The following is a 54,260-nucleotide window of genomic DNA, read 5'->3' as shown; positions in this document are numbered from 1 at the left end:
CCCCGGAGGGACCGCCATGTTAGCGACCCCCCTAGAAGGACTATCGAGCAACACCAGCGGATCGGAGCAGACATGAAAGCAGTGGTGTACGAGGGACCTCGTCAGGTCAGCACGAAAGACGTCCCGGACGCGAAGATCGAGCGACCCACCGATGTCCTGGTCAGGGTAACGACGACGAACATCTGCGGCTCGGACCTCCACATGTACGAGGGGCGGACTTCCTTCGAGGTAGGTCGGACGTTCGGTCACGAGAACATGGGCGAGGTCATCGAAGTCGGTAGTGGCGTGGAGAAGGTTAAGGTTGGCGATCGGGTTGTGCTGCCGTTCAACATCTCGTGCGGGTTCTGTAAGAACTGCGAACGCGGCCTGACCAACTACTGTCTCACCACCCAGCCCGAACCATCATTCGCCGGTGCGGCCTATGGGTTCGCCGACATGGGTTCCTATGGCGGTGGCCAAGCGGAACTGCTCCGTGTGCCTTTCGGTGATCACAACGCGCTGCGCCTGGGCGAGGATGCGGAGGAGAGGGAGAACGACTACGTCATGCTCTCCGACATCTTCCCCACCGGCTACCACGCCACCGAGATGGCCGGCGTGATCCCGGGCGATAGCGTTGTGATCGCTGGGGCGGGTCCGGTCGGATTGATGGCCGCCCTGTCCGCGATCATCAAGGGCGCAGCAAAGGTGATGGTGGTCGACCGCCACCCTGACCGGCTCGCGCTGGCGGAGCAGATCGGCGCGATTGCCATCGACGATTCCAAGGTCGACCCCGTGCAAGCCGTTCTCGACGAGACGATGGGTCTCGGAGCTGACCGTGGCTGCGAATGCGTGGGTTACCAGGCCCACGATCCCCAAGGCAACGAGGACATGGCCGCTACTATGAACATGCTCATCAACGCGGTGCGTTTCACCGGAGGAATCGGCACCGTGGGCGTGTTCGTCCCCCAGGACCCCGGAGCCAAGGATGACCTCGCCAAGCAGGGAAAGGCGGCCATCGACTTCGGAACGCATTGGTTCAAGGGTCAGACCATGGGGAGCGGTCAGGCCCCGATCAAGCGGTACAACCGCCAGCTGCGGGACTTGATCGCCGCCGGCAAGGCGACCCCTTCGTGGATCGTCTCCCACGAGATCTCGCTGGACCAGGCTGCCGATGCCTACAAGAACTTCGACGCCCGGTCCAAGGGTTGGACCAAGGTCCTCATCAAGCCCGGCATGGCGACCGAGAAGAAGGCGAGCTGATATGACCGAGACGCTACAGGGCAAGAGAATCGCCATCCTCGCCGCCGACGGGGTCGAGCGAGTCGAGCTCGAAAAGCCCCGCGAGGCACTGGAGCAGGCTGGCGCACAGACCGAGGTCCTGTCGATCCATGACGGTGAGATTCAGGCCCGTGAGAACGACCTGGATGCAGCAGGCACGTTCACCGTTGACGGGTTGGTCGCCGACGCCTCGGTGGGCGACTACGACGCCCTGCTGCTTCCCGGCGGCACGGTGAACCCTGACCAGCTCCGGGTCGACAAGGACGCCGTTTCCTTCGTCCGCGACTTCGTCGAGAGTGGCAAGCCCGTTGCAGCGATCTGTCACGGGCCGTGGACATTGATCGAGGCAGGTGTGGTCGAAGGTCGCACCTTGACGTCCTTCCCGAGCATCCGCACGGATCTGCGCAACGCCGGTGCGGACGTCGTCGACCAGGACGTCGTGGTGGACGGCAACCTGATCACCAGCCGCTCGCCCGATGACTTGCCTGCGTTCTGCGATACGATCTCAGCGAAATTTGCGAGCAATTCGAACCAGGAAGAGGTGATGTCATGAGCGTGACGAAGGGACTGCTGGTCAGGTTGGAGGCCCTGCCCGGTAAGGAAGACGAGGTCCAGGAATTCCTCGGCATCGGACGAGGGCTCGTCGAGGAGGAACCGGCCACCACCGCGTGGTTCGCGATCCGTCTCGGCCCGTCCTCATTCGGGATCTTCGACGTGTTCCCCGATGATGCCGGCCGCGACGCGCACCTGTCCGGCGCAGTCGCTGCCGCTCTTGGCGAGCAGACCGGCAAACTGTTCAGCGAACCGACGATCGAGAAGCTCGACGTCCTGGGCTCCAAACTCCCCGCCTGACACCACAGACCGGGAGTACTGACCCAGAAAGGAGGGGTCGCTGCGCGCGGTGACTTCGGGCTTACACAGCCCGGGGACGTCGTGGCAGCGGCCCCTTCCCTTGCGGCCTATCGCTAATCACTAACAGATCGGGAACCGCGATGACAGGAACTGACGACGGCGTTGCCACGACGCGTTCACCCGAGGTAGCAGTGATCGGTGGCGGGATCGTCGGTCTGTCGACGGCGTACGCGCTGCGGGAGCAGGGCGTACCGGTGCGCTTGTACGAGGCTGGTCTGCCCGGGACGGGTCAGTCCGCAGGCGAGGCGCGGATCTTCCGGCATGCCCACGACGACCCGCGACTCGTCGCTTTCGCGCGCGAAAGCCGCGGCGTATGGGATGAGTGGGCCGAACGCTTCGACGTCGAGCTGGTCTCATCAGACGGTGTCCTGGCGATCGGAGACAGCGCCCTGGCGCGGCTGCGGGTGCTCGACCAGGTCGGCGGCGTGGAAGCGCACGAGATCGACGCGGCCGAGGTCGCCCAGCGGATGCCGCTGCTCGCTGGGTACTCGGGGCCAGCGGTGCTCGACGAGTCGGGCGGCGCGATCCGCACCCGCGCCGCGATCACGGCACTCACGGGTGCCCTCGCAGATGCGGTCACCACCGGTGAGGTCATCTCCATCGATCCCCGCGCCGACGGGACGGTCGAGGTGCGCAGCGTCACCGACCGGGCTGTCTACTCCAAGGTGGTCGTGTGCGCCGGCCGCGAAACCGCCCGCCTGGCACGCAGCGTCGGCCTGTCGCTGCCGGTTCGCCTTGCCGCACACGTCAGGCTGACGTTCGACGTGAAAGCCGCCGCCCCGGCGCGAGTTGCGTGCCTGCAGGACAGCAGCGGCGTCTTCGGCGAAGTCGGCGTCTACGCGACGCCGCTACCGGGCAACAGCAACTATTCGGTCGGACTCAGCGACACCGTCGGCGTCCGCGACGACGGAACTTTCATCGACCCGGCGGCGATTCGATCGCTGGACGAACGCGCACGCGAATACGTGACACGGGCGCTGCCCGGTCTCCACCCAGAGCCGCGCGACTTTCTTCACTGCTGGGTGACCGACCTCCCGTGGAGTGAGGACGGCGTGGCCGTGTGGGAGGCAGGCTCTGTCCTTTTTGTGGCCGGTCACAATTTGTTCAAGCAGGCACCTGCGCTGGGTCGTGCTCTTGCCCGGGCTGCGACCGGCGGTGGTCTCCGCGCCGAGCTCACGCCCGAAGCGCGCCTCGGCGAGGCCCAGAGCTAGGCTGTGTCTCCCAATCGCGGGCGGCGGGTGACCCGCGATTCTGGCCGGCAAACTGTTCAGCGAGCCCACGATCGAGAAGTTGGACGTCCTGGCCTCTAAGCTCCCCGCCTGAGACTACGACCTCGTCGAGTGCGTCGCTGTGCGATGTTCAGATCGCACAGCGGCACACTCGTCACGATGGGGTCACGTTGGTGGCTGCCTGCAATGCGGCGGCAAGGTAGCCCGCGGAAGCACCGACGCCCTTGTCCGCGACGTAGGCGGGCGTACCAGCTGCAACCACGGTCCCGCCGGCGTCGCCCGCGCCGGGTCCAAGATCGATCACGTGATCGGCCACCGCGACAACGCGCATGTCCAGCTCCGCGGCAACGACCGTGTTGCCCGCATCGACCAGCGTCTGCAGATGCGCGATCAGACGATCCGTGTCGGCGCAGTGGAGCCCGGACGTTGGCTCGTCCAATACGTACAGCGTGTCCCCACGCTGCGCACGCTGCAACTCGGTCGCCAGCTTGACTCGCTGGGCCTCACCCCCCGAGAGTTCCGTTGCCGGTTGACCCAGTCGGAGGTAATCGAGTCCAACGTCCGACAAAGCGGCCAGCGATCGCGTGATCTCCTCATCGCCCACGAAGAAGAGGTTCGCCTCCTCGACGCTCATCGACAACACGTCAGCGATCGTGCGCCCCCGCCACGTGATCTCGAGCGTTGACGCCTTGTATCGGGTGCCGTGACAGTCGGGGCATTCGGTGTACACGGAGGGCAGGAAGAGGAGCTCGACCATCACCGATCCCTCGCCCTCGCAGGTCGGGCAGCGCCCGCCGGCGACATTGAAGGAGAATCGGCCGGGCTTGTACCCGCGGGAACGAGCTTCCGGGGTATCTGCGAATCGACGACGGACATGGTCGAACAGCCCGGTGTAGGTGGCGACGTTCGACCGCGGCGTCCGGCCGATGGGCCGCTGGTCAATGACGACCAGCCGCCGTACACCGGTGACGGGCCCGGCAATCCGTCCATCAAGACGTTCCGGCGCATCCGCGAGGAGTGACTCGTCGCTGACCGGCTCGTCATCGGCCAGGACGGCCCGGCCAAGGCGATCGCCAAGCAGCGACGGAAGCGCCTGGCTGACCAGACTCGACTTGCCGGACCCGGACACGCCCGTAACCGCGGTGAAGACACCCAACGGGATATCGACCGCGAGGTCGTGCAGGTTGTTCCGCGTCACGTTCTCCAGGCGCAGCCAACTGCGTGCCTCACGGGGTGTGCGAAGAGGGAGACCGCGGCCGCCGAAGAGGTATCCGCGTGTCACCGACTCCATGATATCGGCTAGCCCGTCGGGCGGGCCGCTGTAGAGCACTCGGCCGCCGTGTTCACCGGCACCGGGGCCGATGTCGACCAGCCAGTCCGCGTGCCGCATCACAGCCACGGAGTGTTCGACGATGAACAGGCTGTTCCCTCGCCCCTTGAGCCCATCCAGGATCCCGAGGAGCGCCGCCACATCCTGCGGATGCAGCCCCGCCGATGGTTCGTCGAGGACGTAGACCACCCCGAACAGATCAGAGCTGAGTTGCGTCGCGAGCCGTAACCGCTGTAGCTCACCACCAGACAGCGTCGGCGTCGTCCGACTCAATGAAAGGTAGCCCAGCCCCAAATCGACCAGTGGACGAAGCCGCTGCAGCACTCCTGAAGCGAGCTGGACCGCAGCAGCACGCTTCTCTGGCGCGGGACGCACTGTGGGTCGCACATCCGACGTCGAGGCCTGCGGCGACTCGCCACCGGCGATTCGATCTTCCCATGCGGCTCGTGGAGAGACCGCCCCAGAAGAAGCGGCCTCCCGCTCTATGCGTGCGGTGACAGCCGAGAGCGTCGTGATAAGTTCCCGAAGCGGCAGTTGGGAGAATTCGGCGATGTCGAATCCTTCGAACGTTACAGACAGCGCCTCGGGCTTCAGCCGTTTACCATGACAGACCGGGCAGGTCGCAGCGGTGAGGAACTGCGCGACGCGCCGCTTCATCGATGCGCTCTTTGTGTTCGCGAACGTGTCCAGAATGTACCGACGAGCCCCGACGAACGTGCCCGAGTAGCTCGGCTCCGCACCTGCTTCGATCGCAGCTTTGGACTCGGAGAGGGTGAGCCGGGAGTGGACCGGAACGAACGGGGTCTCATCGGTGTACAGGATCCAGTCCCGGTCCTTTCGCGGCAGGTCCTGCCACGGCACATCGACGTCGTAACCGAGAGCAACCAGTACGTCGCGCAGCTGATGGCCGTGCCACGCGGTCGGCCAGGAAGCGATGGCGCGTTCGCGGATGGTGAGCGATGGGTCCGGGACCATCTGCTGCTCGTTCACCGTGTACACGCGGCCGATGCCGTGGCACTCCGAGCAGGCTCCTTGGACCGTGTTCGCGGAGAAGTCATCCGAATACAACATCGGCTGCCCATCCGGGTAATCCCCGGCTCTCGAGTACAGCATTCGTATCAAGCTCGACAACGTGGTGATGCTGCCCACGGTCGATCGTGCGTTGCCGGCACCGCGCTGCTGCTGCAGCGCAACCGCAGGCGGCATCCCCGTGATCGAGTCGACATCGGGCACTCCCGCCTGATCAATCAGACGGCGGGCGTACGGTGCCACCGACTCTAAATAGCGTCGCTGCGACTCGGCGTACAGCGTCCCGAACGCCAGCGAGGACTTTCCCGATCCAGACACCCCGGTGAACACGACCGTTGCATCGCGCGGCACAGAGAGACTGACATCCTGCAGATTATGTTCGCGGGCCCCGAGAACGCGAACATCGGGCTGCACGGAGACCTCCGTCGGCACAATCGCAGAGGGCTCAACCATGGTTGAAGCTTAGCTGAAGACGAGACGGTGGGATGGCCTTCGGCCGTCGGAAAGGTCTCTCGCACCAACAAGGGAACGGAGTGCGGCTGTAGTGGCAAGGCACCCCCATACCCATCGCCAAAAGCAGCAAGGCAATAGAGACGCTCAGTAGGTGGCCTAAACAAGCCCATAGTGGGATATCCCGCGCTCACTAACCGCATGAGTGAATCGACGAAAAAAGAAGAACTCCCACCGCGAGCAAGACGTCGTTAGTAACCAAGTGCGCGGCTCCTATACCTCAGTAGAAACCGTAAAGGATTCTCTGTCGGTCGGCCTTTAACGGTCCTGACCGCGGTCACACAGACGAAGGATCGTGCGGGAGAGAAGGTCCGCAATCCCGGCAACCTTTCGATGCTGCAGGTACATAAGCGCACCCAGTTACGGCCCGCCGAGCTTCCCTTCCCAGGAGGAAGGATAGCTCGGTTACAGCAGGTCAGGATTGTTTTTGATGAACCGGTCGGCCTCGGCCTCGCTAATTGCGATTAGTCCACGAGGTGTGTAAGCAAGCGAGTTCAAAGCTCGCACCCACGTTTTACTCATTTCAGGTTCTTTACTTCCTGAGAAATGAAACGATACTGCGACGTATGGGGACAACCAGACGGACATACGACCATCGCCTTGATCGTGTGGTTTCTGCCAGCCTAGGAAAAATCCTTCTTGCTTTTTTAGTTTCTGGCCGATAACAAACTGCAAGTGTGGCAGCAACCGGTCTTCAAACTCGTATTCCTTATCACCGAGTATGAACTTTCCCATGGCTAAGAAGGACACATATCTACTTAGGTGAGAGCGAAATGCCCGCATCAATACTTTAGAGAGTCACCACCTCTGACAACGTTCTCGGACGTGAGCCGCAGCTAAGACACGCGAACACCCACTTCACCGTGACTCACTCTAGGAGTGAGGGACCACGCACCCGGTGACTCACCTACGAGGTGAAAATCACGTGGCCCCCCATCTTGAGAGTAAAGCACTCCCCCAACCTTTGGGAATCTGACTTCGTTATCCACCCAGGCTCGTCGACACTCCAAGCTAACGAGTTATCGCTTCGTCGTTGTTGAGTGGCGCACTTTGTGCTTCCCGCGCAGCGGCGACACTGTCTTACGAGGCGATCGTGAGGGCGGCCTTCCTTTGGCCCCCTCGTAGTGCCGGACCTCTTTAATTCTGGCGGCCAGATCGCGCTTCGCCATTGGCGTCGATCTGACGTTCGATTTCCAAACGGAGTTTACGAGCACGGTCCCTGAGCGCCCGATATTCAGATTCCTGACTTGGGATCACGTCAGCCTCTCCCCGAGCCTCCCTAAACCTTTCGTCATCGGCCTCATTCTGCATCACCCCCTCGTACTCCTCGAGAACATGAATAAGAACGGTGTAATCGTCGTCATGCGAGAGGTCGAGCAGCACGGGTTCGAACGCCGACTTGTCGCGATCAGTGGCCATGGTTCGGATACTATCCGCCACCGCCCACGGACTCGACGCGGCATCGTCGCTTCTCTCGACACGCCAGCAGATTGGCGCCCTGTCGGAAGCGCGTCGCATAATAGGCACTCGAACATATGTTCGATGATTGCGGGGCGTCATGCGGGTGGAAGATGTGCGGATTCTAGGCCCCAACGCGCCTGCTGTAGCGATCCCCATCGCGAGCGTTGAAGCTGCGTGTGGTTTCCCCTCCCCCGCGCAGGACTACGAGACGACCGAGATCGATCTGAACGAGCACCTGATGCCGAACCGGGTCTCCACCTTCCTGATTCGCGCGCGCGGCAATAGCATGACGAGTGCCGGGATCTACGACGGGGACGAGCTGATCGTGGACCGCTCGATCCGCCCAGAGGACGGGCACGTCGTCGTCGCCGTCGTTGACGGCGAGATGACCGTGAAGCGCCTCCGCGTGACACGGGTCGGCGTGGTGCTCTCGGCTGAGAACTACCAGCACCCCGACATCGAGGTCGCAGAGCTGTCAGAGCTGCACATCTGGGGTGTCGTTACGAGGAGCCTGCACCGTGTCCTCCGAGCGTAGACGGATGGTCGCGCTCGTGGACTGCGAGTCGTTCTACGCGAGCTGTGAGCGGATCTTCGATCCCACCCTGTACGGCCGCCCCGTCGTGGTCCTCTCGAACAACGACGGCTGCGTCGTGGCGATGTCACGGGAGGCGAAGGCGCTGCGGGTCGAAATGGGCGCCCCATGGTTCAAGATCAAAGAATGGGCGGCCAGCGCCGGCGTCGTCGCCCGCTCGAGCAACTACGAGCTCTACGGCTCCCTATCCGCGCGCGGGATGAACCCTCGCATGTTGCAGTGAATGCAACTGTTCACACTTGCAAACGACGTCTATTCACCAGAGAGGTGCGGATCTGCTCTGACCATAACAGCGAGATCTGGCGGATGCTGAGATCTGAGTTGACAGGGTGATGCACTGTCCCATACTTTGTTGCATCTAATGCAAGATTTTGGGGCTTCTCCAGCGGCGCTTCGGCTGATCACGTCAGCATCGAACGTCGCACTGGCGAACCCGGAAGCGCAGGTTTTCAGCGCGATGATCGATGGTTGGCGGAACCAGCAGCTGTCGCGCGGACTCCGTGAGCAGACGATACGGAACCGGACGGCGACGGTGACGCGGTTCCGTGATTTCGTGGACAAACCGCCATGGAGGTGGACGGTCGCGGATGTGGATGAGTTCACTGCTGAGTCCGGCGGTCGCACTCGGACGCTGTCGACGATGCGCGCCAACCATGGGTCTATCCGTGGGTTCTGTGATTACCTCACGAACCCGTTGTACGACTGGATGGAGATCTGCGATCGCGAGTTTGGGGAGGTCCCCTCGCAGGTGTGTCTGCCGTGGAACACGGTGGCGCATCGGTTCGAGTTTGAAGGCGATGGGAAGCGTCGCCCGTTCACGTACGACGAGATTGAGCGCCTGTTTGACACGGCCGACGCTCGCGTCGAGCTGCTCGTGAGCTCCGGGAGAAAGGGTGCGCTCGGCGCGTTGCGGGATGCCCAGTTGCTGAAGACGGTCTACGCGTTCGGTCTGCGCCGCACTGAGGCGGTGATGCTCGATACCGTCGATTTGCACCACAACGCGAAGATGCGGCAGTGGGGGCGCTACGGCGCGGTTCACGTGCGATGGGCGAAGGCGGCGGGCGGTGGCGCGCCACGACGTCGCACGGTGCTGCTGGTGCCGGAGTTCGACTGGTGGGTGCCCGGAATGCAGCAATGGCTCGAGCAGGCCCGGGCCCGTTTCGCGCCCGGAGACCGCCTCGACGCGCTCTGGGTGACCGAGCGCCGTACGCGTCTGTCTGCTGGGTATCTCGACCGGAGGTTCGCAGAGCTGCGTGATGAAGCCGGCCTGTCGAAGGATCTGACGCTGCACAGCCTCCGGCATTCCTATGTCACGCACCTTCTGGAGTTCGGGTACGCCGATCGATTCGTCCAAGAGCAGGTCGGGCATATGCATGCCTCGACGACCTCGATCTACGCCTCCGTCAGTTCGGACTACAAGAACCGCGTGCTCGCCGAAGCGCTGAAGGCCCTCATCGAAGGAGAAGTTGATGACCGTTGAGCTCGACACCGGTTGGAATCTGCGCAGCGTGATGGCTTCGCGCGGGATCTTCCAGACCTCCAAGCTGAAGCCCCTGCTCGAAGAGCGCGGCATCGACCTGTCCCGGGAGCAGATCTATCGGCTGGTGACTCAGCCGCCACAGCGGGTGCGTCTTGACGTGTTGGCGGCGTTGTGCGATGCACTGGAGTGCTCGCTCAACGATCTCGTGACGATCACTCGCCGGGAGGCCTTGGCCCCGGTGGCGGTGGGCGAGGAGGCGACACGGGGGTCGATCGGTGATCTCCGTCCTGTTCGCGCGGCGATTCGTCGGCCGCGTACGAAGTAGCCGCGGTGGCCAAGCCTCCGCAGCTGCCGCGAGTCGCTGAAGTCGTCGCTCTCGTCCACCCTCTCGTTCCCGAAATCTCTCGCGAGCGAATCGCTGAGATCGTGCATTCGGTTGCGCCAGTACCCCTCACGCAGCGGCTTCTTGAGCTCGCGCTGATCAAGCAGCCCGGAGTCCTGGAGGGGCAGCATGCGAACGTGCCGGTGACCGTTCAGGATCTGGCCCGCGCGCTGGTCGAAGAAGGGGCAAGCCGGGTGATGCTGCCGACGTGCGAGTCCTGCGGACGCGCGGTGAGAATGCCCCACAAGACGCCGGGCGGTGGTCGGCACTGCTCCCGATGCGAGCGGAACGCCCGGTCCGTCTCGTGCGCGTCCTGTGGCCGGGTCCGGCCCGTGCAGCGCACGATCGACGGACAGCGCTTTTGCCGTGACTGTTGGCGAGCCGACCCTCGATCGTTCGGCGACTGCTCGCGGTGCGGTCAGCATGCGACCATCATCGTCCGTCGCCCGGAACTGGTCTGTCTGGCCTGCTACACCGCACCGATCAAGACCTGTGGTCTCTGCGGAGAACCTGGCCGCGTCGCCTCCCACCTCGACGGACGACGAGTATGCGCGCGCTGCTACTACGCGATGCGCAGACCACAACCTTGTCCCGAGTGCGCGCGCAGGGTGTTCCTGACCGGCTTCATGAATGGCCAGATGGTCTGCGCCGACTGCGCGGGTACTCCGATCACGATGGCCTGCCCCGGATGCGGCTCGATCGAGGAGATCCGCAAACATCACCTCTGCGTCGAGTGCCGCCGGCCCGTCGCGATCCAGCAACTGCTCGCCGACGATGCGGGAGAGATCCGCGCGGACCTCCACCCCCTTGCTGACTATCTGCTCACGCACCATGGCAAAGCGGCGTCGCTCGAACGCTGGCTGCACAAGAGCAAGTGCGCGATGGTGCTCCGCGAGCTCGCGGACGGGACCCTGCCGCTCACCGCCGAGGCGATCATCACCCGAGCCCGGTCGGGACAGTCGGTCGCGTTCCTCCTCTCACTGCTGGTCCGTTCCGGCGTGCTGCCGGAGCTCGACGTCGAGGGCACGCGTTTCACCCACTGGCTCAACGACTGGCTCGATGGCATCGACCATCCCGAGGACCGGTTGATCCTGCGCCGATACTGCACCTGGGAGCTCCTCCGATCCACTCGGGCACTGCGCATCGCGTCCAGCCCTGCTTCCGGATTCCAGAGGCAACGGACTGCGCTGAAGTACTGCGCCGCGTTCCTTGGAGAGATCCGGTCGCACCAGGAGACGCTGGCGACGTTTCCGCAGCGCCTACTCGACGCGCATCTGACCGATTCGCCCAGCCAACGCGACGCGCTGGCACCGTTCACTCGCTGGCTGCGAAAGCACCGGTTGAGCACCCTTCGCGTCGAGTTTCGAGCCCATCGCCTCGAAGGGCGAGACTATGCCTCCGACCACCGATGGCAGATGGCCCGCAGGTTCCTGTCCGATGCCGACATGGACCCGAAGACCCGGGCCGCGGGTCTCCTCGTACTGCTCTACGGCATCCAGCTGACCCGCATCGTCACGATCACCCGGGCACAGGTCGATACGAGCTCGCAGCCCGTGACGCTCACCGTCGGAGCCGAGCCGATCAAGGTCCCAGAGATCCTCGGCGACGCCATCGTCGAGCTCGTCGATGCCACAAAGGGCCATCCTGAAGGATGGCTGTTCCCCGGCAGGAACCCAGGCCGCCACCTCACCCCGGGCCCACTGAGCCGTCGTCTTCGCGCCGAAGGCTTGCTTGCCGGGAGCGCCCGCACAACAGCGCTCATCGAACTCACACGGCAACTGCATCCCCGGATCGTCTCGGACCTCCTCGGCATCACGACGGCGTCCGCTGCCTCATGGTCACGTCTCGCCGGCGGTGAGTGGTCCGATTACCCGGCTCTTCGTTCCACCCGCGCCTGATCAAGCATCACCCGTCAGCGCTCGCCCGGAAATCGCCTCGCGCAACTGCTCGACGGTCGGAGACCCTCCCAGCCCGGCAGGGGTACTAAACACCCGGCAGGCGAGCCCGACCGGCGCGTGCTCGTCTGCGAAGGGATCGACCCCGTCGACGAGAACGGTCGGTGACCCGTGGAACCCGAGTCGCACAGCGTCCTCCGGGGTCTCGACCAACTGACGTGTGACGCGGACATCTGATCGGCTGTCGAGCAGCCCAGCAAGCCGACGATCGAGTATCTCCCAGTTCGGGCACCCGTCGAAGTATTGCAACGTAATCTCGATGACCAACTCCTCTCAGTTCCGACCCGCGTGGACCGCGACAGGTGAAGAAGGCGTTACCGACGACAGCGCGGGCGACTTGGCGCGCGCGGCGCGCAGGCCGTTAAGGATCACGATGACCTCAGCGATCTCGTGGACCAGGACGACGGCGGCCAGCCCCAGGACTCCGAACAGCGCGAGTGGGAGCAACGCGGTGATGATCAGCAACGACAGGAAGATGTTCTGGTTGATGATCCGCCGACACCGGCGGGCGTGGTCGAACGCCCGCGGAATGAGGCGCAGGTCGTGGCCCGTGAACGCGACATCGGCGGACTCGATCGCTGCGTCGGAACCGGTCGCTCCCATCGCGATGCCGATGTCCGCGGAGGCGAGGGCCGGGGCGTCGTTGATGCCGTCGCCAATCATCGCGACCGATCCCGCCTTCGACAGCTCACCGATTGCCGCTGCCTTGTCCTCGGGACGCAGCTCCGCACGCACATCCTTGATGCCAGCCTGTGCGGCGAGGGCGCGTGCGGTGCGGGCGTTGTCGCCGGTGAGCATGGTCATGTCGATGCCCTGATCCGCGAGCGTGCGGACGACTTCGGGAACTTCGGGGCGCAGTTCGTCGCGGACACCGATCGCCGCGACCGGGAATCCGTCCCGGTGGACGATCACGACGGTCATGCCCTGTTCCTCGAGACCCGCGACCCGGTCTCCGAGCTCCCCGGCGTCGAGCCAGCGGGGGCTGCCGACGGTGATTCTCGACCCGTCGACGGTGCCTTCGATGCCGTGCCCGGCCTTCTCGGTCACGTCTACAGCTGCCGCAATGCCCGGAGTCGCAGCGGTGATAGCGGAGGCGAGGGGATGCGTGCTGTGCTGTTCCAGCGCCGCCGCCCAGGCCAGCGCCTGTGTCTCGGTCACGCTGTTCGCGGTGAGGACGGCGGTGACCGCGGGCTCGTTGCAGGTGAGGGTGCCGGTCTTGTCGACGGCTACATGCCGGACCGTGCCGAAGCGCTCGAAGACGGCTCCGGATTTGATGATCACGCCGAACTTGCTCGCCGCGCCGATCGCGGCGACGACCGTCAGCGGAACAGAGATCGCCAGCGCACAGGGTGAGGCTGCGACTAGCACGACGAGTGCGCGGGTGATCCACATCTCCGGGTCGCCCAGCAGCGATCCGAGGATCGCGACGAGGGCGGCGAGGATCAGCACACCGGGCACCAGCGGGCGAGCGATCCGGTCCGCGAGACGAGCACGCTCGCCCTTCTCCGTCTGCGCCTGCTCCACCAGTTCGACGATCGTGGTTAGCGAGTTGTCGGTACCCGCCGCGGTCGTTTCGACCTCCAGTGCGCCGGCGCTGTTGATCGCGCCGGCCGACACCGCAGCGCCGGGCTCGACCTCAACCGGGATCGATTCCCCGGTGATCGCCGAGGTGTCCAAGCTGGAACGCCCCGCCCGGACGATCCCGTCGGTCGCGATCCGCTCACCCGGACGGACCACCATGACCTGGCCGACCGTCAGCTCCTTCGCCTGAACCTGCACGGATACCCCGTCGCGCAGCACTGTCGCCGTCTCCGGCACCAGCTTCAGCAGCGCCCGCAGCCCTCCCCGGGCGCGGTCCATCGCCTTGTCCTCGAGGGCCTCTGCGATTGAGTATAGGAAGGCCAACGCTGCGGCCTCCTCGACGTAACCGAGAATGACCGCGCCGATCGCGCTGATCGTCATCAGCAGCCCGATCCCGAGCTTGCCCTTTAATAGCTTCCGGATCGCGCCAGGAGTGAACGTCGACGCGCCCAGCAACAGGCCGGCCCAGAACAGCACGAGCGCCGGGATCTCGAGGCCGGACCATTCAAGGATTAGACCGGTGAGGAATGCGACACCTGAAAAGACCGGCACCATGATGCCGCGGTCCTTCCACCAGGGTCGCCCCACCTCTTCATTCTCATCATCCGCCGCAGTAGCAGGCTCGTGTTCGCAGCCACACGCCGCGCTCACGCGTCCGCCCCCGTCCCGCAGCAGCAAGGTACCGTGCATGCTGAGTCCACGCAAGGTGCGTGCTCATCGACAGCCAGCGTCACGTCCACGAGGGAAACGAGCGCAGCAGCAAGGTGCGGATCTGCGATCTCGTAGCGAGTCTGGCGACCCTCAGGCTCAGCGACCACGACCCCGCAGTCGCGCAGGCAGGTGAGATGGTTAGACACGTTCGAGCGCGTCAGCTCCAACTCGCGCGAGAGCACGGCCGGGTAGCTCGGACCATCGAGCAACGTCATCAGGATCCGGGATCGCGTCGGATCCGCCATGGCACGGCCGAGCCGGTTCATGACGTCGAGGCGTAAAGCAATAGTCAGCACACGCTGAACTATACAGCACTGACTGATCAATCAGTGCTCCACCGCCAAGCGACACAGCACCCGATATCTGCTGAACACGCGATTCAACGATGCGGCTCGGCAGCGAGATCGCGACCCACAGTTGCGCCTCGATGCGTCAGCGTCTGGCATCCCGGCGGGTTCGAGCGGAAGAACTCGTCATCGAGCATTTTCGCCTGCTCTTCGGTAAGCGTCGTGCCTTGTGCGCGGAGAGGAAGATGCATGACAGTCAGCCTGCGCCAATCACGATGTTTCCCGACTCGGGGCGGCTGTGAATAGGTCGCAGCTCAACGAGGCGGCGTTTGGCACTGCGGACGCGCGCATGTATGAACGCCGCAGACGTTGTGACCTTTCGTGAAACAGGCAGTCAGAGCGTCGATCACAACCTCCGCGTGATTCCGCGGCTCTCACCTCACCGGACGAGGCGGCCGATGGCTTGAGATGCCTCTCGTATTTTCTCTTCGGCAGTGTCCCCGCCTGCGCGGACGGCGTCTGCGACGCAGTGGCGGAGGTGGTCTTCGAGGAGTCCGATGGCGACGCCTTGCAGGGCGCTGGTGAGTGCGGAGATCTGGGTGAGGATATCGATGCAGTATTGCTCGTCTTCGACCATGCGGTGCACGCCACGTGCTTGGCCTTCGATGCGTTTGAGTCGGGCGAGGTAGCGGGCTTTGTCGGTGATGTAGCCGTGCTCGCCGTGGTCACACGAAGCTGCAGGTTTAATGACGTCGGTCATCGTCTTCTCCTGATTCGTCATGGTCATCGGTCGAGGATGGCGCGAGTCGTGGTCTCAGGACGAAGGTCCAGGCGCCGCAACAGCTGCGCGTTGAGCGCGACGACGATCGTGGACAGCGACATGAGGACGGCGCCGACCGACATCGGCAGCACGAACCCGATAGGGGCGAGGGCACCGGCTGCGAGGGGGACGGAGATGAGGTTATAGCCCGCAGCCCACCGGAGGTTCTGTTTCATCTTTCGGTACGCGGCGCGGGACAGTTCGATTACCGAGAGCACGGAGCGGGGGTCGTCGCTGGCGAGGATGACGCCGGCCGAGGCGATCGCGACATCCGTGCCCGCGCCGATTGCGAGCCCGACGTCGGCTTGGGCGAGTGCGGGAGCGTCATTAACACCGTCGCCGACCATCGCGACTTTCCGACCTTCTCGCTGAAGCTCCTGGACCTTCGCGGCCTTGTCTTCTGGACGGACCCCGGCGAAGACCCGGTCGATGCCGAGATCTTGAGCGACGGCATGTGCGACGGCCTCTGCGTCTCCGGTGATCATGACCACTTGCACGCCGAGGACGTGGAGCGCATCGACCGCTTCGCGCGACTCCGAACGCACCTCATCGGCGAGCTTCAACGCACCAATCACACGCCCGTCTTGAATGACGTGGAGGATGATGGCGCCGTCCGTGCGCCAGGCGTCGGCAATGGGGAGTTCGTCTGCGCCTTCCTCCGTGAGAAGGTGCGGTCCACCGACGCGGATGGTCGACCCGTCGACGGTTGCAGTGACGCCAACCGCGGGAGATGAGGTGAAGTCGCGACTTCCGGGCACCGTGAGCTTCTTCTCGGCAGCGGCACGGACAATCGCCTTCGCCAGGGGATGCTCACTGTCGACTTCCGCGGCGGCCGCCAGCGCAAGCACCTGATCCGCGTCGCCCCCGTCGGTGATCGATACTTCGGAGACGACAGGCTCGCCTTTCGTGAGAGTTCCGGTCTTGTCGAACAACACAGTGTCGACAGTGCGCATGCTCTCCAACGCCAGCCGGTCCTTGACGAGGACGCCACCGCGCGCGGCCCGCTCGGTCGCGATCGACACGACTAGCGGGATGGCCAGACCGAGCGCGTGGGGGCAAGCGATCACCAAGACGGTGATCGTGCGGATGACGGCGGCATCCGGGAATCCCACCAGGGTCCATACGAGCGCGGTGATGGCCGCAGATCCGAGTGCGAACCAGAACAGCCATCCGGCGGCGGTGTCGGCGAGTCGCTGGGCGCGGGACGAGGAGCTCTGCGCTTCGGTCACCAGGCGTTGGATGCCGGCGAGGGTGGTGTCATCACCGATCGCAGTGATCTCAACACGCAATCCCGAATCGGTGGCGACAGTGCCCGCTGTGACCGGATCACCGCTGCCGCGGGTGACCGTGCGAGATTCACCGGTGACCATGGACTCGTCCATCGACGCGCGTCCATCGACAATGCGCCCATCCGCGGGGACGCTGCCTCCGGGCCGAACGACGACAACATCGCCGACGACAAGGTCGGCGGGTGAGACGACAACGACCTCGCCATTCTCGACCCGTTCCGCCTCATCCGGGAGGAGAGCGGCCAGAGAGTCGAGGGCGGAGGTGGTCTGGGCGAGGGAGCGCATCTCGATCCAGTGACCGAGCAGCATGATGACGATGAGGAGCGCCAGCTCCCACCAGAAGTCGAGCTCGTGATGCAACATCCCTAGGGTCGCACCCCACGATGCGAGGAATGCGACCGTGATTGCGAGGCCGATGAGGAGCATCATCCCGGGCTTTCGGGAGCGGATCTCGCTGACGGCGCCGACGAGGAACGGTTTCCCGCCCCAGACATACATCACCGTTCCCAGCACCGGAGACACCCACATGATCCCGGAGATGTCCGGGAGAGAATAGCCGAGGATCATCGAGAACATGCCCGACAGCGCAACGGTCGGGACCGCCAGGACGAGCATGATCCAGAACAACCGGCGGAACTGCCCGACATGGTCGCCGTGCCCCGCATGACCACCGTGCCCCTCGTGGGCCCCGTGAGTGTCGTGCCCTCCATCGGTGCCGTGCGCACCGTGAGACATCGTGTCGGGATGTGTATGGTGCGAGGAGCCCGATGTCGCGGCATCGGCCACATCCGTATGGGCATGATGCGCCATCTCATGATGGGACTCGTGCTCCGCGGGTGTGTGGGACTCGTGATGTCCGTCGGTGTGTTCAACGCCGTCGTGGTGCGAGTTACTCATGGATCGATCCTCCTCGAAATAGTGACGCTAAACAGGGGTGTTTGGTAGCGAGTACCGCGGGGGTGGTGCGTGTTCAGGCGGCGGCAACGTACTTGGCGGGGTCCGCGTCGAAGCGGGGGCCGCATGCTGCGCAGCAGAAGTAGTAGCGGGCGCCCTCGTAGTCACGGAACAGGCCCGCGGCTTCTGCGTCTGCTTTGACGACGGTGCTGCCGACCATCACCGGGCATTCAGCGAGCTCGTCCGCGGATGGGGCGAGCAGATCCTTGCGCCCATCGGCCGCGACCGCCACGTGGCTGTTATGACTGCAGCAGGATCCAGCGGGGGAATCGGACATATTGTTTTCCTCTTTCAGGCTTGCGGCTCGACTCTGACACGCACAACCATATACCCCCCCGGGGGTATTCCTGTAGAGTGAGCGGAACAGGCTTCACCATCATCGCGTGACGGTTTGGTGAGTGAGATCCGCTCATTGTGTCAGACCCATCACTCAACCGTCGGCGGTGGGCATCTCCCCAGGGTGTTCGTGAAGTTGGTGGTGTTAGCGGGGGAGAAGGAACGGAGGGCCGAGCATATGCAGATCACGCTACGCATCGCGCGTCAGCAGCTATCGTTGCGTGCCCTGTTGCTGATCGCCGGTGCCGCACTCATGATCATCGTGGGGCTGCTTGGCATGCACACCTTCAGCGCCGACGTGGCAGACCACGACGCCCACCATTCCGCGACAGCGTCAACAGCCCCCGAGCACTCCACCCCGATGGCGGCCACCTCTGACATCAGCGGCGCTATCGCGTGTGATGACACCTGTCTGATGGGAACCGGGCAAAGCCATTCGGACATGGTCACCGCGTGCGTCCTCGCATTGCTTGCAGCTCTTCTTCTGCTGGTTCGCCCGATGCTTCTGGAGCATCTCGGCCCGCCCCAGCGGGCGCTGGCGTCGTCTTTGCGGTTGCGGGCTGTGAGCATCCTGCCGCGCACACCCTCACTCATATTCCTTTCGATTAGTCGAACCTGATCGGTCATCGTCGGCATCTTGCCGACACCCCGGCGTCGCCCTCTGCGCGGCGCTGTGTCCACGACCCCTCATATCTCATTCGAAGGATTTACTCATGAAGAAGCTTCCCCTTGCCCTCGGTGCTGGCGTGTTCAGCCTCGCTCTCGTTCTCACCGGCTGCTCTGACGCATCCGCGCCGACAGGCGAGAACACTGCACCGTCGGACACCTCATCGACCGTCACGGCAAACGACGCCGATGAGATGTTCGTGACGATGATGATCCCGCATCACCAGCAGGCCATCGAGATGGCCGACATCGTTTTGGCGAAGGATGGACTCGACCCGGCCGTCGCGGAGCTCGCTCAGCAGATCAAGGATGCCCAAGGCCCGGAAATGGAGCGGATGCTCGGGTGGCTGGACGACTGGGGCGTCGAGTACGAACCCGACGACATGGGTGGCATGGACCACGATTCAATGGACGACTCCGGCGACGGGATGATGTCCGAAGAAGACATGGCAACGCTGGAAGAGGCAGACGCGACGCAAGCGAGCCGCATCTTCCTCGAGCAGATGATCGTGCACCACGACGGCGCCGTGGATATGGCGCGCACTGCTCTCGAAGACGGTCAAAACCAGGACGTCCTTGACCTTGCCCAGCAGGTGATCGACGACCAGACCGCCGAGATCTCCACCATGCAGGACCTCCTCAACGAGCTCTGACGCACCCCGGGCGGGCCGACACTCGACACGACCCGCCCGGCCCCGTCGTAACCTCACACAGCAGATCTCGACGCGAACCCCCTCTGCCGCGCACCCTACGACCCGTGATCTGCCGTCTCGTAGGGCCCTCTACTCACTTCTCTCGGAGCACCAATGAACCGCCTCCTGCCCCTGACCACGCTCACCGCACTCGCTCTCGTTATTACCGGATGCGCCAACACCCCAACCACCGAACCCGACGCTGCCACACCCCGTATCGAACATGTCCACGGCATCGCCGAAGACCCCCGCGGCACTGACCTGCTCGTCGCCACCCACAACGGCATCTACGCCGTCACCCCGGACGGGGAGGTCTCCGGCCCCATTGGCAGCCACGACTTCGACGCGATGGGATTCACCATCGCCGAAGACACCTTGTTCGCTTCCGGGCACCCCGGCCCCAAAACCGCCGCAGAACTCGGCGCCCCCAACCTCGGCATCATCCAAAGTGACGACTACGGCCAGACCTGGTCACCCGTCGCGCTCAACGGCAGCACCGATTTCCACGTCCTCACCGCCGGCCCCGACGGCACCCTCTACGGAATCGCGTCCAGCGACATCGAGCTCCTCATCAGCACCGACGGCGGCCACGAATGGACAGCAGGAACATCGATCGGAGCGGCAGATCTCGTCGCCACGGACAACGGCATCTACGCCGCAGCCGAAGAAGGACTCCTGCGCAGCGACGACCACGGTATGACATTCGTCCCCGTCGAGGGCGCGCCACTGTTATACATGCTCGACGCCCGCCCGGACGGCGTCCTCGTCGGCGTCGGCACGGACGGCGCTCTGTGGGAACAAGACGCCGACCAGACCTGGCAACGCCTCGAGGCCGTCGACGGTGCTGTTCAGGCCTTCGCCGCGATCGGCGATGAACGAATCGTTCTCGTCGACGATCGAGGCATCGTCGACATCATCGCAGATGACACCACCGTCCTCAGCCCCGCACGGTAGGCAACGCTTTACTCTTCGGATCGAGGCATCATGAAACAGCGAAAGAATCCTCTTAGCACCCCGGTGATCTTCATCACCGCCGCGACCATCGCCCTCATAGTCGTGGCGATCGCGAGCTACCTCGCTATCGGGGCGATGTTCCAATGACCCCCCACCTACACCCAGACGGGAGACCCACGGATTCATTGCGGCACCTCCGGCCTCTTGCTGACATCTCGCTGTCCCCGTCTGTAACGACATCGACGGTTCCACATAACGAACGGACGCACCGCCGGCTCGTGCGCCTGGGACGAGTGCTGTTGGTGCTCGGACCGGCGCTCATCATGAGCCACATCCTCAGCGATACACAGTTTGCTGGCGAGACCGCGGTGTGGACATACACCCTGGCAAGCTACGACGTCGCTGTCGTCGTCACGATCATTGGAGCAGCACTCACCTGGCGAACCCCACCCGCCGAGCAGATGCGCAGCAGATGATCGAGCAGGCACTGGCCACTGCGATCCTCTGCGCCCGGTTATCGTCGTCGTCGTCATCTGGACTGGGGTCGGATAGTTCCCGAATTGTGCACTCTTGAACAATCGTCACTACCAGTAGAGATTATCGGCAGGTACTCCGCTTGGCAGGAGGTGTACTCGATCGACGAGTCCTTCATCGGTCTGCACGGCACGGTCGCCGAGCTCACCGCGATCGGGCACGAGATCCGCATCGAAGTACTCCGCTGCACCGGGATCCCCGTCCGGGTCGGTATCGCCCCGTCAAAGACGCAGGCCAAGCTCGCGTCCCGAGGCGCGAAAGCCGACCTCTCACTCGGCGGAGTGTGCCACTTGGGAGCGTACTCCCCCGGCTGGTTGGAACGCATTCTCGCCGGCACGAAGACGACCGACCTCTGGGGCATTGCCGGCCGTACTGGGAAGCGCCTCGCCGCGATGAGCATCTTCACCGCGAAGGATCTCCGCGATGCGGACGCGAAGTGGATCAGGAAGAAGTTCTCCATCGTGATGGAGCGCACCGTGTTCGAGCTGCGAGGCATCCCGTGCATCCCGCTCGAGGAGCAGCCGCCCCAGAAAGACCAGCTGATGTTCTCGCGCTCGTTTTCGCAGCCCGTCACGACGAGAGAGTCGATGCAGCAGGTGCTGTCGATCTACGCGCAGCGCGCGAGCAGCCGGCTACGTGAGCACGCCCTGGTCGCCGGCGTCGTATCCGCGTGGGCGTCGACCAGTCGCTTCCGCGAGGGGGAATTCCATACCGCCCACGTGGCCGTTGGGATGCCGACCGAGACGGATGACCCGGTGGGCCTGGCGAAGGCCGCGTTTACAGTGCTCCCGAAGATTCGCCCGGGCTCTGACTATGTGCGAGCGGGCGTCGTGCTCACGGGGTTGCGGACGAAGACGAACGTCACTCCCCTGGCTTTGTTCGAGCCGGAGTATGAGGGGCGGCGGATCGGGGAAACGCTCGATGCGATCACTCAGAAGCTCGGCCCGCGCGCAATTGGAATCGGCCGCGGCGGGCTCCGGGGAGCTCCGGTGTGGACGATGAAACGAGAGATGCTGTCCAGGCGTGCCACAACGCATTGGGATGAGATGTGTGAGGCGAAAGCATGAAGATCAGATCGAGTGATGATTTCGGGCAGGACCGTTCCCGGTTTGATGCGGCGGCCGCCGATGAGACCCTGGCGGAACTCGACGCACAGGATGCGGCGGGCGAGCTCGAACGGCATGCGTATTTCCTCAAGAAGCGCGCGTTGGTGCGTCAGTTCGTGAAGGCAACGACGAACCCCTCGCGCCGGCTTGGCAGCGAGGGGTTCTGACAGCCTGACAGTTAGAGTGCGGGTCGGCCACGGCGGAGGTTCTCTGCACGCGGCTGGAGGCGTTCTCCGTTGTTGTAGGCAGGTTCGATGCGGTGGATTTCAGCTTCGAGCGCCTGCGATACAAATTGATTTATCCCCCTATGTTCTCTCGCTCGATAAGGCGTTGCATGATCTCGACTGTGAGTGCGTGCATGTCTTCTGCGACATTGGATGCTGATCGCGTAACGCGCTCCCCGGCTTCAGGTTCGCCGCGGCGGATCTTGCACCATTCCGTTGCTTCTGCGCGAACTCGTCGAGCTCGGGCACAAGCTTTCCATATCGCCGCGCCTGTCGTGCGACCGAAACGGAGCGATGGACGTGGGTGATAACTGATTTTGTTTATCCGGCTGGGCAACCTTGCTTCCGTCGCGGAATCTGCACAATGGCCAGTTAACAATCCCGAAACGCAAGGCGCCTAGCTGGAAGATATTGGTCATCCAGCGACCAGGTCGACAAGTCGTCGGAGTCTCGCTGAATCCGTCTTCACGTAGCGCTGAGTGGTCTCCGGGCTCGCGTGCCCCAGCAATTCCTGAACGGCGAACACATCATGGTCGATTTGATAGGCCCGCGTTGCAAAGCGAGCTCGCAGAGTGTGTAGGGTCCACCCCTCCTCGAGGACTTGGGATGCGAGCCGTCCCACCCACTCCACCGAGATATGGCCTTGCACGGCTCCAGGGAACAGCCAACCTCGGTCTGCTGCCAAGAGGCGAGATGCGAGACCCATTGGCAATGGCACTAGTCGCTGCTTCTCACCCTTACCATTTACAATTAGAGACCATCCGACGAGGTCTTCAATGAGATCCCTTCCCGTGTGAATGGTCGCGATCTCGCCTCGGCGAAGCCCGCACTCCCCTGCTAGGCGCAGAATCAGCCTCGTGCGATCGTCTCCTCGGGTGAGCGCACGATGATACTGGCGGTCATCTGCCCAGGGTAGCCCCGCGGTTGTCAGCTGACTAGATGGGGCGTGCGGGATCGCGGTTAAGCTGGAGGCAGCGATCCACGCGGGCGAACACAGTCTCGCGATCCGACGCGCAGGCGGTCCGTGGATCGGGACGTAGAGGAGCAACACATGGCATTTGCAGACAAGGTTGCGATCGTTACGGGTGGCGGATCCGGCATTGGAGAGGCCACCGCCAAGGAGCTTGCCGCGCACGGCGTGAAGGTCGTCATCACGGACATCAAGCTCGACGCGGCTCAGCGCGTCGCCGACGAGATCACGGCCGCTGACGGGACCGCGGTGGCGATCCAGGGCGATACCGCGAACGCTGAGGACAGCCGCAAGGCGGTGGAGTTCGCCGTCGAGACATACGGCAAGCTCAACTACGCGTTCAACAACGCGGGCATCGGCGGACCCTCGGCACCGACTGGCGAACTCGACATCGACGGGTGGGACACCGTGGTGGGGATCAACCTCAGCGGAGTCGCGTACGGTCTCCGCTACCAGATCCCGGCCATTCTGGAGGCGGGAGCGAGCGAGGGTGCGATCGTCAACATGGCGTCCATCCACGGCGCCGTCGCGGCACCCGGCAACTCCGCGTACACCGCTACGAAGCATGCGGTTGTCGGACTGACGAAGAACGCTGCAGCGGAGTACGGCCCGGCCGGCCTCCGCATCAATGCCGTCGGCCCCGGCTACATCGACACGCCGCTCCTCGCCGGAGCCCCGTCCGAGGTGAAGGACGGCCTCATCGCCAAGCACCCCCTCGGACGCCTCGGTCGCTCCGAGGAGATCGCGAAGGTCGTGCGGTTCCTGCTCTCAGACGACGCCTCGTTCGTCACCGGGGCCTACTACCTCATCGACGGCGGATACACGGCCGTCTAAGTTCGATGCGCGGTGCCCTCCGAGTCTTCGGAGGGCACCGCGATCATGAGCACCCGCCGACCGTAGCGGTCGAGGTCGAGCGACTCTTCGACGGCGACAAGTGCCCGCTGGAACGGTGTCGCGGGATCCCGCTCGGCGAATCCCATCGTTTGGTAGAACGGCGCGTTCCAGGGTACGTCGGCGTACGTGCGCAGCGACATCGTGGGGTAGCCCCGTTCGGCCGCCTCGCGCATCGCGGCGGTGACGAGCGCACGCCCGATGCCCTGCCTCGTGTGCGCAGGAGCGACTGAGAGCTGCTCCAGATGGCAGCCGTCCTCGGTCTCCAGCACGTGCACGAACCCGGCGACCGCTGCGTGTCCGGTTTCGGCCACCAGCATGTACCCCGGCTCGCGAATCCGGCTCTCCCCCGTTGGCGCCGGTTCCCAGCGTTCGGGTCGCAGCAGATCGATGAGGAGCTGATCCGCCGCGTTCTCGACCTTCTCGATCTCAGACAGATCCGGAGCATGCGCGAAGCGGATACTGAAGGCCATGGGCCCAGCGTACGGCTTCTTCAGTCTGCGATGGTGATGCCGAGGTGCTCACCCGGCCCTCGACGCGCGCTCACGTTGCGCTCGGATTGGCGCACGTCGCGCGAACCGCCGACTTCTTCGGGGAGCTCGTCGATGGGAACGAGCACGATGTCTTGCACCTTCCAGTCGATGTCGATGCACCTGTCCCGCGCCGCCATCAGCTGGCGCAGCGTGGGCGACTCGTCCGGCTGGGGCACGATGAATGCTTCGACGTGGAACACATGTCCCTGATCGCGCACTCGGGATCCCACCTCGCTCGTCCACGGAAGGCCTCGCAGGTACGCGTCGACTTTCTGGGCGACCGGATGCGGCTCGTCGTCGTCGAAGGTGGTCGCCCGCGTGTCCATCAAGTCGGTGATCGCGGCCCGCAGGTTCTTCATGCCGTCCCAGAGAATGCTGCCGGCGATGAAGAGCGCGGCCGCCGCGTCCGCCCACCACAGACCGATCCCGATGCCGGCGACCCCCACGATGGACCCCGCAGCGGTCATCCAATCCGCCTTGTTCATGTCGGCATCGGCGTAGAGCACTTTGTCGTGCAGCTCTCGGGCGAGCTTCATTTTCACGCGGCCGAAGTAGATCGGGAGCGGAATGGTGAGCGCCATCACGGCCATCATGAGCCATCCGAGCCAGATCGGCTGACCGAACAGCACGATCGTGCCGATGGGAGGCTGCTCCCCGCTGACCAGGCCGGTCAGCGAGTCGACGATGAGAAAGGCTCCCATCGCGAACAACGCGACGCCGGCGACGAGATGCGCGACGCCGACGCTGCGGTGGAAACCGTAGGGATACTTCTCCGTCGGGCGCTTGTTCACGATGCGCACTGCGAGCAGAAACGCGATCGGTGGTGCCAGTGATAGGAGATCCTCGATCCAGGCCGCCTTCATCGCCTGCGAGCTCCCCATGACGAGGAACACGAGGGTGATCGCGACCGCGAGGAATGCGAGCGTGTACCACTCGAAGCGGATCGCACGACGAAGTGCGGCCTCCTGCGCCGGAGGAAGTTCGGTGCGCCCGAAGTGCGTCGTCACGGTGTCGCCCCCTCGGCCAGCAGGAACTCTTCGAGGGCCACGAGCAGCGCGTTCTCTCCCATGCGAACGGCCATCACGTGCTTCTCAGCGGTTCCGTCGCGCTCTTGCTCAGCATAGGGAACCGTCAGAGCCCCGTAATCGATCCACGGAGTCTCGTCGGTCAGTCCACCGATGACGATATCGAGTTCGCCGCGTTCGAGGGCCTTGAACAGCTGCTCCTCGCCATTCTCCGTCCATTCGATATCGGCATCGATGCGCTCGGCGAACTTCTGCACGAGTTCCGGTTCGGTGCCGGCCGGGCTCGCATCGTCGAACGTCTCGACCCAGGGCGGACTGTCGGAGACGCCGATGCGGAGCGTTCCGTTGGTGGCGCGCTCGAGCGTCCCCTCCGGATCGGCGGGAACCGTGGATGAACAGCCCGTGAGGAGTGCCAGGCAGGCGACCGCCGCCAGGCTCAGAAATCTGCGCATACCCGACCATATTCAGATTCATCCCGCGGTCTCAACTCGTTGCGCCGCGCGCCGGTTCGGCCGAGTCGATGCGTCCGATACGCCGAGGTCGACTGATCCGGGACACTGATGGGCCCAGGTCGCATCTTTGCCCGACTAGGGCACTAAGATGCACTGTATGGATGTGACTGCAGAGTCCTTGGCGCGGGTGATCGGTGCGCGCGTCAAGCAGGAGCGAAACGGTCGGAGTTGGACGCTCGATCAACTCGCCGAGTTCGCCGGAGTGAGCCGTCGTATGCTCGTGAACGTCGAACAGGGTGCGGTGAACCCCAGTATCGGCACACTGTTGCGCTTGTCGGACGCGCTCGGCGTTGGTCTGCCAGACCTCGTCGAACCCCCGTCTCCGCGCACGGCGAGACACACGCGCAACGGCCAGGGCGCGGTGCTGTGGAACGGCGAATCCGGCGGACGGGCGGTGCTCGTCGCCGGCACGGAGCCGCCGGACGTCATCGAACTCTGGGATTGGACGCTGGCGCCGCATGAGCGCCACGACAGCGAAGCCCACACGGCGGGAACCCGCGAGTTGCTGCACGTGCAAGAAGGTGCACTCGCCGTCGAAGCGGACGGGATCACGTACGACCTGGCGACCGGGGATGCTCTGACCTTCCGAGGTGACGTGGTCCACGCCTACGTGAATTCGACGAGCGCTACCACCCGGTTCTCGCTCACGGTATTCGAACCAGGTGTCGGATCCGCACACCGAGAGGAGTCCGCTCATGACTGAGACGATGAACGCCGCCGCATTCCTGGACGCGTGCTCCGTCGATCCCGACGTGCTTCTCCTGCGGCCCGACTACCGTGCACTGCTGCTCGTGGTCGATGGCAGTGCCGTAGACGCGTTCGACCACAACGCTGATGCCGTCGACGCACTCGTGTCTGCGGCCGAGATGCGTGCGCGGGATCTGCTCGCAGAACGCTCGGCAGATGAGCTGCCGCACGTCGCGTCCTGGAGAGACGCGTACCGCGCCTTCGGTGCGAAACCGCAGCGCACCAGAAACAGCCTCGAGGCACTCACACGCCGCGCCGAGCTCGCCCTGCCTCGCGTGAATGCACTCACCGACATCTCCAACGCGATCTCGGTCTTGCATCAGATTCCGCTCGGCGGAGAGGATCTCAACCGTTACCAGGGACCGGCGAGGCTGATGCGCGCCGCGGGCACGGAAACGTTCGACACCGTCGTGAATGGCGAGACGATCCTCGAGCACCCGGAACCGGGCGAGGTCGTGTGGTGCGACACCGCTGGTGTGACCTGCCGTCGCTGGAACTGGCGACAGGGCCGACGCACGAGCCTCTCCACCGACACCCGCACGGCACTCTTCATCCTCGACGCCCTCGCGCCCGTCTCCGACGAGGCGCTGCATGCCGCCGGCGACGCCCTCGTCGAGGCCCTGTCGAGCGGTACGGGGAACGTGCAGGTCTCGAAACGGCTGGTGGCTGCATGAATGCGCTCCGCACACCCAAGGGCATTCCGGCGTGGTCGATGGCCGTCGCAGCCATGCTGGCCGTGCAGCTGTCGAATGCTCTGTCCGTGCCGGTGATCGATCAGGTCGGCCCGGCCGGCACCGCGTGGCTCCGCATGTGTTTCGGTGCGGCATTCCTCTGGATGATCGCCCGCCCGGCGATCCGCTCGCTCCGCGCCCGCGATCTTCCCGCCCTCGTCGCCCTCGGTGTGGTGACCGGGTTCATGACTGCGTTCTTCCTCGCCGCCGTCGACCGCATTCCCCTCGGCACCGCCGTCGCCATCGAGTTCCTCGGACCGCTTACTGTCGCCGGCGTCATGAGCACGCAGCGCAAGGCCCTCGCCTGGCCACTCCTGGCGCTCATCGGCGTGGTGCTGCTGACTGAGCCCTGGCACGGAAGCATCGACCTCGCCGGTGTCGGTTTCGCCGCGGCAGCCGGAGCATGCTGGGCACTGTACAACGTGCTCACTCAGCACGTCGGGGACCGTTTCTCCGGAATCTCCGGGCTGTCGCTCACCATTCCGATCGCGGCACTCGCGACACTGCCGATCGGTCTCCCGCAGGTGGTCGGTGGCGAGTTCTCCTGGTGGGTGCTGGCAGCAGCGGCCGGGATCGCGCTCATCACACCGGTCATCGCATTCGGTCTCGAAATGCTCGCCCTCAAACGCATGACCCACACCGCATTCGGCACGCTGCTCTCCATCGAGCCCGCGTTCGGCATTCTCATCGGCCTCCTCGTCCTGGCGCAATCACCGACGCCCATGCAGCTGGTCGGCATCGCGATCGTCATCATCGCGGGCGCCGCATCGCAGCGGAACGGCCGACGAGACACCGCACCGGTTGCGACCCATCATTCCCCGACGACCGCTCAGGAGACACCATGACCGTCACGCCGAAATACAGTTCCACCTTCATCTTCGAGACGACCAACCTGACCGATGAATTCCACCGCATCGACAGCGAGATCGCCTCCCGGGCCCGCGAGATCCCCGGATTTCTCGGAGAGGAGACCTGGCACAACGAGGACACCGGACTGCACGCAGAGGTCTATTACTGGACGGACATGGATGCGCTCAAGCAGCTCATGGGCATGGACACGCACCGCCTCGCGAAGCAGCGCTACGGCGAGTGGCTCGGCGAGTACCGCGTCGTGATCTCCGAGGTGCAGTCGATCTACGGGAACCCCGCGCTCGCCCTCGAGCATCAGCCCGAGTCGCAGCGCCACTGAGTCGCAGCCGTCGTCCCCCGCTGCGCCCCGGTTCCGCACTCGCGCGCTGGTGCCAATGCGATCGACCCGCATACACTGGCTGTCCACCGTACTCGAGCGAAGGAGCTGGATCACATGACTACGAAGCCTCGGAAGACTCTGGCCGGTGTTGCGGCCACAATCGCACTCGCGGCCGGAGGCCTGTCCGCCGCCGCCACACCCGCACAGGCAGCGGGGTACTCGTACCTGTACCCGACGAACTTCACCTCGAAGGCGGCGTGCGACACGAAGCGCGTCACGATGAACTCCTCGTGGACCCGCGCGAGTCAGTGCTTCATCATGACGGATCGCGGAGTCATCGATTGGAAGTTCTCTGTCTCTGTGCGGGGTTACTGACCCCCGCCGGTACAGCGCTCAGAGCGTGTCAGTTCGACGGCGCCCGCGTAGGCACTCCACTTGTGTCAAGTGAGCTTTACCTGTAAAACTTACTTTACATCAGGTCACGCGCCACGAAGGAGCCCCATGAGCGAGAGCACGTCCTCAACCACCCGCCGCACCGCATGGGGCAGAACGAGGTTCGGCTCGCGTCGCCTGCCGGCGCTCGCAGTCGCCACCCCGATCGGGCTCGTCATGGCGGTCGCCGAAGCGCTTCTCTTCGCACGCTTCGTGGGCGGCCCTCTGCCCGCGCCGCTTCTCGCGACCATCTTCTCGGCGTGCGTGCTCGTACCGAACGTTCTGCTCGTGTGGGCGCTCATCATTGATCGCACCACCCTCTCGGGGGCACTGGAGCGGCCAGAGGAGTCCGTGGAGTCGCAGTGGTACGACGAGGCAGCGCGCGGCGCATTCCACGACACCATTGCCATCACTGGACTCGCACTGACGTTCCTTGCGATCACCGGAACGCACATCGACGGTGTACCGGCACTCACCGGCGTGCTGATCCTCGCCTTCCTCAGCACGAGTATCCGCTACACCGTCGCCCGGAGTCGCGGACGCGCATGAAGAACCGGCTGTCAGCACTCCGCTCTGATCGCGGCTGGTCGCAGCACACCCTCGCCGAAGCCTTGGGGGTGTCGCGGCAGACCGTGATTTCGATCGAGAAGGGGCGCTTCGACCCGTCCCTTCCTCTCGCCTTTCGAATCGCAGAGACATTCGAGTGCGCGATTGAGGATGTCTTCTCACCCAGCCCCGACACCTCGCACGACTGACGAACGCGTCGAGGCAGGCGAGGCACGTCTCAGTTCAGGGGTCCGCCCGGTTCGCAGAGCGGACCGCCTGAAAGAGCCGCTACTCGTTGCCGATTGCTTTGTCCGCCGACTCGCGAGCGCTCTCGATCTGGTCTTCGAACTTGCCTCCCGTGACCTTGTTCGCTGCATCGGCAACGCTTTCGAGCAACTTATCGCTCGCGTTCTCGGCCTGCTCGCTCTGCAGCGCCTCCGAAACGCGGCTGTCACCGAGGAATTCCTTTGCCTTCGCGGTGAGATCTTCGATGCCCATGAGTCCTCCTTCGTGAGCCCGCGGCAAGCGCCATGGGTGTTTTCCCATCATGCCCGCTCGGTTCGCTCACGTACAGACGCACAGCGGCTTCAATTCGGAGGACATGCTTTCCGCCTGCGATCCTTCTCCGTAGACTGCGGTTCATGGCGATCACACTGGCGAACATCGGGATCGCGGTGCGTGACATCGAGGAGGCGATCTCGTTCTTCACGGACCTCGGCCTCGTGCTCGCCGGTCGCGACACGATCAGCGGAGACTGGGCCGACACTGCCGTCGGCCTCGACGGGAACCGCGCACGCATCGCGGTCCTCGACGTGCCCGACGGCCACGGGCAACTCGAACTCTTCGAGTATCTGCACCCGCAGGCGATCGAGACAGAGCCGACGCTGCCGAATGAGGTCGGGATGCATCGCGTCGCCTTCGCCGTCGATGACATCGATGAAGCCCTGGCCATCGCGGCGACGCATGACTGCTATCCGCTCAGAGGTGTCGCGAACTACGCCGATATCTACAAGTTGGCATACGTGCGGGGCCCGAGCGGCATCATCGTCATGCTCGCCCAGGAGCTGCATCGCGGCTCCGACACCCCCGCTGCATGAGCGCGCTACGACAAGCCGCGCTCCGGGGACCGTTACAGCTGTGATGACACCCGACGTATACCTACGCCGCGGGCTCCGGCCCGAACGAACTTGCAACGCGTCCAGGCTCCCCTCACCCGAGGAGCGTCTCACCGATATATCCTCCTCCGCTGCACCCTGGAGGAATCGCGAACACGGCTGAACCCACTGGGGTGGTCCATTCGTTCAACAGGTCGAGTTCGTCGAGACGACGCTGAATGGGCACGAACTGCTTGGTCACGTCGGCTTGGAACGAGACGAAGAGCAACCCGCTGTCCGATATCTCGCCGCCGGATGGAGCATGATCGTAGTTGTAGGCGCGACGAAAGATCCGTTCATCCGCGTTCTCCGAGCGCGCTCGTCGGATGTGCGAGAACTCCGGGATCACGGGGAACCCGACGTTCGTCTTCGCGTCGAAATCGGGCTCATCGTGTTCGTGCACGCCCGTCAGTGGCGCTCCGTTCGCGAGCGTGCGACCCATCGATTGCTCTCGCCCGCTCCGATCGAGACGATCCCACTTGTCGAGATCCATGTGCGTGCGCCGCAGCACGAATCCGGTACCGCCCGCCAACCATCCGTCGGTCGCCCATACGAGACGGTCGAAGTCTTGATCTTCGGGCGAAGGGTTGGCGGTGCCGTCGACCTGGCCGAAGAGGTTCCGCATCGTGGTACCCGGCTTCTCGGCACCGAACGCTCGACGGAAGCCGACTTGCGTCCACCGCACTGACGCGAAGCTCCGCGCGTCTTTCAGGAGCATGCGCGTTGCGTGGGCGACGGTGAATGCATCGTCGGAAGCGATCTGCAGGAGGAGGTCCCCGTCACTCCAACCCGGTTCGAGACGGTCAATGGTGAATGCCGGCAGGGGGCGGAGCCACTCGGGAATCGCGGACGGTCCCGCTGCGCGTGCGACGAGCGCCGGCCCGAATCCGAAGGTGACCGTGAGCCGTGCCGGCACTGCACCGAGCTCCGGTTCGGAGTCAGCGAGAGCAGGCTCACCCTGGGTGAGCCTGGCCGCGTCCTCGGTGAGAATCTGCATCATCCGTCGCAGTGCATCCCGGTCGGTCCCGTCGTGCAGGTCGAGCGCCACGAAGGTGGCGTGCGCTTGAGGCGTCGTCGTGATCCCTGCTTGGTGAGCGCCATGGAAATCGACTGTGTGGCCTCCGTGGATCGACGCCGCAGTATCGCTCGCGACCCCGGGCGCGCGGCCGGGCCTCGCCCGGATGAGCAGTGCGTCGGCGCCGACGGCGGCGGCCGCGCCGAGGCCGGCGACGGCTCCTCCGAAGAGGAGCCCCCGCCGGCTGACGCCCGTCCGCCCGGTGTCGGGGGTACGGTCCGAGGTCATTCCGAGTGTCCGCCCATCTCCATGTCCCCGCTCATCTCCATGTCGTGCTCGCCCGCATCGTCGCCCTCGTAGTTCTCGTTGGCGCCCGCGTAGTCCTTCGCCGGAACGGTGAACTCGTACGTCGACTCGTCGGAGAAGGTGAGCGTGAACGTGATCTCGTCTCCAGCCGCGATGGGGTCGGTGAGATCCATGAGCATCAGATGGTTGCCGCCGGGTTCGAGCGACAGGCTGTCACCCGCTTCGATGGTGAAGCCGTCAGTCTTCTCGCGCATGATCATCTCTCCGGCCTCGTTCTCGATGGTTTCGTGCAGTTCGAGAGCGCTCGAGGCTTCCGTGCTCGCCGAAACGATGGTGACGTCATCGGAGCCGGTGTTCTCCAGCTCGCCGAACGCGGCCGACATGCCGCTGTCGGCGGCTTTGACCCAGCCGTCCTCCATGACGACGGCCTCGCCGGCCGCAGGAGCCGAGGTCTCTGGAGCGTTGGATGCGGCGGTACTGCACCTCGTGAGCGCGACGAGCGCGACGGCAGTGAGTGCGAGAAGAGAGTTCTGAGTGGTGCGTGTATACATACGAGTGCCTTTCACAGTGCTTCATGTGTTTCTGCAGATTCGGATCGTCGCGAGGACGGATCCGACGGAGTGTTCTTGCCGCGTTTCCTGAGTGACCAGACGATGAAGACGAGCAGCGCGATTGCGGCTCCCGCCGCTCCGATTGCGATGGTCCGCCCGAAGTCCGATCGTTCGGATGCCTCGCTCGGAAGACTCGTCGAAGCCGACGCATCCGAGCCGGCTGGAAGCGCAGGTTCGCGCGCATCGAGCGAGTCAAGCTCTTCCGGCTGCGTCTGTTCCGCCGTCTTCGCATCGCCGACGGTGAACGGAACGATGCCGCTGATCGGGTGCCCGTCGGAAGACACCACTCGCCAGCGCGCTTCGTACGAGCCGTCGGGGAGCGAGCCGTCGATCGGCACGCTCACCATGGGCCCATCCAACGTCGGCGCACCGCCCGCCCAATCCTTGCCGCCCTGATCGACGACCAGAATGACGGCGCCGACGGTCAGAAGGTTGTCCGAGAACTCGAGCGCGACCTGCGCGGGGGACGAAGCGAGCACGGCTGCTTGGGCGGGCTCGCTGGAGAGCAATTGGTCGTGCGCGAACGCGGGGTTCGCACTCCCCAGCATCATCACCAGCGCTGCGAACGCCAGCGTCGTGAGGCGCGTGAGCATTCGGCGGGGTGAACGGGCCGGGGTGGTCGGCAGGCGAGTGGACGGTGTAGGGGTCATGGCTGAGCCTCATCGGGTGATGGCAGGGGTCATCGAAGAAGGCGGCACCGTTCTCGACCGCACGATGGTGCGGTCGAGACAGCAGCGCATTCAGGAACGCGTGCACCGGTTCGTTCGAGGGCGAGCCGTCACAGCGGCGGGCGCGACGATTCCGGGTGCACGGTACTCCCCGATTCGCTGCGGCTGCGGTCTCCCAGCGCAGCGATGAGGCGCGCGAAGCACAGCGGCGGAGCGTCGGCGGAGTGGATCAGCGGAACAGCACGGGAACGGGTGGGCCACGACGGGCGGTCACCGAGGGATACACGCCGAGCGGAAGCAGCGTCGACGCGATGTCCGGAACGACGGCGGGCGACGGAGCTGCGGAGATTCGGCTGCCGGTGGCGGGAGCAACGGGAAGCAGTCGCGACACGATCAGACGGGTGAGCACCGCCATCGACGCGAGCACCGACTCCGCGCAGTACAACGCTGCCACCGTGAGCGCTCCAGCGCACACGTGCGCGATCCACATGCTCGTGCCCGCGTGCGCCAGATGAGCGCTGGGCATCACGGGTGCAGCGGCGGAGCCCGTCAAGCCGTGGGCGTGATGCGGCAGTGCATTCGTCGTCGTCTCACTCGTCCGCGATGCTCCCAGCACGAACAGTGCGTGGAACAGGAATTGGCTCGCGGCGACTGAAAGCGAGAGACGAGGGAGGGAGAGCGTGCGCCCCGCGAGTGCGACGCAGACCAACGTGGAGAGCACGAGCGGCGCGAGGATTCCCATCGCGCCAGGCACGGCACCACCGCCGACGACGTGGGAGAGCAGGGCGACGAAGGTCGACACCGCCGCCGCTGCGACGCCGCGCGCGGCGATGCGGGAGCGAGTCGACGACATGCATCGATTCTCTCAGATCATCGAAGCGATGGTGCGCAGACGCCGCCGATGCCGGGCCAGTGCGAGGCCCTCACGCCGGACCGTGCCCCGCATCGAAACGGGTGCGGTAGTGGGCGTGAGCTTCTCTGATGAGCTCGTCGTCGAGGGTGGCGACCGCGTGAACGTCGCGGATCAACGGCTCGCAGTCAGGGCCTCGCCCTACGAGGGTTCCGCGCAGAATCCAGGCGTAGCGGTCGGGGTTCTTCTCGGCGAGGTGGCTGTACTGACAGAGCTGCCTCGACAGCCAGTCCTCCAGGGGCCGGGTCCACCACTGCTCGGCATCGAGCGGGTTCACTGAGAGGCCGGGGAGTTCGAGCCCGCTCTCGGTGTCGATGCTGCGCTGCGCTGCGTCGTGCTCCGGTCCTTCCGAGTAGCGCACGTGCAGGCCCGGGTGCGAACGCACGAGGTCGGTGAGGCTCGCCAATGTGAGCAGGTGCATGTCGTTCATGCGCTCATTCGTAGCTGCCGGAGAAGCGCCTCGCAATGGTCTCCTCGAGCGCCTTCCCCTGTGCATGCTGCGCCTGCCGCGCAGACCGTTTCTCAGCACCTGCGATAGGGCCCGACGCGATGGCCTTTGTTTGAGTACAGTTGTACTCAAACAAAGAACAGCGCTACAGATGGAGGAGACGAATGATCCTGACCGCGATCGTGATCTGCGAGGTCGCTTTCTGGCTGGCGATCATCGCCGGTCTCTCGGCACGCTATCTCTTCCGCCGCCCGGGGCTCGGTACGGCGTTGCTGATCGTCGCTCCTGTCATCGACGTGATCCTGCTCGCCCTGGTCACTTTCGACCTCCTCGGCGGGGGCACCGCCTCGTGGCAGCACGGGCTCGCAGCGATCTACATCGGCATCTCGGTCGCTTACGGCAAGCGCATGGTCGCCTGGGCCGACGCGCGATTCAAGCACCGGTTCGCCGACGGCCCGCCCCCCGAGAAGCTGACCGGGCTGCGTTACACGCTCAAATGCTGGAGAGACGTGCTGACGACCGCCGCAGCCGTGACCGTCGCCGCCGTGATCCTCGGAGCGATCATCGCGCTCGTCGACGACCCTCGACGCACCGAGGCGCTCTCCGGGTATTTCAGCATCCTCGGCATCATCTTCGCGATCGATCTCGTGTGGGCGGTGAGCTACACGTTCTGGCCGAAAGCGCCCGCAACGCTGCCTCCGCACTACGCTGACACCCATGCCCCGCAGAATCGACACTGAGGCGCGTACCGCGGAGATCGCCGGAGCTGCACTGCGAATCCTCGAGCGCGACGGTCTCGCGAGCCTCTCAGTACGAGGAGTCGCCGCCGAAACCGGACTCGCACCCGCGTCGCTGCGCAGGATCTTCCCGACGCAACAAGACCTCCGCGAGTACTGCTTCGAACTGATCGAGGAGCGCGCGACGGCCAGAATCGCCGCCCTCGACCTCTCGGGCCGTGAGCTCGCGGAGGCGCTGCTCGCGCAACTCCTCCCCCTGGACGGAGTGCGCCGCCTCGAGTTCGTCGCGCAGGTGCAACTCGGCGTGCTCGCGCTCACCGACCAGGCGCTGCGTCCCGCGGCGCAACGGCTCAGCGCCGCGGTCGACCGCGCGTGCGTCGCCGCCATCGGGATCCTCGTCGGTGCGCGCTTGTTCCACGCTCATCGCGACGCCGCGTTCGAAGCGCGGCGATTGCGGGCACTCCTCGACGGAGTCGCAATGCTCGGGCTCTGGGACGGAGATGCGGAAGCGCCGCAGCATGCCCTCGACACGGTCACGCATCATCTCGACGAGCTCGCCCTGCCGCCGCCTCATCGAACCGGTGGAGCACTCGAGCGATCCCAGACGCGCGCGTCGTCGGACGAGAAGCGGTAATCGTCTCTTCCGCGGCTCTTCGTGCACCAGATTTCCTGAGACACTTGACGAGCTTCCCCGCGACCACTCGAATGTCGCGGGATGAAAGGATCAGAAGCTCATGGGATTCATTCGATACGACGGCCTCACCACCCACTTCGAGGACCGACTGCTCGCGCACCTCCAGATCATCATCGTGCAGAAGCTGATGCGCGACGAGGCGTTCTTGATGTCGTGGAAGGACAGCATGAGCGTGGGCGACGGTCGCACGGCGATCTGGGTCTCGCCCCAGACGACGCTCACGTTCAAGTTCCTGGGGAGCCGTGTACCGGAGATCAATAAAGAGTGGTTGCAGCGACTCGGGGAATCGGCGAGTTCGACGACTGGGTTGATCGTGACGAAAGAGGACGGCACACTGGCCGTCGCCGAAGCCACCGGAAACAGCTATCCCGGAAACCTCCGCGCAGAACCCGTGAAGTAGTCGGATCGACCGAACCAGGGTACCACATTCAACGCCGCAAAGACAGCCCTGCCGTGAATTGTTTCCACTGGCAAACTGCTGATCATGGGGTATTTGAAACACGGGGAACGGGAATACGAGTTCGAGGATCGACTGCTGGCCCACCTGCAGTTCGTCATCGGGCAGAAACTGAAGAAGCAGGAGTGCTTCTTCCTCAGCTGGCACAAGCCGCACGACCAGGGCGATGGGCGCTTGTCGGTCTGGTTGTCGCCGTACGTCTCGATCGGTTTCCATTTCTCAGGGAGCCGCGAGCCGGAACTCAGCAAAGCGTGGGTGCGGGCGCTCAACTCGCTCGCGCATACACCGCGCGGTCTCATCGCGATCACGGAGGAAGAAGCGGAGAAGTTCGTCAAGAAGAATCCTGATCTGCTCTGACGCAGTCGCACATCACCGGAGCGTCGCTCCTCCTGATTCTCCTGGGAGGAGCGACGCTTCTGCATGCAGGCGCCGGCGCCATGACCGGCTTCAACGCCGCGCCGCACGATCGAGCCTCCGGAGCCCGGCTCTCCCGCAAGCTAGAGGAATGAACCGAGCCCCGGACGCCCGCAGCTACGACCTCGACGCACTGCGCGAGCAGATGCTTCCCCATCGGGGCGGTGCCGTGACCGAGAGCATCCCCCAGCTCGCCGAAGCCGACCCCGGGCTCTGCGGCGCCGCCCTGGTCACCCTGGACGGCGACCTTCGCTCGAGCGCGCAGTCCGACGTGGTGTTCAGCATCCAGTCGGCGGTGAAACCGTTCGTGTTCGCGCTGGCGCTGCACGACACGAATCGCGCCGCCCTTGAGCGGGTGGGCATCGAGCCGACGGGTGAGGCCTTCGATGCGATCAAACTCGAGAGCGGCACGGGCCGGCCGCCGAATCCGATGGTGAACGCCGGCGCGCTCCTCACGAGCTCGATCGTCGACGGCGACGGTGCCGCTGCCCGCGCCGAGCGCATTGCCGCGGGGCTCTCGGCCTTCGCGGGGCGGTCGCTGCGCGTCGACGAGGAGATCGCCGAGGCGGAGCAGCGACTCGGGGACCGCAATCTCGCCCTGGCGCATCTCATGCGCTCGGAGGGGACGCTGCGTGTCGAAGCGGACGATGCGATCACCGTGTACGCCCGCGCGTGCGCCACGCTCGTCGACGCAGAAGCCCTCGCGGTCATGGGAGCGACGCTCGCGGCGGGAGGCGTCAATCCGTGCACCGGCGAACGCGTCATCTCCCGAGAGGTCGCGCGCGACGTCATCTCCGTCATGGCGACGTGCGGCGTGTACGACGGTTCCGGGCGCTGGATGCGCGAAGTGGGTGTTCCGGCGAAGTCGAGCGTCTCGGGCGCCATCGTCCTCTCGGCTCCCGGCGCCCTCGGCGCCGCAGTCTTCAGCCCACCGCTCGACGAACAAGGGACGAGCGTCCGCGGCCACCTGGCGAGTGCGCGCCTGAGCGACGATCTCCGGCTGCATACCTTCGATGTCTCGCCCTGAGCTCCCGCGTTTACGTCACGCTTCTCCTGATTGCAACCCCGACGTGATCACGCCGCATCCGGTGTGGGCTGGGTGGCATCGTCGGTCGCAGCAGATGTCGAACCGCGGCCCTCCGACCGGCGACGGAGAGGAAACGGACGATGTATTTTCACCGGCAGGAACTCCAGCACAAGGCCAGCCCGGACAAGCCGGACGCGGTGTACGCACGCAAGCTGCAGGAGGTGCTCGGCGGGCAGTACGGCGAGATCACGGTCGCTCTGCAGTATCAATTCCAGGCATGGAACATGCACATCCCGGGGAAGTACCGCGACCTGGTCTTCGGCATCGGCGCGGAAGAGATGGGACACGTCGAGATGCTCGCCGTGATGATCGCGCAGCTCCTCGAGAAGTCGCCGCTCGGCATCACGGATGAGGCGGTGCAGAGCGATCCGACCGTAGCCGCGATCATCGGCGGCACCGACGTGCAGCAGGGCATCGTCGCCGGCGCAGGCGCGCGCCCGGTCGACAGCAACGGGAATCCGTGGCAGGGCAGTTTCATCACGAGCAGCGGCAACCTGCTCGCCGATTTCCAGGCCAATGCGAACGCCGAGATGCAGGGGCGCGTGCAGGTCGCTCGGCTCTATCACATGACCGACGACCACGGAGTGCGCGATTTGCTCGGCTTCCTGCTCGCCCGCGACACCATGCACCAGAATCAGTGGCTCGCGGCAGCCGCGGAACTGCAGGAAGAGGGCGTCGAATCGCTTCCGGTTCCGAGCAACTTCCCGATCAGCAAGGAGGAGCGCGACGTGTCGTACCAGTACATCAACTTCTCCAACGGAGCGGCCGCGAGCGAGGGCAGCTGGGCATCGGGACCGACTCCCGATGGACTCGGCGAGTTCAGCTACCACGAGGCCCCGGAGGCCGGAGTGCCGATGCCGCCGCCCACGCACCCGGACGCGCGCTTCTACGGCACGACCGACGTGCCGAACCTGGCCGAGAAGATCGCCGGCCGGGCTCAGGATGTCCTGAGGAAGGAGTAACTGCTCCGTCGTCGGGCTGAGCTTCAGGCGCGCTCGCGCGTCCTGCGGCTCAGCCCGACGAGCAGCGCGTCGACGCCGATGATGACCGCGGCGATGACAGCCATGTAACCGAGTACGGCGCCGTACCCACCGGGTTGAGCGGGATTCATGAATGGGTAGGGATACCAGCCGACGACGGCGCCGCGCAGCACCGTGTAGACCCCCCACGCAAGGGGGAATACGGCCGCGAGGCGCAGATGCCTCCAAGAGAGCCCCGCGCGCGCTGGCGCGAACCACCACAGCGCTGCAACGAGGAACGGCCCGATGAGGTGCAGCACCTCGTTCGACCATCCGAGAGTCGACTCCTGGTCGAGCGACACGCCCCGCAACAAGGCGTTGTACACGATCCCCGTCGTCACCATGTAGGTGGACATCGCCGTGAACACCGCCCAGAACCAGAGCGGCGGACGTTTCCCGAGGGATATGACAACGGCCGACGCCGTCAGAACGATGACCGCGAGCACATTCGACAGGATCGTGAAGAAACTGAAGAAGTTCGTGAAGAAGAACAGCGGCTCATCGGGTTCGAAACTCAGACTGAACACCAGTTGTCCGATCACAGCGGCGGCGATCAGCACTGCCGCGGAGGCGGCGCATACGGCGAATCTGCGGCCCACCGATACGACTGGGGCGCGAGCCGCGCTCTTCGTCGACGTCATCTTCGGCCCCCTCCATCGGCGTTCGCGGTCACCCCATCATGCCTTGACCTCAGGAGTTTCGTCGCTCCGACTCGCGTTCCGACGTGCATTCCAGCGTGCGAGCAGGTGCAGTACAACACCGACCCCGACGAGGGCGGCCCCGAAGAGCCAGACCGTTCCGCTCTGCTGCGTCATCAGCATGATGCACGAGGCGATGCCGAGCACGGGCACGAAGGTCCACACTCGGAAATGCTGATGCTCGACGCGGTCGCGGCGCAGGACGAGCACTGACACGTTGGCGCTCAAGAACACGAAGAGCAGCAGCAGCACGACCGTCTCCGCAAGCGTGGCGAGGTCACCGACCAGCGTGAGCAGCGCCGCGACGAGGGTGGTCGCCATGATCGCCACCCACGGCGTCTTCCGCTTCGGCAGCACCCGCCCCAGCTGGGCGGGGAGCAGCCCCTGCTCGGCCATCCCGAAGGCGAGTCGGCTCGTCATGATCATCGTCAGCAATGCACCATTCGCTACGGCGATCAGCGCGATCGCGCTGAACACCCACGACGGCACGTGCGAGCCGGAGGCTTCCACTACGTCGAGCAGGGGGCCGCTCGACTCGGCGAGTTCATCGGCGGGCAGGGCGATCGCGCTCGCGAGCCCGACGAGCACATAGACGATCCCGGCGACTGCGAGGGAGGCGAAGAGCGCCCTCGGGTAGGTGCGAGACGGGTTGCGCACTTCCTCGATCATGTTCGCCGAGGTCTCGAAACCCACGAAGGAGTAGAACGCGATGATGGCACCACCGAGCACCGCGGCCGCCGTGCCGACGCCCTCCGGCCCTTCGACCACTCGCGAGAGATCGCCTCCGCCGTTCCCGACGAGCAGGCCGACCACCACGATGACGATGACGAGGCCGCTGACTTCGATCGCCGTCATCACGAGGTTGGCGCCGAGGGATTCGCGAATGCCTCGAGCGTTGAGCAGGGCCACGACGACCAGGAACAGGATCGCGACGAGCGTCGTCGGCAGTTCCACGAACGTGTGCAGGTACTCCCCTGCGAAGGCGATGGACAGGCCGGCAGCGCTCGTGACGCCCGCCGCGAGCATGCAGAACCCGACGAGGAATGAGATGACGGGCTTCTGGAAGGCCCGCTCCGCGAAGACGGCAGCGCCTCCCGCTTTCGGATACTTCGTGACGAGTTCCGCGTACGAGCCCGCCGTGAGGAGCGCGAGCAGCAGAGCCAGCAGGAGCGGTGCCCACAGCATGCCGCCGACCTCTGCAGACAGCACCCCCATGAGTGCGTAGATGCCGGCTCCGAGCACATCTCCGAGGATGAAGGCGAAGAGGAGCAGGCCGGAGACCGAGCGGCGCAGCTTCGTATCGAGGGGCTGCGAGGCAGCCTCGGGTTCACGCGTCATCCCGCCAGCCTAGAGTCGCGCAGAAGTCACCCGCACGCCCCTTGACACCCGCGGTCCCTGTTCGTTAGCTCGTGTGCTCCGTCTCATCCCCGGTCGCATCCACGATCAGCACGGTGCCGAGCGCGTCGTTCTCCGTCGCGGCGAACACGGCGGAGGCGAGGTCGTCGCGTTGGGCCTCGCTGAGCTCGCCCTCGACGAGCACGCGAATGGTGTCCGTCGAGACGTTCTCGTACTCGTCGATCTGCTCGAGAAGGTCGGTCTCGTCCGCGCTGACGTCTTCGGGGTCGCCGTTCGAAAGGCGATCATCGATCTGCTCCTCGACTTCGTCCGCGAGTCCGTTCGGTGCGTCGTGCTGGTCGCGCACTTCCCCTGAGCCCTCGGTCGGGGAGACTCCGCCGCACCCGGCGGTTCCGCCGAGGAGCGCGAGCGAGATGGCACCGGTGGCTACGAGCTTGAGCTTGTTCACTGACATGCGTCGAGCCTAGGAAACGCTTCCATTTCGGACGAGGGGGTTGCGCTCCTCACGAACCGGAGCCTCGGAGCTTCCGATGCATGCCGGTCGCGTCATCGGTGGTGAATCCGAGTGATTCGTACACGCCGACCGCGGCATCGCTCGCGAAGAGACCGACGAAGAGCTCGATGTCACCCTCCGGCTGCAGCAGTTCGACCAGACGTGAGACGAGATCGGTCGCGATCCCCGCTCCCTCGTGCTCCGGATCGACGACGACGTCTTGCACGTACGCGTATTGCAGTCCGTCGCCCACGGCTCGCGCCATGCCGATCACCGACCCGTGCTCGTCGACGCACACAACACCGGCCAGGGACGCGGCGAGCGAGGCACCGCGCACCTCGTCATCGAAGTGGGACTGCCATCCGACCGCAGCTGCGAGGGCAGCGTGTTCGGCAGCGGTGGGTACGCGATCGAGTATGCGATGGTCCATGAGACCACGATACGCGCGGCGAACGGCGCAGCGCAGGTCCGTGCGCTCCGATCCGTTAGCCTCGACCCATGGACGACCGACTGCAATCTGCTGCTCGCAGAACCGAGAGCACCACGACCTTTCGCGCACTGGCGCGGGGAGGGTACGTGGCGACCGGCATCGTGCACGGGCTGATCGGGGTCCTCGCAATCGCCCTCGTCGTGCGCCAGGGCCGCGCGGAAGCCGATCAGGTGGGAGCTCTCACATCCATCGCCGAGGCTCCGTTCGGCCTCGCGGGCCTCTGGGCGGTCGCACTGCTCCTCTTCGCCCTCGGCATCTTCCACATCGTCGACGGCTTCGCCCTCAGCCGCAGCTCTCGGAAGCAGCGCTGGGGGCGCCGGCTCGCCGAGTGGGGGCAGGGAATCGCGTTCTGCGTCATGGGCGGGATCGCGACGGCGATCGCCGTCGGCGCACGCCCCGATCCCGACCGCACCACTCGCGATGCGAGCCGCGGGCTGCTCACCCTTCCGGGCGGAACGGTCCTGCTCGTCCTGGTCGGCCTCGGGGTGGCCGGTGTTGGAATCGCCTGGATCTGGATGGGCGTGTCCCGGAGCTTCCGGAAGCAGATGGAGCTCCCGTCCGGCCGCGCCGGTCACGCGATCGCTGCCCTGGGCGCGGTGGGGTTCGTGTCGAAGGGCGGAGCCCTGCTCGTCGTCGCCGTGCTCCTGGCCGCCGCCGGCGTCCGGGGAGATTCGAGCTCGGCCGGAGCCCTCGACTCGGCCATCACCTCGCTCTACGACCTGCCGGGCGGGCCCGTCTGGATCGTGCTCATCGGTGCAGGGTTCCTGGCATACGGGGTGTTCTGCTTCTTCCGCGCGCGGTTCGCGAAGCTCTAACGACCCGGCGCCGAGCCGGTATCGGCGGAGTCCGCCGCCGGATCGAGCACGACCTTGATGCACCCGTCCTCCTTCTTCTGGAAGAGCTCGTACATCTCCGGGGCACTCGCGAGCGGAACCCGATGGGTGGTGAGATCGGCCGTGCCGAGCGGGTCGTCGTGCTGTTCGACGAGGGGCAGTAGATCGTCGATCCACCGCTTCACGTTGCACTGGCCCATCTTGATCGTGATCTGCTTGTCGAACAGCGTCTTCATGGGCAGCGGGTCGGCGTTGCCGACGTAGACTCCGCTGATCGAGACGGTCCCGCCGCGGCGCACCAGATCGATCCCCTGCAGCAGGGCGGCTGTGCGATCGACGCCGGCGTGCTCCATCATCGGCTTCGCGAGCACGTCGGGCAGTGCACCGATGGCCGTGTGCGCTGCGTGCACGCCTGGGCTCCCGTGCGCCTCCATGCCGACGGCATCGATCACGGCGTCGGGCCCGCGCCCGTCGGAGAAGTCGACGGCGGCCTCGTCGACGTCACCGGGCTCGCATACGGCGATGCCGTGGCGTGCAGCCATCTCCCGGCGTTCCGGCACCGGGTCGACGGCGAGCACCCGCGCCCCGCGATGCGCGGCGAGACGCGCTGCGAACTGACCGACCGGGCCGAGTCCGAGCACCAGTGCCGTGTCTCCGCGCCCGACTCCTGCGTAGGCCACGCCCTGCGCAGCTGTCGGGAGGATGTCGCTGAGGAAGAGATAGCGCTCATCCGGGAGGGTCTCGCCGACGGGGATGGTGTTGTAGTCCGCGATGGGCACCCGAAGCAGCTCGGCCTGCCCGCCGGGCACCTGACCGTAGAGTTTCGTGTAGCCGAAGAGCGCCGCCCCCGAACCGTACTCGGTCACCTGCGTGCGCTCGCACTGCGACTGCAGGCCGCGCGTGCACATCCAGCATGCTCCGCACGAGATGTTGAACGGGATCACCACCCGTTGCCCCACCTGCAATGAGGTCACGCCCGGGCCCACCTCCTCGACGACGCCCATCGTCTCGTGGCCCAGAATGTCACCGGCGTCGAGAAACGGCCCGAACAGTTCGTAGAGGTGGAGGTCCGAACCGCAGATCGCCGTCGAAGTCACTCGAACGATCGCGTCCCCTGGTTCCTGGATCACCGGATCGGGCACCTGCTCGACCGAGATCTTCCGCTTGCCCTGCCACGTCACTGCGCGCATCATGTGCTCCTCTGCTCATCGCTCTTGCTCTTGCTCTGGATCGGTGCTCGTGCGGTCCGCGTGCCCGACGCACCGAGACGGGCGAGACCCCGGATTCAGTCGGTCGGGGCGAGGCGTCCGAGTACCGCTTCGAGGGCGGCCTCGACGGTCTTCTGCATCACCTCGATCGGATCACCCGAGAACGAGAGGTGCTCGACGCTCGTCGGCGAGTCCCCTCCGGTGATCGCGAGCACGACCGTCCCCGCCGGCTTGCCCTCGTCGGGTTCCGGTCCCCCCACTCCGGTCACTGCGACCACGACATCGGCCAGCAGCAGACGTGCGGCGGATTCCGCCATCGCCACCGCCGTCGGTTCCGTCACCACCGGCCCCCTCGGAGCCCCCAGGAGGGAGTACTTCACCTCCGGATGGTATGCCGTGATCCCTCCGTGGAACCAGGTGCCGGAGTCGGGCGCCGCGGACAACGCCGCGCTCAGTTGACCCCCCGTCAACGACTCGGCGACTGCGACAGACCGACCTGCATCCGACGCACGCTCGGCGATGCGCTCGACGAGGTCGTCGACGCGGCCCTGAATAGCGGATTCAACCATCGAGTTTCGCTCCTTCCGCGCCGATGAGATCTACGGCGCAATTGCCGACGTTACGGGGGGAGAATCGTCGCCGCAGGGGCCTTGACGCCTCCGACGAGAGCACGCAACCCCCTGTCAACCGCGGCGTCGACGAGGCATTCTGAAGACACGAGCGATTCGAGGAGGACAGCAATGCCCGAACGACCCCAGTCTCAAGATGCATCGGCCGGAGCCGCGCACGCGGTGCCGGCCACTCCTGCAGTACCCGTCAACGGAGCGCGACCCTCGAAGGCGAGCGCCGCCGATGCCGGCCGCGCGGACGACGCGAGCGCGCCGCTCCGCGTAGCGGTCGTCGGAGCCACGGGCAACGCGGGTACCGCTCTGCTGCGCGCACTCGCCGCTTCCCGGGACGTCGGGTCGGTGCTCGCCATCGCTCGTCGCATGCCCGATCTCACGGTGGATCCGTATGCGTCATGCGAATGGTCTTCCATCGACATCGCTGCGGCCTCGTCAGAGGAGTCGGCTGTCGAAGCCCTCCGGGAGGCGTTCTCCGGAGTCGACACCGTCGTCCACCTGGCATGGCTCATCCAACCCATCGCCGAACGCGAACTCCTGCGCCGCGTGAACGTCGAGGGGACCCGCCGCGTGCTGCGCGCGGCAGCCGAGGCGGGGGTCGGCCACGTCGTGGTCGCGTCGTCGGTCGGCGTCTATGCCGCCGATCCGTCACGGTCCCTCCGCACCGAGGATTGGGAACGGGGCGGGATCGAGTCGTCGCAGTACAGCGTCGACAAGGCCGCACAGGAGGAGGTGCTCGACGAGTTCGCCCGCGAGTTCCCTGCTCTCACCATCACGCGGATGCGACCGGCGCTCACCTTCCAGGGCGATGCTGCATCGTCCATTCAGAGGTACTTCCTCGGAAGCGCCGTCCCGGTGCAGGCACTCGGTCGGGCGAAACCGCCAGCCCTCCCATTGCCGAAGGGCTTGCGCGGCGTCCAGGCGATCCACGCCGATGACGCGGCGGACGCGTACCTCGCCGCGATCGTGCAGCGCGCTCCTGGGGCCTTCAACATCTGCGCCGACGACGTGCTCGGAGCGCAACAACTGGCCGACATCATCGACCACGGACGCTTCTTCGAGCTTCCGACAGCGGTGGTGCGCGGGTTCGTCACTGCTGCGCACCGCGCCGGAATCGTGTCGGTCGACGCGGGCTGGTTCGACCTCGCGCTGGGGGCGCCGCACATGGACAACGGTCGCGCCAAGAGCGAGCTCGGCTGGCAGCCGAAGCACTCGGCTGCGGATGCCCTGCGAGAGCTGCTCGAGGGCATGATCGACGGTCGAGGGACGGGATCACTGCCGCTTCGAGCTCGGGATGTCGACGAGGCGCGTCTCTCGTCACTCGACGGACGTGTGGGAGCTGGCGCCGAGGCTGCCTCGACGTCCGACGAGCCGTCGGCGACCGCGGACGACCCCTCCGCAGGCGTCTCGAACGAGGCCGGCGACCTCGACTGGGAGTTGTTCGGCCTCTACCTCTCCGACCATCTGACCGGGGCGACCGCAGGGGCTGAGCGCATGGAGCGCATGTCTGCTGCGTACATCGACACTCCCGTCTACGCCGGGCTCTCAGAACTCGCCGAAGAGCTCCGGCTCGAGCGCGCCTTCCTCGCTCACCTGATCGACGACCTCGAGGTGCGGCGCCGTTTCTACCGTCAGGCCGCGTCGTGGGTGGGTGAGCGCGTCGGGAGGCTGAAGCTGAACGGACGCACGTTCACGCGCTCGCCGCTCTCCCTCATCTTGGAGCTCGAACTGCTGCGCAGTGCGGTGATCGGGAAGCTCGGCCTGTGGCAGGTGCTCAGCGAGCACGCCGCCGACCTCGACCTCGACGCCGCGGTGTTCGACGAGCTCGGGGAGCGCGCGCTGGCGCAAGCCGAAATGCTCGGTGCCGCGCACGCCTACGCCCGCAGTCGCGCGTTCCGGGAGGACCGGGATGTGTTCGGCGAGGACAGCGATGCGGACGCCGCAGTCCCGTCCGGCGCTACACCGCTCGGTGCCGACGCGGATGCCGTCGATGAGACGCCGGCCATTCCCGCCGATCCCGATGCCGCAGCGGAGGGTGGTTCCGAGGCGCCTGAGAGCGCATCGAGCGCGGCGCGGCGGTTGCGCGGGGAGCATGACGACGCTCTGGCCGACGAATGGGGCGAGGAGTCGTTCCCGGGAAGCGATCCGCCCTCCAACTACTGACGAGGCCTGCTCTGGGTTCCCCGTCTCTCCCTGTCTCTCCCCGCGCGCGAGCGGTGAGAGACAGGGACGCAGGCGATAGCTAACGAGCGGCTTCTTTCCGCGTGAACGTGAGGTGCGTGACCCAGCTCGGCGTGGTCTCCGAGACAGCATCGTACTCGCGCTCCCACCCTTCGAGGCCGCGCCAGAGATGCGCCCCTCGCCCGAGCAGGATCGGAACCTGGACCACGTGCAGGTGGTCGATGAGGCCGGCGGCGAGGAACTCGCGGACCGTCGTGGGGCCACCGCCGATGCGCACGTCGAGTCCGCCGGCGGCCTGGCGCGCGGCTTCCAGAGCCTCGGCGGGCGAAGCGCTCATGAAGTGAAACGTGGTGTCGCCGCGGGTCACGGACGGCCGAGGCGTGTGCGTCAAGACGAAGACCGGTGAGTGGAAGGGCGGCTCATCGCCCCACCACCCCGTCCAGGCCGGGTCGTGCTGCCAGCCGGGCGGGCCGAATTTACCGGCGCCCATGATCCCGGAGCCGATCCCGACGAACGATAGCCTCGCATACCGATCATCGGGATCGCTCGCCCCCTGCACCTCCACGCGTTCCCGCTGCCCGGTCTGCGCCTGGAAGGTCTGCGTCGGAAAGAACCACTCCATCAGTCGCATCCCCGCATGGCCGAACGGCGCGTCCAGTGAAGGGTCCGCCCCCGCACCGAACCCGTCGAGCGAGACGGCGAGATTGTGCACGCGCGCCAGCTGCATGAGCGACTCCTTCCCCAGCGAGTGAGGCGGCCAGTCTACGCGCGGGCGGAAGCGGTGTCTGCGATCTCGCCCGCGCGAGCGGCGGATGCACCGCGGACCCGAGAGCGCATCCCGGCCTCGTCGTCCAGCCAGTTCGAGCTCTTGTTCTTCAGCACGAAGATGTACACGAGCAGCGACACGGCGATCACCGCGGTCACGTACACGATGAACCAGGTCACGCGATCCGTCTCGCCGGCCGCCTGGTACAGCAGCGGCGCGGTCCCGCCGAATGCCGAGTTGGCGAGGGCGTACCCGAACCCGACGCCGAGCGCGCGAATGTGCGTCGGGAAGAGCTCCGCCTTCACCACGGCATTGATTGAGGTGTACCCCGTCAGAATGATGAAGCCGACGACGAGGAGCGTGAACGCGATGATCGGGTTCTGCTGCTGCGGCAGCTGGGTGAGGAGCACCCAGGTGTAGAGCACTCCCCCGATCCCGAAGAAGACGAGCAGCGACTTGCGGCCGACGCGGTCCGAGATCCAGCCGCCGAGGGGCTGGAGCAGCATGAGGATCGTCAGGGCGATGAGATTGATGACGGTTCCGGCCAGCACGTCGCTCCCCGCGAACGCGCTCTTCACGATCGACGGGCCGGTCACGGAGTAGGTGTAGAACGCCACCGTACCGCCAGCGGTGACGAGGAAGCAGGTGAGCAGCGGACGCCACTGGTGCACGAGCAGTTCGCGCATGGAGCCGGATTCGCGGGACGCTCCCGAGCGCACCGCTTCGAGCGTCGCGGTCTCCAGGGTCTCGTCCATGGTGCGACGCAGCCAGATCACCACGAGCGCTCCCGCACCGCCGATCACGAAGGCGACGCGCCATCCCCATGAGGCGATCGCTGCTTCGGGCAGCGTGAGCACCATGATCATGAGCGTGAGCTGCGCGAGCACGTGCCCGCCGACGAGCGTGACGTAGTGGAAGGACGACAGGAACCCGCGGTGACCGGAGATGGCGGTCTCGGACATGTACGTCGCGCTCGTGCCGTATTCCCCACCGGTCGCGAAGCCCTGCAGCAGACGTGCGAAGACGAGGATCACGACCGCGCCGACGCCGATCGATTCGGCTGTCGGGGCGAGCGCGATCAGGATCGAGCACGCAGCCATGAGCGAGACCGAGACGGTGAGCGACAGACGGCGCCCGTGGCGATCGGCGAAGCGGCCGAAGAACCACGAGCCGATCGGGCGCATGAGGAAGGTGACGGCGAAGATCGCCCAGATGTAGATCGACGAGTTCTTCTCGTCCGCCGCGAAGAACTGCGACTCGAAGTACGTTGCGAATACCGAGTAGACGTAGACGTCGTACCACTCGACGAGGTTGCCCGCCGAGCCCTTGAGGGTGTTCGAGATCGACCTGCGCAGGGTCGGTGAGGTCGCAGTCGACGTTGACATTGACAGTCCAATCATCATGGGAGGAGACGGGGAAGCTCAGTTCGAGCAGCAGACCCATTCTGCGAGCGGCGACACCTCCGCGAGCGAAACTCTTAACACTGCCTTAACACTCGCGGCTGGTATCGGCAGCGGCATACTGGATGGCATGCGCGTACTGGTGACCGAAGACGACCCCTCGGTCTCCGCTGCACTCGCCGGCGCCCTCACCCGAGCCGGGCACACGTGCGACCGGGTGGCGAGCGGTGCCGCGCTGCTGCAGCAGTACCGGAGCGCCGACATCGTGCTGCTCGATCTCGGCCTGGAAGACATGGACGGTCTCTCCGCCCTCGAACAGCTGCGCGCGCTGAGCGAGATCCCCGTGATCGTCGTCACGGCTCGCGGAGATGAGCGCTCGACGGTGCAAGCGCTCAGGCTCGGCGCCGACGACTACCTCGTGAAGCCCGTGCGCCTGCACGAACTCCTCGCCAGGCTCGCCGCCGTTGCACGCCGCTACGCGGGACTCGCCGTCGATCGCATCGAGCTCGGCGACTGCATCATCGACGAGACGGAGCGGCAGGTGCTGCATGACGGCGCCACCATCGCGCTGACCCCGACGGAGTGCGCACTGCTCGCCATGCTGGCGCGACACGTCGGTGCGGTCGTCAGCCGTCAGCGATTGCTCGACGCCGTGTGGGGCGAAGCGTATTCGGCAACCTCTCGCGCCTTCGATGTGCACCTCGCGGGCCTCCGGCAGAAGGTGCCGATGCTTCGGATCACCACGATCCGAGGCCGCGGGTTCCGCCTCGAGAGGCCCTGATGCGATTTCGCGTGCTGCTCCCCCTGTTCCTCTTCGGAGTGCTGGCCGTCACGGCCATCCTCATCCCCGTCGGCGCCGCGATCGCGCAGTCGCGCACGCAGGAACTGCAGCTCCAACGCGGCGCTGCGCTGCAGCAGATCGTGCAGCGAGCGACCCCGGCGTTCGAATCGGGAGACGCGCGCGAGCTCGAGAGCTACCTCGATCGCTTCACCGAGACGTTCGGCGAAACCGCGATCGTGGTCGACGGCGCCGGCGAGCGCATCGCGGCTTCGGGCGACTTCGCGAGCGATCCGGAGACCTTCGCCGTCATCTCCAGCGCACTTCGCGGAGTGCCGCAGCGGGATCTCGCCACCGTCACGCCGTGGAGCTCCCGAACCGCGACGCTCGCCGCACCGGTGACACTCGACGGCCGCACGCCCGAAGGAGCGGTGGCGCTCCGCATCGATCAACAGGTCGCACAGCGCGATGTCGGAGCGGGATGGGCGTCGATCGTGGCCATCGGAGCGGCACTCCTGTTCGCGGTGCTCCTCGCTTCGGTGTTCTGGACGCGATGGGTGCTGCGCCCGGTCTCCTCGCTGGACGCCGCGGCGAACGCACTCGCCGAGAACCGCGAGTACGCCCTCGACGCCGATGCTGGACCGCCCGAACTTCGCCGGCTCTCCCGCTCATTCGCGCGCATGGCGCGCAGCGTGGAGCTCGCGCTCGACCAGCAGCACGGTCTCGTCGCCGACGCATCGCATCAGTTGCGAAATCCACTCGCAGCCATCCGGTTGCGCATCGACGGCCTGCCGCGCGGCCTCGGCGACCCGGGCAGCGATGCCGAGGTGGCGGCGATCGAACGAGATCTGGATCGCCTGGAGCACACCGTCGCCCGCATGCTCGCGCTCGCGAACGCCGAGCATCGTGCGACGGCCGCCGGCAGCGGGCACGGAGGGGCGGCGAACGACGCATCGCCGCGGCCGAACGATGATGCGCTGGTGACGACGTCGGCTGCACGCCTCATCGCCCCGCACCGCGAGCGGCTCGCCGACGCCCGCATCTCCGTGGTCGCAGACGATGACTCGCGCCCCGTCCGTTTCCGCCGGAGCGATCTCGAGGAAGTGGTCGAGCTCGTGACCGACAATGCCGCGAAGTACGCCGCCGGTTCGACGTTTCGCATCGAACTGCGGGGGCAGGGCGATGGGACGCGCACGGTGCTCGTCATGAGCGACTCCGGCCCCGGGCTCGCCTCTTCGGAGATCCCGCTCGTCGGCAGGCGATTCTGGCGCGCTGCCGTTCACGCGCAATTGCCTGGCAGCGGTCTCGGGCTCGCGATCGTCGAGCAGCTCGCGCGGGCGAACGACGCAGAGGTCGCCGTCGATCGTGCACCCGAGGGCGGTCTGCGCATCATGATCATCGCGGGTGCGGCGTGACCGGGCGTCGTGAGGCGGGTCTGAGCCGCCGGACCGTGCTCATCGGAGGCGCGGCCGCGTGGACTCTCGCGCTTGCCGGGTGCGCGCCCGCCCGGACTGAGCGGATCGCGCTGGCGTGCGGCGAGCCCGGCGGCGCCTACCTGCAATTCGGGGAGCTGCTCGGTGCCGCGCTGGAGGATCGCTCGGGGGTAGCGCTCGAGCTCCGCGTGACGCATGGCAGCGGGGAGAATCTCGAGATGCTCGCGCGCGGCGATGTCGATCTCGCGCTCTCGCTCGCGGACTCGGCGAACGAGACCGCGGCATCGCACGACTTCACGGCCATCGGGCGGGTGTATCAGAATTACCTGCAGTGCCTCGTGCGCGACGCCGGCGATATCCGATCGTTCGCGGATCTCGCCGGACGACGGGTGTCGATCGGCGCCCCGGGTTCGGGGAGCACGCGCACCACACGACGGTTGCTCGAAGCGACCGGTCGGGCATCGGGCAGCGGTGCTCCGGCGGCGACGGAACTCGAGCTCTCCGCCGCGCTGACCGCTCTCGCGGCGGGCGACATCGACGCACTGTTCTGGTCGGGCGGGATTCCGACTCCGGAGATCACCGACGTCGCGGCGGTCACTCCGCTTCGGGTGATCGATCTCGGGGATGTCGTCGCCCCGCTCCGCGCGGCGTACCCGCAGGAGTACCTCGACGCCCGCATTCCTGCTGGCGTGTACGGCACGGAGGGGTCGACCGCGACCATCGGGATCTCGAACCTGCTGATGTGTCGCGCGGACCTCGCACGCGATGCAGCGCGTGCGCTCGTCGACGTGCTCGTGGATGATGCCAGGAGGCTCGTGCCCACCGGGTCGGTCGGGCTGCAGTATCTGGCCCTCGACACTCTCATCGACACGGGTGAGGTGCCCCTGCACCGCGATGCACGGGCTCGCTACCGCGAACGCTATCGGTGAGCCGGGTCTACCGGTCGTCGAGCGCTGTGCCTCTGCGATCGACAAGCCCCCAAGCGGCGCCCGCGGCGATGACGAAGAAGACGGCGAACACGGAGAATGTCAGCCCCGAGCCGCCCGCGATGAGCAGCACGGGCACCAGCAGCGGAGCGACGATGGACGCGATCCTTCCCACGCCAGCGGCCCAGCCCGCGCCCGTCGCCCGCAGCGATGTGGGGTAGATCTCCGGCGTCACCGCGTACAGCGCGCCCCATGCGCCGAGGTTGAAGAACGACAGCGCCATGCCTGAGGCGATGATCGCCGCTTCGGCGTGCACGGTGCCGAACACGATCGCCGAAACGGCTGAGCCGACGAGGAAGACCGACAGTGTGAGCCGCCGACCCCAGACCTCGATGAGCCATGCGGCGACGGCGTAGCCGGGAAGCTGCGCGAGCGTGATGATGAGGGTGAAGCCGAACGAGCGCACGAGACTGAATCCCGCATCGACGAGGATGCTCGGAATCCAGATGAACGCGCCGTAGTAGGCGAAGTTGACGCAGAACCAGACGACCCAGATCGACAGCGTACGGCCGCGGAACTCCGCCGACCACAGCGCCGCGAGGCGGCCGCCGCTGGAAATCGCGATCGGCGCGGCGGCGGGCCCACCGGCATCGGGTGTCGCTGCGGGAGCCGGAGCAGGTGCCGGCTCGGACGCGGCGGTTCTGCCGCCCCGGGAGGCCGCAGCGCTCTCGAACGATGCAACGATCGTCTCGGCCTGCTCCGTGCGCCCGCGGCCGGCGAGCCAGCGCGGGGATTCCGGAAGCCCCCAGCGCACGATGAGCGCGTACACCGCGGGAACGGCGCCGAGGGCGAACGCCCAGCGCCATCCGTCGTCGGAGGCGGGAACCACGAAGTAGCCGATGAGCGCGGCAGCCGTCCACCCCACGGCCCAGAACGCTTCGAGAATCACGATGATGCGACCGCGGATGCGCGCCGGAGCGAACTCGCTCACGTACGTCGACGCCACCGGGAGCTCGGCCCCCAGGCCCAGTCCGACGAAGAACCGGAGCACCAGCAGCAATCCGATGCCGCCGACCAGGGCGCTCGCACCGGTCGCGACGCCGTAGACGAGCAGGGTGACGGCGAACACCTGACGACGTCCGAAGCGGTCGGCGAGCAGGCCGCCGAGGCTGGCGCCGATCGCCATGCCTGCGAACCCGATCGATGCGATCAGCCCGCTCTGGCCCTTGTCGATGCCCCACTGCTGGGCCAGCGCGGCGATGATGAACGAGATGAGTCCGACGTCCATCGCATCGAGTGCCCACCCGATGCCCGATCCGCCGAGCACCTTGCCGTGCTTGCGTGTGAAGGGCAGCGCGTCGAGGCGCTGCGAGAGCGAGCGCCGCTCGGCCGTCGGAGTTCCATGCATGGACTCATCGTAGAGGCAGGGCGCTACAGGGCGCGACCGTGCGCACCGCTGCTGCGTGCATCGGAGCCACCGCCTGTCGTGCCCGGGCGGATCGATGGTCAGAACGGCTGCCGATCAGGTGTATCGCGGTCGCTGCGCTCGATATTCCGAGGCGGGTCCTGCGAGCGCGGCGAAACCGGCTGGACCGGTTGGACCGGCGGGCCGGTCTGCGCGAACCTCACGCGGCTCGGCGGTCGGTCGACGTAGCGCCTGCCCGTGGGGCTGGTCCAGTGCAGTTCAC

The 54,260-nt window shown here is 65.8% G+C and carries 63 protein-coding genes; 34 read left to right on the top strand and 29 right to left on the bottom strand.

From position 1 onward, the window contains the following. Positions 1–72 precede the first annotated feature (72 nt). The 4 genes from ABFX18_RS02265 (at position 73) to ABFX18_RS02250 (ending at position 3,380) form a co-directional block, all read left to right on the top strand. Positions 73–1,239 (top strand): glutathione-independent formaldehyde dehydrogenase, encoded by a 1,167-nt coding sequence (locus tag ABFX18_RS02265; RefSeq protein WP_346057236.1) that lies wholly within the window; start codon positions 73–75, stop codon positions 1,237–1,239. A gap of 1 nt (position 1,240) precedes the next feature. After that, positions 1,241–1,810 carry a type 1 glutamine amidotransferase domain-containing protein gene (locus tag ABFX18_RS02260; RefSeq protein ID WP_346057235.1) on the top strand — a complete coding sequence of 190 codons (570 nt, stop codon included), beginning with the start codon at positions 1,241–1,243 and terminating at the stop codon, positions 1,808–1,810. Then, on the top strand, positions 1,807–2,109 hold the full coding sequence (locus ABFX18_RS02255) for a putative quinol monooxygenase (RefSeq protein ID WP_346057234.1): 303 nt from the start codon (positions 1,807–1,809) through the stop codon (positions 2,107–2,109). Before ABFX18_RS02260 ends, ABFX18_RS02255 begins: the two co-directional genes overlap by 4 nt. A 140-nt stretch (positions 2,110–2,249) precedes the next feature. After that, a complete protein-coding gene (locus tag ABFX18_RS02250; protein ID WP_315109512.1) occupies positions 2,250–3,380 on the top strand; it encodes an NAD(P)/FAD-dependent oxidoreductase in 1,131 nt (376 codons plus the stop codon). 172 nt (positions 3,381–3,552) lie between these two features. Here the strand turns inward: ABFX18_RS02250 and ABFX18_RS02245 are convergent, their stop codons facing one another. From ABFX18_RS02245 to ABFX18_RS02235, 3 genes are all read right to left on the bottom strand, one after another. After that, positions 3,553–6,210 (bottom strand): excinuclease ABC subunit UvrA, encoded by a 2,658-nt coding sequence (locus ABFX18_RS02245; RefSeq protein WP_346057233.1) that lies wholly within the window; start codon positions 6,208–6,210, stop codon positions 3,553–3,555. Between the two features lie 462 nt (positions 6,211–6,672). Next, positions 6,673–7,017, bottom strand: coding sequence for a DUF7882 family protein (locus ABFX18_RS02240; RefSeq protein ID WP_428833622.1), 345 nt, complete (start codon positions 7,015–7,017; stop codon positions 6,673–6,675). A 387-nt stretch (positions 7,018–7,404) separates the two neighbouring features. Further along, a complete protein-coding gene (locus ABFX18_RS02235) occupies positions 7,405–7,686 on the bottom strand; it encodes a hypothetical protein (RefSeq protein ID WP_346057232.1) in 282 nt (93 codons plus the stop codon). Positions 7,687–7,825: 139 nt separating this feature from the next. Between ABFX18_RS02235 and ABFX18_RS02230 the strand changes: the two genes are divergently transcribed. From ABFX18_RS02230 to ABFX18_RS02210, 5 genes are all read left to right on the top strand, one after another. Next, the gene (locus ABFX18_RS02230; RefSeq protein ID WP_346057231.1) at positions 7,826–8,263 is read left to right on the top strand and encodes a LexA family protein; all 438 of its coding nucleotides are present in this window, start codon (positions 7,826–7,828) and stop codon (positions 8,261–8,263) included. A 4-nt stretch (positions 8,264–8,267) separates the two neighbouring features. Next, a complete protein-coding gene (locus ABFX18_RS02225) occupies positions 8,268–8,543 on the top strand; it encodes a Y-family DNA polymerase (RefSeq protein ID WP_346057230.1) in 276 nt (91 codons plus the stop codon). A 546-nt stretch (positions 8,544–9,089) separates the two neighbouring features. After that, entirely contained in the window at positions 9,090–9,800 is a 711-nt protein-coding gene (locus ABFX18_RS02220; RefSeq protein ID WP_346057229.1) for a tyrosine-type recombinase/integrase, read from the top strand. Further along, the gene (locus ABFX18_RS02215) at positions 9,790–10,125 is read left to right on the top strand and encodes a helix-turn-helix domain-containing protein (protein WP_346057228.1); all 336 of its coding nucleotides are present in this window, start codon (positions 9,790–9,792) and stop codon (positions 10,123–10,125) included. Before ABFX18_RS02220 ends, ABFX18_RS02215 begins: the two co-directional genes overlap by 11 nt. A 683-nt stretch (positions 10,126–10,808) precedes the next feature. Continuing rightward, complete coding sequence (locus tag ABFX18_RS02210; RefSeq protein WP_224779602.1) at positions 10,809–12,080, top strand: hypothetical protein; 1,272 nt, start codon at positions 10,809–10,811, stop codon at positions 12,078–12,080. Here the strand turns inward: ABFX18_RS02210 and ABFX18_RS02205 are convergent, their stop codons facing one another. The 6 genes from ABFX18_RS02205 to ABFX18_RS02180 all read right to left on the bottom strand — a co-directional run bounded on the left by ABFX18_RS02205 (position 12,081) and on the right by ABFX18_RS02180 (position 18,056). Then, positions 12,081–12,398 carry a thioredoxin family protein gene (locus ABFX18_RS02205; RefSeq protein ID WP_346057396.1) on the bottom strand — a complete coding sequence of 106 codons (318 nt, stop codon included), beginning with the start codon at positions 12,396–12,398 and terminating at the stop codon, positions 12,081–12,083. It lies immediately after the preceding gene. Positions 12,399–12,410: 12 nt separating this feature from the next. Further along, on the bottom strand, positions 12,411–14,408 hold the full coding sequence (locus ABFX18_RS02200) for a heavy metal translocating P-type ATPase (RefSeq protein WP_346057227.1): 1,998 nt from the start codon (positions 14,406–14,408) through the stop codon (positions 12,411–12,413). Continuing rightward, entirely contained in the window at positions 14,366–14,725 is a 360-nt protein-coding gene (gene cmtR, locus ABFX18_RS02195; RefSeq protein WP_346057226.1) for a Cd(II)/Pb(II)-sensing metalloregulatory transcriptional regulator CmtR, read from the bottom strand. The genes ABFX18_RS02200 and cmtR overlap by 43 nt, the downstream gene beginning before the upstream one ends. 430 nt (positions 14,726–15,155) lie before the next feature. Further along, entirely contained in the window at positions 15,156–15,497 is a 342-nt protein-coding gene (locus ABFX18_RS02190; RefSeq protein WP_428833630.1) for a metal-sensitive transcriptional regulator, read from the bottom strand. A gap of 2 nt (positions 15,498–15,499) precedes the next feature. Continuing rightward, entirely contained in the window at positions 15,500–17,722 is a 2,223-nt protein-coding gene (locus tag ABFX18_RS02185; protein ID WP_428833620.1) for a heavy metal translocating P-type ATPase, read from the bottom strand. 73 nt (positions 17,723–17,795) lie between these two features. Next, entirely contained in the window at positions 17,796–18,056 is a 261-nt protein-coding gene (locus ABFX18_RS02180; RefSeq protein ID WP_031290215.1) for a YHS domain-containing protein, read from the bottom strand. A 189-nt stretch (positions 18,057–18,245) separates the two neighbouring features. On the opposite strand from ABFX18_RS02180, the gene ABFX18_RS02175 reads away from it, so the two are divergent. The 5 genes from ABFX18_RS02175 to ABFX18_RS02155 all read left to right on the top strand — a co-directional run bounded on the left by ABFX18_RS02175 (position 18,246) and on the right by ABFX18_RS02155 (position 22,234). Further along, positions 18,246–18,734 (top strand): DUF6153 family protein, encoded by a 489-nt coding sequence (locus ABFX18_RS02175; protein ID WP_346057225.1) that lies wholly within the window; start codon positions 18,246–18,248, stop codon positions 18,732–18,734. 94 nt (positions 18,735–18,828) lie between these two features. Further along, on the top strand, positions 18,829–19,434 hold the full coding sequence (locus ABFX18_RS02170; RefSeq protein ID WP_346057224.1) for a DUF305 domain-containing protein: 606 nt from the start codon (positions 18,829–18,831) through the stop codon (positions 19,432–19,434). Positions 19,435–19,587: 153 nt separating this feature from the next. Then, positions 19,588–20,427, top strand: coding sequence for a F510_1955 family glycosylhydrolase (locus ABFX18_RS02165; protein WP_346057223.1), 840 nt, complete (start codon positions 19,588–19,590; stop codon positions 20,425–20,427). Positions 20,428–20,987: 560 nt separating this feature from the next. Continuing rightward, the gene (locus tag ABFX18_RS02160; protein ID WP_346057222.1) at positions 20,988–22,028 is read left to right on the top strand and encodes a DinB/UmuC family translesion DNA polymerase; all 1,041 of its coding nucleotides are present in this window, start codon (positions 20,988–20,990) and stop codon (positions 22,026–22,028) included. Next, the gene (locus ABFX18_RS02155; protein ID WP_346057221.1) at positions 22,025–22,234 is read left to right on the top strand and encodes a hypothetical protein; all 210 of its coding nucleotides are present in this window, start codon (positions 22,025–22,027) and stop codon (positions 22,232–22,234) included. The genes ABFX18_RS02160 and ABFX18_RS02155 overlap by 4 nt, the downstream gene beginning before the upstream one ends. A 472-nt stretch (positions 22,235–22,706) precedes the next feature. Here ABFX18_RS02155 and ABFX18_RS14210 read toward each other — a convergent pair whose 3' ends face one another. Beyond that, positions 22,707–23,342: a tyrosine-type recombinase/integrase gene (locus tag ABFX18_RS14210; protein ID WP_428833619.1), complete on the bottom strand. Its 636-nt coding sequence runs from the start codon at positions 23,340–23,342 to the stop codon at positions 22,707–22,709. On the opposite strand from ABFX18_RS14210, the gene ABFX18_RS02150 reads away from it, so the two are divergent. Beyond that, positions 23,343–24,095: an SDR family NAD(P)-dependent oxidoreductase gene (locus ABFX18_RS02150; protein WP_200331573.1), complete on the top strand. Its 753-nt coding sequence runs from the start codon at positions 23,343–23,345 to the stop codon at positions 24,093–24,095. It begins immediately after the preceding gene. Here ABFX18_RS02150 and ABFX18_RS02145 read toward each other — a convergent pair. The 3 genes from ABFX18_RS02145 to ABFX18_RS02135 are packed head-to-tail and all read right to left on the bottom strand — an operon-like array spanning position 24,092 to position 26,162. Continuing rightward, positions 24,092–24,625: a GNAT family N-acetyltransferase gene (locus ABFX18_RS02145; protein WP_346057220.1), complete on the bottom strand. Its 534-nt coding sequence runs from the start codon at positions 24,623–24,625 to the stop codon at positions 24,092–24,094. The two genes, ABFX18_RS02150 and ABFX18_RS02145, sit on opposite strands and share 4 nt — an antisense overlap. A 20-nt stretch (positions 24,626–24,645) precedes the next feature. Continuing rightward, positions 24,646–25,692, bottom strand: a complete 1,047-nt coding sequence (locus ABFX18_RS02140) for a cation diffusion facilitator family transporter (RefSeq protein WP_346057219.1) — start codon at positions 25,690–25,692, stop codon at positions 24,646–24,648. Further along, complete coding sequence (locus tag ABFX18_RS02135; protein WP_346057218.1) at positions 25,689–26,162, bottom strand: transporter substrate-binding domain-containing protein; 474 nt, start codon at positions 26,160–26,162, stop codon at positions 25,689–25,691. The genes ABFX18_RS02140 and ABFX18_RS02135 overlap by 4 nt, the downstream gene beginning before the upstream one ends. A gap of 157 nt (positions 26,163–26,319) precedes the next feature. Between ABFX18_RS02135 and ABFX18_RS02130 the strand changes: the two genes are divergently transcribed. The 7 genes from ABFX18_RS02130 (at position 26,320) to ABFX18_RS02100 (ending at position 30,076) form a co-directional block, all read left to right on the top strand. Beyond that, the gene (locus ABFX18_RS02130; RefSeq protein WP_346057217.1) at positions 26,320–26,925 is read left to right on the top strand and encodes a helix-turn-helix domain-containing protein; all 606 of its coding nucleotides are present in this window, start codon (positions 26,320–26,322) and stop codon (positions 26,923–26,925) included. Continuing rightward, a complete protein-coding gene (locus ABFX18_RS02125; protein WP_346057216.1) occupies positions 26,918–27,643 on the top strand; it encodes a B3/B4 domain-containing protein in 726 nt (241 codons plus the stop codon). The genes ABFX18_RS02130 and ABFX18_RS02125 overlap by 8 nt, the downstream gene beginning before the upstream one ends. Then, entirely contained in the window at positions 27,640–28,545 is a 906-nt protein-coding gene (locus ABFX18_RS02120; RefSeq protein ID WP_234037434.1) for an EamA family transporter, read from the top strand. The genes ABFX18_RS02125 and ABFX18_RS02120 overlap by 4 nt, the downstream gene beginning before the upstream one ends. Then, positions 28,542–28,889 (top strand): antibiotic biosynthesis monooxygenase family protein, encoded by a 348-nt coding sequence (locus ABFX18_RS02115; protein ID WP_090150500.1) that lies wholly within the window; start codon positions 28,542–28,544, stop codon positions 28,887–28,889. Before ABFX18_RS02120 ends, ABFX18_RS02115 begins: the two co-directional genes overlap by 4 nt. Before the next feature lie 114 nt (positions 28,890–29,003). Beyond that, positions 29,004–29,264 (top strand): hypothetical protein, encoded by a 261-nt coding sequence (locus tag ABFX18_RS02110; RefSeq protein ID WP_346057215.1) that lies wholly within the window; start codon positions 29,004–29,006, stop codon positions 29,262–29,264. A gap of 126 nt (positions 29,265–29,390) precedes the next feature. Beyond that, entirely contained in the window at positions 29,391–29,870 is a 480-nt protein-coding gene (locus tag ABFX18_RS02105) for a hypothetical protein (RefSeq protein ID WP_346057214.1), read from the top strand. Then, positions 29,867–30,076 (top strand): helix-turn-helix transcriptional regulator, encoded by a 210-nt coding sequence (locus ABFX18_RS02100; RefSeq protein WP_346057213.1) that lies wholly within the window; start codon positions 29,867–29,869, stop codon positions 30,074–30,076. Before ABFX18_RS02105 ends, ABFX18_RS02100 begins: the two co-directional genes overlap by 4 nt. A 79-nt stretch (positions 30,077–30,155) precedes the next feature. Here the strand turns inward: ABFX18_RS02100 and ABFX18_RS02095 are convergent, their stop codons facing one another. Next, positions 30,156–30,365, bottom strand: a complete 210-nt coding sequence (locus ABFX18_RS02095; protein WP_090150513.1) for an antitoxin — start codon at positions 30,363–30,365, stop codon at positions 30,156–30,158. Positions 30,366–30,508: 143 nt separating this feature from the next. On the opposite strand from ABFX18_RS02095, the gene ABFX18_RS02090 reads away from it, so the two are divergent. Then, positions 30,509–30,964, top strand: coding sequence for a VOC family protein (locus tag ABFX18_RS02090; RefSeq protein ID WP_090150516.1), 456 nt, complete (start codon positions 30,509–30,511; stop codon positions 30,962–30,964). 112 nt (positions 30,965–31,076) lie between these two features. Here ABFX18_RS02090 and ABFX18_RS02085 read toward each other — a convergent pair whose 3' ends face one another. The 5 genes from ABFX18_RS02085 to ABFX18_RS02065 all read right to left on the bottom strand — a co-directional run bounded on the left by ABFX18_RS02085 (position 31,077) and on the right by ABFX18_RS02065 (position 34,961). Beyond that, positions 31,077–32,324: a Dyp-type peroxidase gene (locus ABFX18_RS02085; RefSeq protein WP_346057212.1), complete on the bottom strand. Its 1,248-nt coding sequence runs from the start codon at positions 32,322–32,324 to the stop codon at positions 31,077–31,079. Then, complete coding sequence (locus ABFX18_RS02080; RefSeq protein ID WP_346057211.1) at positions 32,321–32,893, bottom strand: copper chaperone PCu(A)C; 573 nt, start codon at positions 32,891–32,893, stop codon at positions 32,321–32,323. The genes ABFX18_RS02085 and ABFX18_RS02080 overlap by 4 nt, the downstream gene beginning before the upstream one ends. Positions 32,894–32,904: 11 nt before the next feature. Further along, entirely contained in the window at positions 32,905–33,603 is a 699-nt protein-coding gene (locus ABFX18_RS02075; RefSeq protein ID WP_346057210.1) for a copper resistance CopC family protein, read from the bottom strand. A 247-nt stretch (positions 33,604–33,850) separates the two neighbouring features. Next, positions 33,851–34,474: a hypothetical protein gene (locus tag ABFX18_RS02070; RefSeq protein WP_336662555.1), complete on the bottom strand. Its 624-nt coding sequence runs from the start codon at positions 34,472–34,474 to the stop codon at positions 33,851–33,853. 70 nt (positions 34,475–34,544) lie between these two features. Further along, positions 34,545–34,961: a DUF6098 family protein gene (locus tag ABFX18_RS02065; protein ID WP_346057209.1), complete on the bottom strand. Its 417-nt coding sequence runs from the start codon at positions 34,959–34,961 to the stop codon at positions 34,545–34,547. 182 nt (positions 34,962–35,143) lie between these two features. On the opposite strand from ABFX18_RS02065, the gene ABFX18_RS02060 reads away from it, so the two are divergent. The 6 genes from ABFX18_RS02060 to ABFX18_RS02035 all read left to right on the top strand — a co-directional run bounded on the left by ABFX18_RS02060 (position 35,144) and on the right by ABFX18_RS02035 (position 39,330). After that, a complete protein-coding gene (locus ABFX18_RS02060; RefSeq protein WP_346057208.1) occupies positions 35,144–35,719 on the top strand; it encodes a hypothetical protein in 576 nt (191 codons plus the stop codon). Then, the gene (locus ABFX18_RS02055) at positions 35,697–36,350 is read left to right on the top strand and encodes a TetR family transcriptional regulator C-terminal domain-containing protein (protein ID WP_090150547.1); all 654 of its coding nucleotides are present in this window, start codon (positions 35,697–35,699) and stop codon (positions 36,348–36,350) included. Before ABFX18_RS02060 ends, ABFX18_RS02055 begins: the two co-directional genes overlap by 23 nt. A 100-nt stretch (positions 36,351–36,450) precedes the next feature. Further along, positions 36,451–36,810 (top strand): DUF7882 family protein, encoded by a 360-nt coding sequence (locus tag ABFX18_RS02050; protein ID WP_200331530.1) that lies wholly within the window; start codon positions 36,451–36,453, stop codon positions 36,808–36,810. A gap of 84 nt (positions 36,811–36,894) precedes the next feature. After that, entirely contained in the window at positions 36,895–37,224 is a 330-nt protein-coding gene (locus ABFX18_RS02045) for a DUF7882 family protein (protein ID WP_090150553.1), read from the top strand. A 148-nt stretch (positions 37,225–37,372) separates the two neighbouring features. Beyond that, complete coding sequence (gene glsA / locus ABFX18_RS02040) at positions 37,373–38,308, top strand: glutaminase A (RefSeq protein ID WP_346057207.1); 936 nt, start codon at positions 37,373–37,375, stop codon at positions 38,306–38,308. A 140-nt stretch (positions 38,309–38,448) separates the two neighbouring features. Further along, a complete protein-coding gene (locus ABFX18_RS02035; RefSeq protein WP_346057206.1) occupies positions 38,449–39,330 on the top strand; it encodes a manganese catalase in 882 nt (293 codons plus the stop codon). A gap of 23 nt (positions 39,331–39,353) precedes the next feature. Here ABFX18_RS02035 and ABFX18_RS02030 read toward each other — a convergent pair whose 3' ends face one another. The 4 genes from ABFX18_RS02030 to ABFX18_RS02015 form a co-directional block, all read right to left on the bottom strand. Next, complete coding sequence (locus tag ABFX18_RS02030; RefSeq protein WP_346057205.1) at positions 39,354–40,028, bottom strand: Pr6Pr family membrane protein; 675 nt, start codon at positions 40,026–40,028, stop codon at positions 39,354–39,356. 36 nt (positions 40,029–40,064) lie between these two features. Then, positions 40,065–41,423: an APC family permease gene (locus ABFX18_RS02025; protein WP_090150565.1), complete on the bottom strand. Its 1,359-nt coding sequence runs from the start codon at positions 41,421–41,423 to the stop codon at positions 40,065–40,067. Between the two features lie 64 nt (positions 41,424–41,487). Next, positions 41,488–41,895: a hypothetical protein gene (locus ABFX18_RS02020; RefSeq protein ID WP_346057204.1), complete on the bottom strand. Its 408-nt coding sequence runs from the start codon at positions 41,893–41,895 to the stop codon at positions 41,488–41,490. Between the two features lie 49 nt (positions 41,896–41,944). Continuing rightward, positions 41,945–42,364 (bottom strand): GNAT family N-acetyltransferase, encoded by a 420-nt coding sequence (locus tag ABFX18_RS02015; RefSeq protein ID WP_346057203.1) that lies wholly within the window; start codon positions 42,362–42,364, stop codon positions 41,945–41,947. Between the two features lie 68 nt (positions 42,365–42,432). Between ABFX18_RS02015 and ABFX18_RS02010 the strand changes: the two genes are divergently transcribed. Continuing rightward, a complete protein-coding gene (locus tag ABFX18_RS02010; RefSeq protein WP_090150574.1) occupies positions 42,433–43,239 on the top strand; it encodes a DUF1206 domain-containing protein in 807 nt (268 codons plus the stop codon). On the opposite strand, the gene ABFX18_RS02005 is transcribed toward ABFX18_RS02010, so the two are convergent. Both ABFX18_RS02005 and ABFX18_RS02000 read right to left on the bottom strand, forming a co-directional pair. Continuing rightward, on the bottom strand, positions 43,236–44,447 hold the full coding sequence (locus tag ABFX18_RS02005; RefSeq protein WP_200331909.1) for a zinc-dependent alcohol dehydrogenase: 1,212 nt from the start codon (positions 44,445–44,447) through the stop codon (positions 43,236–43,238). The two genes, ABFX18_RS02010 and ABFX18_RS02005, sit on opposite strands and share 4 nt — an antisense overlap. A gap of 95 nt (positions 44,448–44,542) precedes the next feature. After that, positions 44,543–45,034 (bottom strand): CinA family protein, encoded by a 492-nt coding sequence (locus ABFX18_RS02000; protein WP_336662549.1) that lies wholly within the window; start codon positions 45,032–45,034, stop codon positions 44,543–44,545. Between the two features lie 171 nt (positions 45,035–45,205). On the opposite strand from ABFX18_RS02000, the gene ABFX18_RS01995 reads away from it, so the two are divergent. Further along, on the top strand, positions 45,206–47,251 hold the full coding sequence (locus ABFX18_RS01995; protein ID WP_346057202.1) for an NAD-dependent epimerase/dehydratase family protein: 2,046 nt from the start codon (positions 45,206–45,208) through the stop codon (positions 47,249–47,251). A gap of 79 nt (positions 47,252–47,330) precedes the next feature. Here ABFX18_RS01995 and ABFX18_RS01990 read toward each other — a convergent pair whose 3' ends face one another. Together ABFX18_RS01990 and ABFX18_RS01985 are read right to left on the bottom strand one after the other, a co-directional pair. After that, the gene (locus ABFX18_RS01990; protein ID WP_346057201.1) at positions 47,331–47,996 is read right to left on the bottom strand and encodes a dihydrofolate reductase family protein; all 666 of its coding nucleotides are present in this window, start codon (positions 47,994–47,996) and stop codon (positions 47,331–47,333) included. 35 nt (positions 47,997–48,031) lie between these two features. Continuing rightward, positions 48,032–49,420, bottom strand: coding sequence for an MFS transporter (locus ABFX18_RS01985; protein ID WP_090150585.1), 1,389 nt, complete (start codon positions 49,418–49,420; stop codon positions 48,032–48,034). Positions 49,421–49,565: 145 nt separating this feature from the next. Here ABFX18_RS01985 and ABFX18_RS01980 point away from each other — a divergent pair, with 145 nt between their 5' ends. The 3 genes from ABFX18_RS01980 to ABFX18_RS01970 are packed head-to-tail and all read left to right on the top strand — an operon-like array spanning position 49,566 to position 52,575. Then, positions 49,566–50,216, top strand: a complete 651-nt coding sequence (locus tag ABFX18_RS01980) for a response regulator (RefSeq protein ID WP_090150588.1) — start codon at positions 49,566–49,568, stop codon at positions 50,214–50,216. Then, the gene (locus ABFX18_RS01975) at positions 50,216–51,628 is read left to right on the top strand and encodes a sensor histidine kinase (RefSeq protein ID WP_346057200.1); all 1,413 of its coding nucleotides are present in this window, start codon (positions 50,216–50,218) and stop codon (positions 51,626–51,628) included. Before ABFX18_RS01980 ends, ABFX18_RS01975 begins: the two co-directional genes overlap by 1 nt. Beyond that, positions 51,625–52,575, top strand: coding sequence for a TAXI family TRAP transporter solute-binding subunit (locus ABFX18_RS01970; RefSeq protein ID WP_346057199.1), 951 nt, complete (start codon positions 51,625–51,627; stop codon positions 52,573–52,575). The genes ABFX18_RS01975 and ABFX18_RS01970 overlap by 4 nt, the downstream gene beginning before the upstream one ends. Before the next feature lie 7 nt (positions 52,576–52,582). On the opposite strand, the gene ABFX18_RS01965 is transcribed toward ABFX18_RS01970, so the two are convergent. Further along, complete coding sequence (locus ABFX18_RS01965) at positions 52,583–53,980, bottom strand: MFS transporter (RefSeq protein WP_200331512.1); 1,398 nt, start codon at positions 53,978–53,980, stop codon at positions 52,583–52,585. A gap of 98 nt (positions 53,981–54,078) precedes the next feature. Further along, a partial coding sequence (locus ABFX18_RS01960; protein ID WP_428833618.1) for a hypothetical protein occupies positions 54,079–54,260 on the bottom strand: 182 nt, incomplete at its 5' end.

The sequence above is a fragment of the Leucobacter alluvii genome, from assembly GCF_039530485.1.
Taxonomy (GTDB): Bacteria; Actinomycetota; Actinomycetes; order Actinomycetales; family Microbacteriaceae; genus Leucobacter; species Leucobacter alluvii.
Note: the sequence above shows the minus strand (reverse complement) of the source record. Positions and strands in the feature narration are given on the sequence as shown.

Coding starts and splice junctions, on each gene's coding strand:
- ABFX18_RS01990 (WP_346057201.1), bottom strand. CDS start 47,996: ATGCAGCTGGCGCGCGTGCACAATCTCGCCGTCTCGCTCGACGGGTTC.
- ABFX18_RS02085 (WP_346057212.1), bottom strand. CDS start 32,324: ATGACCTCGGACCGTACCCCCGACACCGGGCGGACGGGCGTCAGCCGG.
- ABFX18_RS02070 (WP_336662555.1), bottom strand. CDS start 34,474: ATGTCGTCGACTCGCTCCCGCATCGCCGCGCGCGGCGTCGCAGCGGCG.
- ABFX18_RS02255 (WP_346057234.1), top strand. CDS start 1,807: ATGAGCGTGACGAAGGGACTGCTGGTCAGGTTGGAGGCCCTGCCCGGT.
- ABFX18_RS02215 (WP_346057228.1), top strand. CDS start 9,790: ATGACCGTTGAGCTCGACACCGGTTGGAATCTGCGCAGCGTGATGGCT.
- ABFX18_RS02190 (WP_428833630.1), bottom strand. CDS start 15,497: ATGACGAATCAGGAGAAGACGATGACCGACGTCATTAAACCTGCAGCT.
- ABFX18_RS02020 (WP_346057204.1), bottom strand. CDS start 41,895: ATGTCAGTGAACAAGCTCAAGCTCGTAGCCACCGGTGCCATCTCGCTC.
- ABFX18_RS01975 (WP_346057200.1), top strand. CDS start 50,216: ATGCGATTTCGCGTGCTGCTCCCCCTGTTCCTCTTCGGAGTGCTGGCC.
- ABFX18_RS02180 (WP_031290215.1), bottom strand. CDS start 18,056: ATGTCCGATTCCCCCGCTGGATCCTGCTGCAGTCATAACAGCCACGTG.
- ABFX18_RS02075 (WP_346057210.1), bottom strand. CDS start 33,603: ATGACCCCTACACCGTCCACTCGCCTGCCGACCACCCCGGCCCGTTCA.
- glsA (WP_346057207.1), top strand. CDS start 37,373: ATGAACCGAGCCCCGGACGCCCGCAGCTACGACCTCGACGCACTGCGC.
- ABFX18_RS02235 (WP_346057232.1), bottom strand. CDS start 7,686: ATGGCCACTGATCGCGACAAGTCGGCGTTCGAACCCGTGCTGCTCGAC.
- ABFX18_RS02245 (WP_346057233.1), bottom strand. CDS start 6,210: ATGGTTGAGCCCTCTGCGATTGTGCCGACGGAGGTCTCCGTGCAGCCC.
- ABFX18_RS02225 (WP_346057230.1), top strand. CDS start 8,268: ATGGTCGCGCTCGTGGACTGCGAGTCGTTCTACGCGAGCTGTGAGCGG.
- ABFX18_RS02250 (WP_315109512.1), top strand. CDS start 2,250: ATGACAGGAACTGACGACGGCGTTGCCACGACGCGTTCACCCGAGGTA.
- ABFX18_RS02110 (WP_346057215.1), top strand. CDS start 29,004: ATGACTACGAAGCCTCGGAAGACTCTGGCCGGTGTTGCGGCCACAATC.
- ABFX18_RS01980 (WP_090150588.1), top strand. CDS start 49,566: ATGCGCGTACTGGTGACCGAAGACGACCCCTCGGTCTCCGCTGCACTC.
- ABFX18_RS02065 (WP_346057209.1), bottom strand. CDS start 34,961: ATGAACGACATGCACCTGCTCACATTGGCGAGCCTCACCGACCTCGTG.
- ABFX18_RS02165 (WP_346057223.1), top strand. CDS start 19,588: ATGAACCGCCTCCTGCCCCTGACCACGCTCACCGCACTCGCTCTCGTT.
- ABFX18_RS02125 (WP_346057216.1), top strand. CDS start 26,918: ATGACTGAGACGATGAACGCCGCCGCATTCCTGGACGCGTGCTCCGTC.
- ABFX18_RS02090 (WP_090150516.1), top strand. CDS start 30,509: ATGGCGATCACACTGGCGAACATCGGGATCGCGGTGCGTGACATCGAG.
- ABFX18_RS02100 (WP_346057213.1), top strand. CDS start 29,867: ATGAAGAACCGGCTGTCAGCACTCCGCTCTGATCGCGGCTGGTCGCAG.
- ABFX18_RS02030 (WP_346057205.1), bottom strand. CDS start 40,028: ATGACGTCGACGAAGAGCGCGGCTCGCGCCCCAGTCGTATCGGTGGGC.
- ABFX18_RS02210 (WP_224779602.1), top strand. CDS start 10,809: ATGAATGGCCAGATGGTCTGCGCCGACTGCGCGGGTACTCCGATCACG.
- ABFX18_RS02200 (WP_346057227.1), bottom strand. CDS start 14,408: ATGCACGGTACCTTGCTGCTGCGGGACGGGGGCGGACGCGTGAGCGCG.
- ABFX18_RS02130 (WP_346057217.1), top strand. CDS start 26,320: ATGGATGTGACTGCAGAGTCCTTGGCGCGGGTGATCGGTGCGCGCGTC.
- ABFX18_RS02035 (WP_346057206.1), top strand. CDS start 38,449: ATGTATTTTCACCGGCAGGAACTCCAGCACAAGGCCAGCCCGGACAAG.
- ABFX18_RS02015 (WP_346057203.1), bottom strand. CDS start 42,364: ATGGACCATCGCATACTCGATCGCGTACCCACCGCTGCCGAACACGCT.
- ABFX18_RS02150 (WP_200331573.1), top strand. CDS start 23,343: ATGGCATTTGCAGACAAGGTTGCGATCGTTACGGGTGGCGGATCCGGC.
- ABFX18_RS02045 (WP_090150553.1), top strand. CDS start 36,895: ATGGGGTATTTGAAACACGGGGAACGGGAATACGAGTTCGAGGATCGA.
- ABFX18_RS02095 (WP_090150513.1), bottom strand. CDS start 30,365: ATGGGCATCGAAGATCTCACCGCGAAGGCAAAGGAATTCCTCGGTGAC.
- ABFX18_RS02055 (WP_090150547.1), top strand. CDS start 35,697: ATGCCCCGCAGAATCGACACTGAGGCGCGTACCGCGGAGATCGCCGGA.
- ABFX18_RS02080 (WP_346057211.1), bottom strand. CDS start 32,893: ATGTATACACGCACCACTCAGAACTCTCTTCTCGCACTCACTGCCGTC.
- ABFX18_RS02185 (WP_428833620.1), bottom strand. CDS start 17,722: ATGAGTAACTCGCACCACGACGGCGTTGAACACACCGACGGACATCAC.
- ABFX18_RS01985 (WP_090150585.1), bottom strand. CDS start 49,420: ATGTCAACGTCGACTGCGACCTCACCGACCCTGCGCAGGTCGATCTCG.
- ABFX18_RS02265 (WP_346057236.1), top strand. CDS start 73: ATGAAAGCAGTGGTGTACGAGGGACCTCGTCAGGTCAGCACGAAAGAC.
- ABFX18_RS01995 (WP_346057202.1), top strand. CDS start 45,206: ATGCCCGAACGACCCCAGTCTCAAGATGCATCGGCCGGAGCCGCGCAC.
- ABFX18_RS02025 (WP_090150565.1), bottom strand. CDS start 41,423: ATGACGCGTGAACCCGAGGCTGCCTCGCAGCCCCTCGATACGAAGCTG.
- ABFX18_RS02005 (WP_200331909.1), bottom strand. CDS start 44,447: ATGCGCGCAGTGACGTGGCAGGGCAAGCGGAAGATCTCGGTCGAGCAG.
- ABFX18_RS02060 (WP_346057208.1), top strand. CDS start 35,144: ATGATCCTGACCGCGATCGTGATCTGCGAGGTCGCTTTCTGGCTGGCG.
- ABFX18_RS02135 (WP_346057218.1), bottom strand. CDS start 26,162: ATGCGCAGATTTCTGAGCCTGGCGGCGGTCGCCTGCCTGGCACTCCTC.
- ABFX18_RS02120 (WP_234037434.1), top strand. CDS start 27,640: ATGAATGCGCTCCGCACACCCAAGGGCATTCCGGCGTGGTCGATGGCC.
- ABFX18_RS02145 (WP_346057220.1), bottom strand. CDS start 24,625: ATGGCCTTCAGTATCCGCTTCGCGCATGCTCCGGATCTGTCTGAGATC.
- ABFX18_RS02230 (WP_346057231.1), top strand. CDS start 7,826: ATGCGGGTGGAAGATGTGCGGATTCTAGGCCCCAACGCGCCTGCTGTA.
- ABFX18_RS02155 (WP_346057221.1), top strand. CDS start 22,025: ATGAAGATCAGATCGAGTGATGATTTCGGGCAGGACCGTTCCCGGTTT.
- ABFX18_RS02170 (WP_346057224.1), top strand. CDS start 18,829: ATGAAGAAGCTTCCCCTTGCCCTCGGTGCTGGCGTGTTCAGCCTCGCT.
- ABFX18_RS02050 (WP_200331530.1), top strand. CDS start 36,451: ATGGGATTCATTCGATACGACGGCCTCACCACCCACTTCGAGGACCGA.
- ABFX18_RS02010 (WP_090150574.1), top strand. CDS start 42,433: ATGGACGACCGACTGCAATCTGCTGCTCGCAGAACCGAGAGCACCACG.
- ABFX18_RS02260 (WP_346057235.1), top strand. CDS start 1,241: ATGACCGAGACGCTACAGGGCAAGAGAATCGCCATCCTCGCCGCCGAC.
- ABFX18_RS02105 (WP_346057214.1), top strand. CDS start 29,391: ATGAGCGAGAGCACGTCCTCAACCACCCGCCGCACCGCATGGGGCAGA.
- ABFX18_RS01965 (WP_200331512.1), bottom strand. CDS start 53,980: ATGCATGGAACTCCGACGGCCGAGCGGCGCTCGCTCTCGCAGCGCCTC.
- ABFX18_RS02000 (WP_336662549.1), bottom strand. CDS start 45,034: ATGGTTGAATCCGCTATTCAGGGCCGCGTCGACGACCTCGTCGAGCGC.
- ABFX18_RS02115 (WP_090150500.1), top strand. CDS start 28,542: ATGACCGTCACGCCGAAATACAGTTCCACCTTCATCTTCGAGACGACC.